At 67.8% G+C, this 57,671-nt stretch carries 53 protein-coding genes and 1 pseudogene (2 of these 54 running past the window's edge); 43 read left to right on the top strand and 11 right to left on the bottom strand.

Translation table 11 applies throughout. From position 1 onward, the window contains the following. Together ACZYZ3_RS01855 and ACZYZ3_RS01850 are read left to right on the top strand one after the other, a co-directional pair. On the top strand, positions 1-568 hold the end of the coding sequence (locus ACZYZ3_RS01855) for a CapA family protein (RefSeq protein WP_463962158.1). 707 nt of this gene lie to the left of the window's left edge; 568 of the gene's 1,275 nt are visible here — the last part of the coding sequence; its start codon lies off the left edge, out of view; it ends in the stop codon at positions 566-568. A gap of 409 nt (positions 569-977) precedes the next feature. Then, positions 978-1,820 (top strand): alpha/beta fold hydrolase, encoded by an 843-nt coding sequence (locus ACZYZ3_RS01850; RefSeq protein WP_463962157.1) that lies wholly within the window; start codon positions 978-980, stop codon positions 1,818-1,820. 479 nt (positions 1,821-2,299) lie between these two features. Here the strand turns inward: ACZYZ3_RS01850 and ACZYZ3_RS01845 are convergent. The 5 genes and pseudogenes from ACZYZ3_RS01845 to ACZYZ3_RS01825 all read right to left on the bottom strand — a co-directional run. Then, positions 2,300-2,431 (bottom strand): annotated as a pseudogene (locus tag ACZYZ3_RS01845) (glutamine amidotransferase); the annotation flags it as partial. A gap of 185 nt (positions 2,432-2,616) precedes the next feature. Further along, positions 2,617-3,453, bottom strand: a complete 837-nt coding sequence (locus ACZYZ3_RS01840) for a class I SAM-dependent methyltransferase (protein WP_463962156.1) — start codon at positions 3,451-3,453, stop codon at positions 2,617-2,619. Further along, complete coding sequence (locus ACZYZ3_RS01835; protein ID WP_463962155.1) at positions 3,450-4,550, bottom strand: glycosyltransferase family 4 protein; 1,101 nt, start codon at positions 4,548-4,550, stop codon at positions 3,450-3,452. The genes ACZYZ3_RS01840 and ACZYZ3_RS01835 overlap by 4 nt, the downstream gene beginning before the upstream one ends. A 263-nt stretch (positions 4,551-4,813) precedes the next feature. Further along, positions 4,814-5,665, bottom strand: a complete 852-nt coding sequence (locus tag ACZYZ3_RS01830; protein ID WP_463962154.1) for a type 1 glutamine amidotransferase — start codon at positions 5,663-5,665, stop codon at positions 4,814-4,816. After that, on the bottom strand, positions 5,662-6,981 hold the full coding sequence (locus ACZYZ3_RS01825) for a Mur ligase family protein (protein ID WP_463962153.1): 1,320 nt from the start codon (positions 6,979-6,981) through the stop codon (positions 5,662-5,664). The genes ACZYZ3_RS01830 and ACZYZ3_RS01825 overlap by 4 nt, the downstream gene beginning before the upstream one ends. A gap of 81 nt (positions 6,982-7,062) precedes the next feature. Here ACZYZ3_RS01825 and pdxT point away from each other — a divergent pair, with 81 nt between their 5' ends. The 9 genes from pdxT (at position 7,063) to ACZYZ3_RS01780 (ending at position 17,060) form a co-directional block, all read left to right on the top strand. Continuing rightward, on the top strand, positions 7,063-7,764 hold the full coding sequence (pdxT, locus tag ACZYZ3_RS01820) for a pyridoxal 5'-phosphate synthase glutaminase subunit PdxT (RefSeq protein WP_463962152.1): 702 nt from the start codon (positions 7,063-7,065) through the stop codon (positions 7,762-7,764). A gap of 3 nt (positions 7,765-7,767) precedes the next feature. Next, positions 7,768-8,523, top strand: coding sequence for a YebC/PmpR family DNA-binding transcriptional regulator (locus ACZYZ3_RS01815; RefSeq protein ID WP_463875099.1), 756 nt, complete (start codon positions 7,768-7,770; stop codon positions 8,521-8,523). Further along, positions 8,520-9,098 (top strand): crossover junction endodeoxyribonuclease RuvC, encoded by a 579-nt coding sequence (gene ruvC, locus ACZYZ3_RS01810; RefSeq protein WP_463962151.1) that lies wholly within the window; start codon positions 8,520-8,522, stop codon positions 9,096-9,098. The genes ACZYZ3_RS01815 and ruvC overlap by 4 nt, the downstream gene beginning before the upstream one ends. 106 nt (positions 9,099-9,204) lie before the next feature. After that, positions 9,205-9,852, top strand: coding sequence for a Holliday junction branch migration protein RuvA (ruvA, locus tag ACZYZ3_RS01805; protein WP_463962150.1), 648 nt, complete (start codon positions 9,205-9,207; stop codon positions 9,850-9,852). Further along, positions 9,845-10,957, top strand: coding sequence for a Holliday junction branch migration DNA helicase RuvB (ruvB, locus tag ACZYZ3_RS01800; protein ID WP_463962149.1), 1,113 nt, complete (start codon positions 9,845-9,847; stop codon positions 10,955-10,957). The genes ruvA and ruvB overlap by 8 nt, the downstream gene beginning before the upstream one ends. Before the next feature lie 233 nt (positions 10,958-11,190). Next, complete coding sequence (gene yajC, locus ACZYZ3_RS01795; protein ID WP_463962176.1) at positions 11,191-11,598, top strand: preprotein translocase subunit YajC; 408 nt, start codon at positions 11,191-11,193, stop codon at positions 11,596-11,598. 106 nt (positions 11,599-11,704) lie between these two features. Then, entirely contained in the window at positions 11,705-13,471 is a 1,767-nt protein-coding gene (gene secD / locus ACZYZ3_RS01790; RefSeq protein ID WP_463962148.1) for a protein translocase subunit SecD, read from the top strand. Then, on the top strand, positions 13,472-14,494 hold the full coding sequence (gene secF / locus ACZYZ3_RS01785; protein ID WP_463962147.1) for a protein translocase subunit SecF: 1,023 nt from the start codon (positions 13,472-13,474) through the stop codon (positions 14,492-14,494). 172 nt (positions 14,495-14,666) lie between these two features. After that, positions 14,667-17,060: a RelA/SpoT family protein gene (locus ACZYZ3_RS01780; protein ID WP_463962146.1), complete on the top strand. Its 2,394-nt coding sequence runs from the start codon at positions 14,667-14,669 to the stop codon at positions 17,058-17,060. A gap of 28 nt (positions 17,061-17,088) precedes the next feature. Here the strand turns inward: ACZYZ3_RS01780 and ACZYZ3_RS01775 are convergent, their stop codons facing one another. The 3 genes from ACZYZ3_RS01775 to ACZYZ3_RS01765 form a co-directional block, all read right to left on the bottom strand. Beyond that, the gene (locus ACZYZ3_RS01775; protein WP_463962145.1) at positions 17,089-17,739 is read right to left on the bottom strand and encodes a hypothetical protein; all 651 of its coding nucleotides are present in this window, start codon (positions 17,737-17,739) and stop codon (positions 17,089-17,091) included. 116 nt (positions 17,740-17,855) lie between these two features. Next, on the bottom strand, positions 17,856-19,508 hold the full coding sequence (locus tag ACZYZ3_RS01770) for a DUF349 domain-containing protein (protein WP_463962144.1): 1,653 nt from the start codon (positions 19,506-19,508) through the stop codon (positions 17,856-17,858). A gap of 61 nt (positions 19,509-19,569) precedes the next feature. After that, complete coding sequence (locus ACZYZ3_RS01765) at positions 19,570-20,370, bottom strand: peptidylprolyl isomerase (protein WP_463962143.1); 801 nt, start codon at positions 20,368-20,370, stop codon at positions 19,570-19,572. Between the two features lie 258 nt (positions 20,371-20,628). On the opposite strand from ACZYZ3_RS01765, the gene hisS reads away from it, so the two are divergent. Continuing rightward, positions 20,629-21,996, top strand: a complete 1,368-nt coding sequence (gene hisS / locus ACZYZ3_RS01760; protein WP_463962142.1) for a histidine--tRNA ligase — start codon at positions 20,629-20,631, stop codon at positions 21,994-21,996. Here hisS and ACZYZ3_RS01755 read toward each other — a convergent pair. Further along, entirely contained in the window at positions 21,993-23,294 is a 1,302-nt protein-coding gene (locus ACZYZ3_RS01755; protein ID WP_463962141.1) for an APC family permease, read from the bottom strand. The two genes, hisS and ACZYZ3_RS01755, sit on opposite strands and share 4 nt — an antisense overlap. Positions 23,295-23,396: 102 nt before the next feature. Between ACZYZ3_RS01755 and aspS the strand changes: the two genes are divergently transcribed. The 3 genes from aspS to ACZYZ3_RS01740 all read left to right on the top strand — a co-directional run bounded on the left by aspS (position 23,397) and on the right by ACZYZ3_RS01740 (position 27,097). After that, the gene (gene aspS / locus ACZYZ3_RS01750; RefSeq protein WP_463962140.1) at positions 23,397-25,178 is read left to right on the top strand and encodes an aspartate--tRNA ligase; all 1,782 of its coding nucleotides are present in this window, start codon (positions 23,397-23,399) and stop codon (positions 25,176-25,178) included. A 127-nt stretch (positions 25,179-25,305) separates the two neighbouring features. Next, positions 25,306-26,070, top strand: a complete 765-nt coding sequence (locus ACZYZ3_RS01745) for a GNAT family N-acetyltransferase (RefSeq protein WP_463962139.1) — start codon at positions 25,306-25,308, stop codon at positions 26,068-26,070. A 793-nt stretch (positions 26,071-26,863) separates the two neighbouring features. After that, positions 26,864-27,097 carry a hypothetical protein gene (locus tag ACZYZ3_RS01740; protein WP_463962138.1) on the top strand — a complete coding sequence of 78 codons (234 nt, stop codon included), beginning with the start codon at positions 26,864-26,866 and terminating at the stop codon, positions 27,095-27,097. Positions 27,098-27,461: 364 nt separating this feature from the next. Here ACZYZ3_RS01740 and ACZYZ3_RS01735 read toward each other — a convergent pair whose 3' ends face one another. Continuing rightward, positions 27,462-28,109 (bottom strand): acVLRF1 family peptidyl-tRNA hydrolase, encoded by a 648-nt coding sequence (locus ACZYZ3_RS01735; RefSeq protein WP_463962137.1) that lies wholly within the window; start codon positions 28,107-28,109, stop codon positions 27,462-27,464. A gap of 59 nt (positions 28,110-28,168) precedes the next feature. Here ACZYZ3_RS01735 and ACZYZ3_RS01730 point away from each other — a divergent pair, with 59 nt between their 5' ends. The 16 genes from ACZYZ3_RS01730 (at position 28,169) to ACZYZ3_RS01655 (ending at position 43,524) form a co-directional block, all read left to right on the top strand. Further along, complete coding sequence (locus ACZYZ3_RS01730; protein ID WP_463962136.1) at positions 28,169-29,614, top strand: replication-associated recombination protein A; 1,446 nt, start codon at positions 28,169-28,171, stop codon at positions 29,612-29,614. A gap of 80 nt (positions 29,615-29,694) precedes the next feature. Beyond that, a complete protein-coding gene (locus ACZYZ3_RS01725; protein WP_463962135.1) occupies positions 29,695-30,102 on the top strand; it encodes a cupin domain-containing protein in 408 nt (135 codons plus the stop codon). Between the two features lie 206 nt (positions 30,103-30,308). Beyond that, positions 30,309-30,935 (top strand): 30S ribosomal protein S4, encoded by a 627-nt coding sequence (gene rpsD / locus ACZYZ3_RS01720; RefSeq protein WP_282383458.1) that lies wholly within the window; start codon positions 30,309-30,311, stop codon positions 30,933-30,935. 145 nt (positions 30,936-31,080) lie between these two features. After that, positions 31,081-31,455, top strand: a complete 375-nt coding sequence (locus ACZYZ3_RS01715) for a DUF948 domain-containing protein (protein ID WP_069951911.1) — start codon at positions 31,081-31,083, stop codon at positions 31,453-31,455. A 20-nt stretch (positions 31,456-31,475) separates the two neighbouring features. Next, on the top strand, positions 31,476-31,754 hold the full coding sequence (locus ACZYZ3_RS01710; protein WP_463962134.1) for a DUF6167 family protein: 279 nt from the start codon (positions 31,476-31,478) through the stop codon (positions 31,752-31,754). A 147-nt stretch (positions 31,755-31,901) separates the two neighbouring features. Beyond that, a complete protein-coding gene (gene alaS, locus ACZYZ3_RS01705; RefSeq protein WP_463962133.1) occupies positions 31,902-34,580 on the top strand; it encodes an alanine--tRNA ligase in 2,679 nt (892 codons plus the stop codon). A 26-nt stretch (positions 34,581-34,606) separates the two neighbouring features. Beyond that, positions 34,607-35,206, top strand: a complete 600-nt coding sequence (ruvX, locus tag ACZYZ3_RS01700; protein WP_463962132.1) for a Holliday junction resolvase RuvX — start codon at positions 34,607-34,609, stop codon at positions 35,204-35,206. After that, on the top strand, positions 35,187-36,926 hold the full coding sequence (locus ACZYZ3_RS01695; RefSeq protein ID WP_463962131.1) for an endolytic transglycosylase MltG: 1,740 nt from the start codon (positions 35,187-35,189) through the stop codon (positions 36,924-36,926). The genes ruvX and ACZYZ3_RS01695 overlap by 20 nt, the downstream gene beginning before the upstream one ends. Continuing rightward, positions 36,923-37,846 (top strand): shikimate dehydrogenase, encoded by a 924-nt coding sequence (locus ACZYZ3_RS01690; RefSeq protein ID WP_463962130.1) that lies wholly within the window; start codon positions 36,923-36,925, stop codon positions 37,844-37,846. Before ACZYZ3_RS01695 ends, ACZYZ3_RS01690 begins: the two co-directional genes overlap by 4 nt. A gap of 26 nt (positions 37,847-37,872) precedes the next feature. Beyond that, a complete protein-coding gene (gene aroC / locus ACZYZ3_RS01685) occupies positions 37,873-39,072 on the top strand; it encodes a chorismate synthase (protein ID WP_463962129.1) in 1,200 nt (399 codons plus the stop codon). Between the two features lie 20 nt (positions 39,073-39,092). Then, positions 39,093-39,677 carry a shikimate kinase gene (locus ACZYZ3_RS01680; protein WP_463962128.1) on the top strand — a complete coding sequence of 195 codons (585 nt, stop codon included), beginning with the start codon at positions 39,093-39,095 and terminating at the stop codon, positions 39,675-39,677. Then, complete coding sequence (gene aroB, locus ACZYZ3_RS01675; protein ID WP_463962127.1) at positions 39,674-40,765, top strand: 3-dehydroquinate synthase; 1,092 nt, start codon at positions 39,674-39,676, stop codon at positions 40,763-40,765. Before ACZYZ3_RS01680 ends, aroB begins: the two co-directional genes overlap by 4 nt. Continuing rightward, the gene (locus ACZYZ3_RS01670) at positions 40,765-41,283 is read left to right on the top strand and encodes a tetratricopeptide repeat protein (RefSeq protein ID WP_463962126.1); all 519 of its coding nucleotides are present in this window, start codon (positions 40,765-40,767) and stop codon (positions 41,281-41,283) included. Before aroB ends, ACZYZ3_RS01670 begins: the two co-directional genes overlap by 1 nt. Before the next feature lie 181 nt (positions 41,284-41,464). Beyond that, positions 41,465-42,028, top strand: coding sequence for an elongation factor P (gene efp / locus ACZYZ3_RS01665; protein ID WP_463962125.1), 564 nt, complete (start codon positions 41,465-41,467; stop codon positions 42,026-42,028). Further along, positions 42,028-42,438 carry a transcription antitermination factor NusB gene (gene nusB, locus ACZYZ3_RS01660; protein ID WP_463962124.1) on the top strand — a complete coding sequence of 137 codons (411 nt, stop codon included), beginning with the start codon at positions 42,028-42,030 and terminating at the stop codon, positions 42,436-42,438. The genes efp and nusB overlap by 1 nt, the downstream gene beginning before the upstream one ends. Before the next feature lie 105 nt (positions 42,439-42,543). Then, entirely contained in the window at positions 42,544-43,524 is a 981-nt protein-coding gene (locus ACZYZ3_RS01655; protein WP_463962123.1) for a serine hydrolase domain-containing protein, read from the top strand. Between the two features lie 6 nt (positions 43,525-43,530). Here ACZYZ3_RS01655 and ACZYZ3_RS01650 read toward each other — a convergent pair whose 3' ends face one another. Next, positions 43,531-44,799, bottom strand: a complete 1,269-nt coding sequence (locus ACZYZ3_RS01650; RefSeq protein WP_463962122.1) for a PrsW family intramembrane metalloprotease — start codon at positions 44,797-44,799, stop codon at positions 43,531-43,533. A 136-nt stretch (positions 44,800-44,935) separates the two neighbouring features. Here ACZYZ3_RS01650 and pyrR point away from each other — a divergent pair, with 136 nt between their 5' ends. From pyrR to metK, 12 genes are all read left to right on the top strand, one after another. Beyond that, positions 44,936-45,535 carry a bifunctional pyr operon transcriptional regulator/uracil phosphoribosyltransferase PyrR gene (gene pyrR, locus ACZYZ3_RS01645; protein WP_463962121.1) on the top strand — a complete coding sequence of 200 codons (600 nt, stop codon included), beginning with the start codon at positions 44,936-44,938 and terminating at the stop codon, positions 45,533-45,535. Next, positions 45,532-46,575 carry an aspartate carbamoyltransferase catalytic subunit gene (locus tag ACZYZ3_RS01640; RefSeq protein ID WP_463962120.1) on the top strand — a complete coding sequence of 348 codons (1,044 nt, stop codon included), beginning with the start codon at positions 45,532-45,534 and terminating at the stop codon, positions 46,573-46,575. Before pyrR ends, ACZYZ3_RS01640 begins: the two co-directional genes overlap by 4 nt. Then, on the top strand, positions 46,575-47,951 hold the full coding sequence (locus ACZYZ3_RS01635; RefSeq protein ID WP_463962119.1) for a dihydroorotase: 1,377 nt from the start codon (positions 46,575-46,577) through the stop codon (positions 47,949-47,951). Before ACZYZ3_RS01640 ends, ACZYZ3_RS01635 begins: the two co-directional genes overlap by 1 nt. Then, entirely contained in the window at positions 47,951-48,469 is a 519-nt protein-coding gene (locus ACZYZ3_RS01630) for a PH-like domain-containing protein (protein WP_463962118.1), read from the top strand. Before ACZYZ3_RS01635 ends, ACZYZ3_RS01630 begins: the two co-directional genes overlap by 1 nt. Continuing rightward, on the top strand, positions 48,450-49,700 hold the full coding sequence (gene carA / locus ACZYZ3_RS01625) for a glutamine-hydrolyzing carbamoyl-phosphate synthase small subunit (protein WP_463962117.1): 1,251 nt from the start codon (positions 48,450-48,452) through the stop codon (positions 49,698-49,700). The genes ACZYZ3_RS01630 and carA overlap by 20 nt, the downstream gene beginning before the upstream one ends. Next, positions 49,700-53,047 carry a carbamoyl-phosphate synthase large subunit gene (gene carB / locus ACZYZ3_RS01620; protein ID WP_463962116.1) on the top strand — a complete coding sequence of 1,116 codons (3,348 nt, stop codon included), beginning with the start codon at positions 49,700-49,702 and terminating at the stop codon, positions 53,045-53,047. Before carA ends, carB begins: the two co-directional genes overlap by 1 nt. After that, positions 53,037-53,918, top strand: a complete 882-nt coding sequence (gene pyrF / locus ACZYZ3_RS01615; RefSeq protein ID WP_463962115.1) for an orotidine-5'-phosphate decarboxylase — start codon at positions 53,037-53,039, stop codon at positions 53,916-53,918. The genes carB and pyrF overlap by 11 nt, the downstream gene beginning before the upstream one ends. A gap of 185 nt (positions 53,919-54,103) precedes the next feature. Beyond that, complete coding sequence (gene mihF / locus ACZYZ3_RS01610; RefSeq protein ID WP_463962114.1) at positions 54,104-54,439, top strand: integration host factor, actinobacterial type; 336 nt, start codon at positions 54,104-54,106, stop codon at positions 54,437-54,439. 23 nt (positions 54,440-54,462) lie between these two features. After that, positions 54,463-55,035, top strand: a complete 573-nt coding sequence (gene gmk / locus ACZYZ3_RS01605) for a guanylate kinase (RefSeq protein WP_463962113.1) — start codon at positions 54,463-54,465, stop codon at positions 55,033-55,035. Between the two features lie 39 nt (positions 55,036-55,074). Then, positions 55,075-55,335: a DNA-directed RNA polymerase subunit omega gene (gene rpoZ / locus ACZYZ3_RS01600; RefSeq protein ID WP_011692102.1), complete on the top strand. Its 261-nt coding sequence runs from the start codon at positions 55,075-55,077 to the stop codon at positions 55,333-55,335. Positions 55,336-55,360: 25 nt separating this feature from the next. Further along, a complete protein-coding gene (gene coaBC / locus ACZYZ3_RS01595) occupies positions 55,361-56,629 on the top strand; it encodes a bifunctional phosphopantothenoylcysteine decarboxylase/phosphopantothenate--cysteine ligase CoaBC (RefSeq protein WP_463962112.1) in 1,269 nt (422 codons plus the stop codon). A gap of 77 nt (positions 56,630-56,706) precedes the next feature. After that, positions 56,707-57,671, top strand: partial view of a methionine adenosyltransferase gene (gene metK / locus ACZYZ3_RS01590; RefSeq protein WP_354170792.1) — the 5' portion only. Its footprint extends 271 nt past the window's final position; the window shows 965 of its 1,236 coding nt (coding positions 1-965); the start codon lies at positions 56,707-56,709; its stop codon lies beyond the right edge, outside the window.

Below are 57,671 nucleotides of genomic sequence, written 5' to 3'. Positions count from 1 at the left end.
ACAGCTCCCGGAGGCGGCCTGGCAGGTGGACATGCTCGACCCCGAGGTCATGATCGTCAAGGCGAAGAGGGCCCGGGACCTGGGCGCGGACATTGTGCTTGGCGCGATGCACGCCGGCGAGGAATATTCGAGCGTGCCCAACGCCGAGCAGATCAGCGTCGCCCATGCCCTCGCGGACAGCGGCCAGTTCACCATGATCTACGGCCACCACTCGCACTCGGTCCTGCCGATCGAGCAGTACAAGGGCACCTGGATTGCCTACGGTCTGGGTAATGCGATCACCGAGCTCTCGCCGAACTATGTGGTGAACAACGAGGGCCTGCTGGTCCGGGTCCAGTTCAGCCAGGACGCCGCCGGTGCGTGGACCGCCTCCGATCTGGCCTGGGCGCCGTCGGTGATGGTCCGCGGTCCCTACCGCTGGTGCTCGGTTGCCTCCGACACCCCGCAGGGTTCCTGCGCCGGTGCCGCGGCGGACACGGCCACCCGCCAGCGCACCCAGGCCGCGGTCGAGTCGCTGGGGGCAGCGGCCGCGGGCGCCCATGAACTGCTCATCACCAAGGAACCGTAGCGCCTGGAAGGCCGGGGAGATTAACTGAAACCTGCAAGGTGCTGGTCTGGGATGCCGCACAGCAGGTCCTGGATGGCGGTACCGACGTGGTCCTTGACTGGAACCAGTGGAGCCGGGGGAGGCGAGCTGACCGGGCTGGCTGGGCAGAGACTGCCGGGGCCGCCGTCGTCGTTCATTTATGTCCGGACACCGCTGCAGGCTTCCATCGACCGGGCGGCCGGCCGCGCCGACCGGTGCGAGGCGGGCTCCCACCGAATCGAGGCGGCGGACGTCAGGCGCCTGGCCGCGATTTTCGAGGGCCCCAACCGTCGGAGGGCCTGCGGATCTTGCCCTGACACCGGCCGGCGAATACCTTGATGGAGACGCGGGGCCAAAATAGGCCCCAGTCACACCCGGACAGGAGGCCTTAGTGGGCAGAGTATCGACGGCGGACCGGGAACCCCGGAACGGGACTTTCCCCAATGGCATGGCCTATCTGAGCTGGGGCAACGGCCCCAAGACACTCCTCTTCATCCAGGGCGGCCCGGGGAGCACGGTTCCCCAGGGGATGCTGCGCCGGATGTTCCGGCGCCAGTTCGATGCCTTTCTCCACGCCGGATACGCCGTTTGGGTCGTCACCCGGCGCCGGGGCATGCCGCCGGAGCACAGCATCCCCGACATGGCGGAGGACTATGCCCGGCTCATCGCCGAGGAGTTCGGCGGCCGCGTTGACGTCGTTGTGGCTGAGTCCTTCGGCGGCATGATCGGCCAGTATCTGGCCGCACGGCATCCGGACTCCTTCGGCCATATCGCCATGGTGGTCACCGCCGCGGAGCTGAGCGACTGGGGCAAGGACGTCGATGCGCGGATGGCCACGGCCCTCGAAGGGGGCGACCTGAACGGCGCCGGGACGGTCTTCGCCGAGTACCTGCTGCCGGGCCGGCGCCTGAAGTGGTTGCGGCGGCTGATTGGTCCCCTGATCAGCCGACGGTTGCTGAGCGGATCCGATTTCCCCTCCCAGGATGTCCTCACCGAGGTTAAGGGCGAAATGGCCTTCGATTCCCGGGCGGTGCTCCCGATCATCCGGCGGCCGGTGCTGATGATCTGCGGAGGCGCCGACCAGTTTTTCCCCCGCGAGGCCGCCCAGGAGACAGCCGGGCTGATCCCGGACTGCACTCTCATCTGGTACGAAGGCAAGGGCCATCTCCGGGCAGCCTCCAGCGGACGCATCGCGCAGGACGTGCTGGCGTTCGCCGGACACAGCAAAGGCTGATACGCACGCTGGAGCATCGACTGACGGCCTTACCGGCAGGCGATTGAGGCACGGCTCGATGGAGAACGCGCAACGCCCGGAGCAGCACGCCAAGCCTTTCTCGCGCTTGCGTTATACGACGAAGGCCGTTAAGGGGGCGCTCTATGGAGCGCACTGCTGGCTCTCATACCAACGCTTGATGGTTATGGGCGAGCACTGAAAGAGTATGCCGAGGAACTTCCGAAGACTGTACCGGCCCCTGAGGACTACCGTCGCAGTATGGGATCCTCCGGGCTGAACCCCTGCGGCCAAGATGGCCCCGTAGTCACTGCTGCGCGACAGGCGCGCGAGGCCGCCGACGTCGAGCACCTCCTGCCCTTCGTCCACTCCGACGGCGCAGCCGAGGTACGCCGTCGTCCCCGCGCGTTGCCCGCTTGATAACGGTTGAACAGCCGCAGGCGGGCGGTCCGGACGGAGAGACCGTCGCCGGGTGGCCGGTGGACGGCGTAGGAGTCGTCTGGGGTGCCGGGGGAGAAGCTGCCGTATTTGCGTTCAACGGCGGTCCGGATGCGGAAATCCGCCAGCGCCGGGTTCTTGGGCAGCAGGGAGCCGTGCAGATAGCTCGCGACGATGACGTCGGACACGCGACTGCTCCGGAACCGCCGACTGTCCACCTGCTGTGCGGACTGTCCGGCGCGGGCCAGACGACCAAAGCCGCGCGGCGCTGCGCTGCTTTGCGGCGGCTCGGAGCAGCTGAGTGGCGCTGTGGGACGGGAACGCCTCGGTGCGGCGCACCGAAACATCGCGCTCAGTACAGCTAGGGGGTGGCGAAAATGTCGGAGTGGCCGATCGTGGCGCGGCCCGGCTCCCGGCGGGCGGCCAGCCAGTCGGCGACTTCCTCCGGTGCAACGTCCCCAGTCTCCAGTGCGGCGGCGGCGATGCCGGTGGCGAGTTCGCGCCGGAGACCCGAGTCTTCCGGTCCGAGCAGCCAGGGCGAGGCGGCAGTGTGCACGGCATAACCGCGCGCCGCGAGCAGCCCGGCCAGCACAGCCGAGGCCCGCGGACCGGTGGCCGAACCGAAGCCCTTGTCCCACTGCTGATGGCTGTTGAACGCGCGGAGCACACGCCCGTCCTGCGGGTGGATCGGCTGCCATTCCTGCCGGCCGTCGTAGATCAGGACGGTGTAGAGCGGCAGCCCGGCCACGCTGAGGGCGGCCGTGAAGAGCTCCAGCCAGGGCTCCGAAACCAGATCGAACAGTGCGGCGGCCGTGACAAGATCCGGAGCCGGCGTCAACACCTGCGTGAGCTCGAGGGTGAGGTCAGCCTCGGCGAAGCTGACGTCGATGCGCTTGTGGTCTTTGCGCAGCCGAAGGAGGGCGCCCTCGGACCGGCTGTCGTCAGCCCAATCGACCAGGCGTTCCCGGGCCCATGTCAACAGCTGAGGGTCGTAGTCCACCAGCCGCCAGGACTGGTGGTCCGGCAGGAACTGCGCGGTGCCCCGCAGGTTGGACCCGGAACCGCAGCCCAGATCCACCACGCTGACGTGCGCGCGCGCCGCGAAGTGGGTAGCGAGCTGCTGTTCCAGAGCCGAATCCCGTGCCCGGTGGTCGGCCGTTTCGCGCAGGTCCAGCCACTCCGGGCTGAAGCCGCTCATGCCGCGGGCTCCGGGAGTGACCGGGCCATGGCCCGCACGACGTCAGCGACCCGACCGGCAGTATCAGACCAGGGCGGCAGAGTCCGTCCGGCGGCCCAGGAGCGCTCCCCGAGGGCGGCGAGGCGCTGCGGAGAGGTCAAGAGTAAACGGACAGCGCTGCCGAGGGAAAGCGCGTCGCCGGGCGGCACCTTGATAGCCGCGCCGTCCGGCACCGTCTCGGCAGCGGCCCCGCCGGTGGTGCAGATGATCGGCAGACCGTGGGACATGGCCTCCGCCAATGCCATGCCGTAGCCCTCATAGAGGGAGGGCATGACGAAGAGGTCGCTGGAGTGGAAGGCGGCTTCAAGCTCATCTGCCGTCAGGACACCGGCAAAAGTGACCCTGCCGGCAAGGCCGTGGGCCTGGACGGCGGTGGCCACACGGGCGTGCTCGCCCGGCACCCGGTCAGTCTCACCTGCGATAGTAAGGTGCCAGTCCAGATCAGTCAGATGCGAAAGTGCCAAGGCAAGGACGCCATAGGCTTTGCGCGGCGAGACCGACCCCACGCAGAGCAGTTCCGCCCCGCGCGTGCGGTCGGAGCCTCCTGCGCGGCAGGCTGGCGGTGTCCCTGGACAGGCAATCGTGATCTTCCCGGCCGGGACGCCGTAGTCGCGAGTCAGAGTCCGGGCCGTCAGTGCGCTGGTCGCAATCACATGGACAGCGCGGGCCAAGGCTTGGCGCTCGGTTCTCGCGAGCATTAGGCGTTCGTCCTCCGCGAGCCCGGCTTCGAGTGCCAGTGGATGGTGAACGAGGGCCACGAGCGGATGGCCGGTCCCATGGTCCAACGTCTCGAGCAGCGAGTCCGGGAACGCCCCGAACGCGAGTCCGTCCACCATGACCGTGATCCGGTCCCGAAGCGATGCGAGCCGTCGCCTGGTTTGTTCGACGTCTCTTGCCGTGGGAGTGGGCCACGAGCCTGGGAGCTGAAGGTGCTGTACGCGGATGCCGGAGCCCGGCAGGTTGGCCAGGAGGCTGCGGTCGTAGGCGTAGCCGCCGGTGGGCGCTGAAAGGTCGCCCGGGATGGCGAAAACCAGTTCGGGATCTGGATCGGTAACCATGGCTTACTCCATTCGGGCAACGGATGAGCGACAGATCTCAGGGCGCGGCCAGCGAGACCCATGCTACCCGGATACCTCGCACAGCGTCTTGGCCGTCGCGTTCAGCCCTTCGCTGTGACGGGTCAGACTTCTGAAGACGCTGATGTGCGTAAGCAGCAGGGTGCCAACGCCGCGGTGGCGCCCGAGGGGCCGTTGTCCGCTTTGACTTTCCACGACATCCTTGAGGGAGGAAGGGTCATTGCGATCAATACCAATTCGGGGCTTCAGCGCGGGCGGCGGGCGGCGTGCTCGCGGGCGAGGACGGCGTAGGTGTCGTCCGGGGTGCCGGGGGAGAAGCTGCCGTATTTGCGTTCGACGGCGGTCCGGATGAGGAAGTCCGCCAGCGCCGGGTTCTTGGGCAGCAGCGAGCCGTGCAGGTAGCTCGCCACGATGTTCCGGTAGCGGGCACCTTCCTGGCAGTCGCTGCTGTTGTTGCCGGTGCCTTTGGCCGTGGTGCCCAGCGGTGACACGCCCGGACCAAGCGTGGTCTGGCCGCTGTGGTTCTCGTACCCCAAAACGGTGCCGAACTCGGGGGAAGACACTGACACGTTGCCGATCAGGCGCTGGTCGGTACCCTGGGTCTCCACATCCAGGACGCCGATGCCCGGGATCACGGACCCCGTCCGGGTCTTGAAGAACCTTCCGAACAGCTGGTAGAGCCCGCAGATCACCAGCATCGGAGTGCCGTCCTCGGCCAGCTCCTTCAGGACGGTTTCCCGTGAGAGCAGGTCATCCTGGATGACGAGCTGGCCGCTGTCCTGCCCGCCGCCGCCGACGACCAGGTCGATGTCTAACGGGAATTCGTCGCCGACGTTGTACTCGAGCAGCACAGGGGTGTATCCGTGCCAGCGCAGCCGCTGGGCCAGCACCAGGGCGTTGCCCCAGTCGCCGTAGATGTTCATGTCCCGCGGGTACAGCTGGAGGACCCGGATGGTGCCCTTGCTGGGGGCCGGGGATTCCTCGGGCGGAAGCTCGTGCCCGAAGGAAAACCTGGACTCGCTGGCCGGGCCGGATGCGCTGGGCGGGCCGGACTCGTTGGGCGGGCTGGATTCGCTGGCGGGGGGCTGGGGGGTCATGAGACCACCTCCACTGTGGTGATTTTGGACAGCTCGCGGCGGATCGCCAGCATCGCTGTGTAGGTGCAAAAGACCCGCTTCGGTTTGTCCTTGGCGCCACTGATGAAGGCCGCCAGGGCGGGGGCAATCTCGGTATCCACTGCCCCGACCGCGACGTCGTCGTACTGCAGGCGAAGCGCCATGTCGTAAGCGCGGGAGCCGCTCAACTGGTCCACACCGCCCTCACGGAGGGTGTCAAATTCGACGTCCCAGAGCCAGGACATGTCCCGGCCGTCAGCATAGTTGTCGTTGATCGCGATCATCGTGGCGTACCCCGCGGCCGGGAAGGACTTCAGTCCGAGCCGGAAGCCGCTGGGGTTCTTCACCAGGACCAGGTCCAGCGGAAGGCCGTCGACGACGAGGCTCTCACCGCGCCCGAACGCCGGCGCCACCTGGGACAGCGCCTTGAGCAGTGCCTCGTTGTCCGCGACGGCTGATTCTCCCTGGACTGGGTCCCGCACCGCAATGGCCCTGGCCAGGGTCAGCGCGGCCGCGGCGTTGAAGATGTTGTAGACGCCGCGGAGCTTCATCGCGGTGGTGGCCGTGACGCCGTCGTACTCAAAATCCGCATCGGCCGCACCCACCCGGCGCAGCACGACGTCGGCGTGCGGCTTCGCGGGAGCCGGCGGAACCGGGCTGCCGGGGGCAGCCCGCATCTCGTCGTCGTTCGGGAAGGTGCTCAGGAGGGAATCGTCGAGGCCGAAGTAAAGGACATCGGGACCGCTGGCCGTGGCTGTTTTGAGCGTGTCCGCGATCCGCGCGACACGCGGGTCCTCCCGGTTCAGCACCACCGTACCGGTGGTCTTGGAGGCGATGTGCTGCAGCAGCTGCGCCGTCTTGTCGATCTCGCCGAAGCGGTCCAGCTGGTCCCGCAGGACGTTCAGCAGCAGGCAGTAACGCGGCGGCACCTGGTTCACGAAGTGCACCGCGTGGGCCTCGTCCAGTTCCAGCACGGCCACGTCCGCCTTCAGCCGGCCCCGCCAGTCCACCTCGCCCAGCAGCGCAGCGGCCACCCCGCGGGTGAAGTTGCTGCCGGTACGGTTCGTGAAAACCTTCAGGCCCTGGCTCTCCAGCAGTTCCACCACCATCTTGGTGGTGGTCGTCTTGCCGTTCGTGCCGCTGACGACGGCGACGCCGTGCGGCAACGTGGACAGTGTCCTGCGCATGAAGCCGGGGTCGATTTTTTCGACCACGAGCCCGGGAAGGGCAGAGCCTCCGCCCCTAAGCCGGGAGACCCGGCGGACGAGCTTGCCGAGCGGAACGCTGAAGTAAAACATGCTTTGTAATATATCCCAGCGGCAGCATGGAAGCCCGCCGGGAGGCCGCCGGCGACGTGCCCGGACGACTATGCTGGTCCGATGACCAACCCCACTTCTGCGCCCTCCTCCCATGTGGGAACAGGGCTGCGGATCGGCGTCCTTGCACTTCAGGGCGACTTCCGCGAACACCTGCACGCGGTGGAAGCGGCCAGCGCCACGGGCGTCGGCGTGCGCCGGCCGTCCGAACTGGACGGCCTCGACGGCCTCATCATTCCCGGCGGCGAATCGACCACCATCGACAAACTGTCCCGCGCCTTCGGGCTCCGCGACCCGCTGCGCCAGCGCATCCGGGACGGGCTGCCGGTCTACGGCTCCTGCGCCGGGATGATCCTCCTCGCGGAGGAGATCACCGACCCCGCCAAGGACCTGGCTGGCAACCCCCAGCAGACCTTCGGCGGCCTGGATATCACGGTGCGCCGGAACGCCTTCGGCCGGCAGCGCGAGTCCTTCGAGACGGATCTCGATTTCAGGGGCCTCGATTTCAGCGCCACCGGGAATGGCGTGGCCCCGGTCCACGCGGTCTTCATCCGCGGGCCCTGGGTGGAGCGCGTCGGCGCCGGTGTGGAGGTCCTCGCCTCCGTGGAACCTTCCAAGGCCTCCCACCCCGAGGCGCTGGCCGGGACGGCTAGAATTGTTGCTGTGCGTTCCGGCAAGCTGCTGGCCACCTCCTTCCACCCGGAAGTGACGGGGGAGAAGCGCGTGCACGAATTGTTTATTCGAATGATCAGAGGAGAAGCGTAAAGCATGTCAGGCCACTCCAAATGGGCGACGACCAAGCACAAGAAGGCCATCCTCGACAGCCGCCGGGCCAAGTCGTTCGCCAAGCTGATCAAGAACATCGAAGTTGCCGCACGCATGGGCGGCCCGGACCTCGCCGGCAACCCTGGCCTGGAACTCGCCGTCACCAAGGCCAAGAAAACCTCGGTCCCCGCTGACAACATCGACCGCGCCATCAAGCGCGGCGCCGGCCTCACCGGCGAGGTCGTGGACTACACCGAGATCATGTACGAATGCCGCGGGCCGCAGGGCTCCGCGCTGCTGATCGAATGCCTCACGGACAACAAGAACCGTGCTGCCTCCGAGGTCCGGCTCGCCATCTCCCGCAACGGCGGCACCATCGCCGACCCGGGTTCGGTCAGCTACCTCTTCTCCCGCAAGGGCGTGGTCTCGCTGCCGAAGAACGGGCTGACCGAGGACGACGTCCTCATGGCTGTCCTCGACGCCGGCGCCGAGGAAGTCAAGGACAACGGCGACAGCTTCGAGATCCACTCCGAGCCGACCGACCTCCAGGGGATCCGCGATGCGCTCAAGGAAGCCGGGATGGAGTACGACACCGACGAGGCAGAGTTTGTCCCCTCCATGCAGGTCCCGCTGGACCTCGACGCCGCCAAGAAGTTCCTGAAACTCGTCGATGCCCTCGAGGAACTCGACGACGTCCAGAACGTCTACAGCAACGCCGACCTCAGCGACGAAGTGCAGGCCGCACTGGAATCCGAGTGACCCTCCGCGTCCTCGGCGTCGACCCGGGCCTCACCCGCTGCGGGATCGGCGTCGTCGACGTCGAAAAGAACCGCCGCGCCACAATGGTGGCGTTCGGCGTTGTCGGAACCTCCCCGGAGGAGAGCCTCGACCAGCGCCTGCTGGTCATCGCCACCTCCATCGACGAGTGGCTCGACCAGTACGAACCGCACGTCCTCGCCGTCGAACGCGTCTTCTCGCAGCTCAACGTCAGCACCGTGATGGGCGTGGCCCAGGCCTCGGGCGTGGTGATTGCCGCCGCCGCACGCCGCGGCATTCCAGTGGCCCTGCACACCCCGTCCGAGGTCAAGGCCGCCGTCACCGGAAGCGGCACCTCCAACAAGGATGCGGTCACCAAACTGGTCACCAAGATTCTCCGGCTCGACGCCCCACCCCGCCCGGCCGACGCCGCCGACGCCCTCGCGCTGGCCATTACCCACGCCTGGCGGGCCGGGAGCGGCGCCGCGGTCGCCACGACAGGACCGGGCAGCCTGTCCCTGACCCCGGCCCAGCGGGCCTGGGCGGACGCGGAGGCGAAAGCGCGCCGTACACGCTGAATGTCCGCCGGTGCCGCCCCATGGCTTGGTAGGGTATTCGTAGATATGTTCGGATAGCCGGTTCTTCCCGGTTCTCTATTTCAGCTGAATTTTCAGGAGCCCGGCTTTGATCAGTTTTCTCCGCGGAACCGTAGCGCACGTCGGCCTGTCGTCCGCCGTGATCGACCTCAACGGCGCCGGCATGAGCGTCAACGCCACCCCGCAGACCCTCAGCAGGCTCCGCACCGGCGAGGAGGGGAAGCTCTTCACCTCCCTGATCGTCCGCGAGGATTCCCTCACCCTGTTCGGCTTCGGCAGCGACGACGAACGCGAAGTCTTCGATATCCTGCTCAGCGTCAGCGGCGTCGGACCCCGGCTGGCGCTGGCCGTGCTGGCCGTGCACGAGCCCGAGGCGATCCGCGTCGCCGCGCACTCCGGCGACGGCAAGGCATTCACCAAGGTGCCCGGCATAGGCCCCAAGGTCGCCGGCAGGATCGTGCTGGAGCTCGCCGGAAAGCTCGTGCCGCTCGGAACCGCTGCCGGTGCCCCGGCCCCGGCAGCTTCCTCCGAAGCGGTCTGGAAGCCGCAGGTCGTCGCCGCCATGACGAGCCTGGGCTGGTCCGAGAAGGACGCCACGTCCAGCATTGACACGTCCCTGGCTGATTCCCCCGAACTGGCAGAGAAGGGCAACGTGGCCGAGATCCTGCGCGCCACCCTCCGCTGGCTGGGCCAGGACGGCGCCCGCGCCGGTAACAGGGTAGGCGCCCGTGGCTGAGCCGTCGATCGTCGCCGGGGGAGAGGAACCGGAGGAGCGTGTCATCGAAGCCGCCCTCAGGCCCAAAAACCTGCACGACTTCGTTGGCCAGCACCGGGTCCGCCGGCAGCTCTCCCTTGTCCTGGAGGCCTCGCGCTTGCGCGGCCGCAGCGCCGACCACGTCCTGCTCTCCGGACCTCCCGGGCTGGGCAAAACCACGCTGTCCATGATCATCGCGGCTGAGATGAACGCCCCGCTGCGGATCAGCAGCGGCCCCGCCATTCAGCACGCCGGCGATCTGGCAGCCATCCTGTCCTCGCTCTCCGAAGGTGAAGTGCTTTTCCTCGACGAGATCCACCGGATGTCCCGGCCGGCTGAGGAAATGCTCTACATGGCGATGGAGGACTTCCGGGTCGACATCATCGTCGGCAAGGGTGCCGGCGCCACCGCCATCCCCCTCGAACTCCCGCCCTTTACCCTCGTGGGCGCCACCACCCGCGCCGGCCTGCTGCCCGGACCACTCCGGGACCGCTTCGGCTTCACAGGCCACCTCGAGTTTTACTCCGTGGCCGAACTGGAGCTCGTCCTTCGGCGCTCCGCCGGACTCCTGGACCTCAAGGTCAACTCCGCCGGCTTCAGCGAAATCGCCGGGCGCTCCCGCGGCACGCCCCGCATCGCCAACCGGCTCCTGCGCCGGGTCCGTGACTGGGCGCTGGTGCACGGCATCGAGCAGATCGACGCCCGCGCCGCCTCCGCGGCTCTGGACATGTATGAGGTCGACAAACGCGGACTGGACCGGCTCGACCGTGCCGTTCTGGAGGCCCTCATTACCAAATTCGGCGGAGGGCCCGTGGGCCTGTCCACCCTGGCCATAGCCGTCGGCGAAGAGACCGAGACGGTGGAAACCGTCGCCGAGCCCTACCTCGTCCGCGAGGGACTGCTGGGACGCACCCCGCGGGGCCGCATCGCGCTCGCCCCGGCCTGGACACACCTCGGCTTCGCGGTGCCGCCCGGAATTTTCGCCCAGGACCCGCTCGAGCTCTTCCCGGCCGAGGACGACGGCTCTGGCCTGCCGGACGCGCAGGGCCAGGACTCCGCTCCGGAATGGATCCGTAATAGTCAATAGCACCGCTCCGTAACCTTTTCCCTTTAGACTGGAATGACGCTCGGCACGTTCGGGTCTTTGTTTCTGCGCGCGGCCAGCACCTGGCCGCCGTCGGCTGAGCATGATTCCCAGCCAGCCCGGAGCGAAGCGGACGTTGCTGTAAACCAGCTACGCAAGTACAGAACGGAACTAACCCTGTGTTCGGACTTATTTCTGCCCAGACCCAGCCGCAGGCCGGCGGCGGCATCGACATCATGACCATCCTGTTGTTCGCCATGCTCGGCGTCTTCGTCTTCATGATGTTCCGCCGCAACAAGAAGACCCAGCAGCAGCAGGTGCAGCTCCAGTCGAAGTTCGCTCCGGGTGTCGAGGTCATGACCAGCTTCGGTCTGTACGGACGGATCGTTGAGATCGACGATGAGGAGAACAAGGTCCTGCTGGAACTCTCCCCGGGTAACACCGCCACCGTTCACCGCCAGGCCGTCACCAAGATCGTCGAACCGGCCGTCCCCGCAGAAGAGCCCACGGTCGTTCCCAACGATGCCTCCTCGCTCAGCATCGACAAGGCCGGGAGCGCCGCCCCCGTCAGCGACGCGCCGCGCGACGAGACGCCGGAAGAAACCCTGCGCCGCCTCAACGACGAAGGCAAGAAGGACAGCTAGTCTGCCTGTTTGAGCTATCCCGCGAAGTAACGGCTGCGGGCCACCGCCGAGGCGGCCCGACCGGGCCGCCCGGCGGTTTCCTCCGTAAACAATAGAAAGATCGACAATGGCACGAACTGGCCCCAAAAATTCAGCCCTCAGGGTGCTGGTCTGGCTTGGCGTTATCCTCGCCGTCCTGACCGCCGTCCTGGCAGGCGGCACAATGGCCGGCCAGGCGAGCTGGGCCCCCAAGCTTGCCCTGGACCTTGAAGGCGGCACCCAGATGATACTGGCGCCCAAGGTGGAGGGCGGTTCGGACATCACCGAAGAACAGCTCAACCAGGCCGTGGCGATCATCCGCCAGCGCGTGGACGGCTCGGGCGTCGCGGAAGCGGAGATCAGCACGCAGTCCGGACGCAACGTCGTCGTCAGCCTGCCCGGCACACCGTCGAAGGAAACCCGCGCGCTGATCCAGGCGTCGGCCGACATGAACTTCCGGCCCGTCCTCCAGGCCGGTCCGGGCGCAGCCGTCCCCGCGGAGGCACTGACCCCGGACGACAAGCTGCCCCAGCCCACCGCTGAGCCCACCAACGGCAGCGACGTGAATTGGGTCACCCCCGCAATTTACAAAAAGTTCGAGACGCTCGACTGTGACAACCCCTCGCAGGACAAGCAGGAACGCTCCGACCCGACCCAACCGCTGGTCACCTGCGAGCCGGCCTCCGCCAGCTCGCCGGCGATCAAGTACATCCTGGGCCCGGTTGAGGTCAAGGGCGCCGACATCGCGGGTTCTTCCTTCCAGCTGCAGCGCGGTGCCCAGGGCGCCGTGACCAATGAGTGGGCTGTCAACATCCAGTTCAATGAAGAAGGCACCGCCAAGTTTAAGGACGTCACCGAACGGCTGTATCAGTTCTACATCGCTGGCGGGGCCCAGAGCGGCTCGGATCCGAAGTCCCAGTTCGCGATCGTCCTCGACGACCAGGTCATTTCCGCTCCGCGGTCCCTCGCCGTTATCACAGACGGACGTCCGCAGATTACTGGCGGCTTCACCGAGGAGTCAGCGAAGGCCCTCTCCGACCAGCTCCGCTTCGGCGCCCTGCCAATCAGCTTCGAGATCCAGAGCGAACAGCAGATTTCGGCAACCCTCGGCGGCGAGCAGCTCCGGATGGGTATGCTCGCCGGCCTGATCGGCCTGCTGCTGGTGGTGGTCTACTCGCTGATCCAATACCGGGCACTGGGCCTGGTCACCGTCGCCTCGCTCGTGGTGGCCGGCGCGCTGACGTTCCTGGCCATCGACATCCTGGGCTGGACCGAGAACTACCGGCTATCCCTTGCCGGTGTCGCAGGCATCATCGTGGCGATAGGCCAAACCGCGGACTCGTTCATCGTCTACTTCGAACGTATCCGCGATGAGCTCCGGGAGGGTCGCGGCCTCGTCTCGGCAGTCGAGAACGGCTGGAAGCGTGCCAAGCGCACCGTCCTGGCGTCCAAGGCCGTCAACCTGTTGGCCGCCCTGGTGTTGTACTTCGTGGCAGTGGGCAACGTCCGCGGCTTCGCGTTCACCCTCGGCCTGACGGCCATCGCCGACCTCATCGTGGTCTTTATGTTCACCCACCCAACCCTGCAGTTGCTTGCCCGCACCAAGTTCTTCGGGGAAGGCCACCCGCTCTCCGGACTGGACCCGAAGACCCTCGGCGCCGTTCCCCTGTACCGGGGCGCGGGCCGGTTCCGCACGCCCGCGGACAAGCCGGCTGCTGTTGCCGCGATCCGCGCCAAGAATACCGGCGCCACGGCTGAGGCCGAACGCCGGATGACCATTGCAGAACGACGCCTCGCGGAACGACAGGAACAGCTTGCTGGCTCCTCCAAGAGCGCGTCCAAGGAGGGCAACTAAATGGCCACCAGTTTCGCCAATTTCGGTAATGAGCTCTACACGGGCAAACGCTCGTACGACTTCGTCGAATCCAAAAAGATCTGGTTCCTGATCGCGGCCGTCCTCGTGGCGCTGTCGATCCTCCTGCCGGTCGTCAAGGGGGGCTTTAACCTCGGCATCGAATTCCGCGGCGGCTCCGAATTCACCGTCTCCAACGTAAAGACCACCGACGCTGCGATCGGCGAGAAAGCCGTCGAGGACGTTGTCCCCGGCGCCGTCCCGCGGGTGGCGAACGTCGCAGGCAATACGATGCGGATTCAGACGGACAAGCTCACGGAAGATGAGACGCTCCAGATCAAGGCAGGCCTCACCTCGGCCTACGGCGTGACCGACAACGAGGTGACCTCGACCTTCATCGGTCCCACCTGGGGTGCTGACGTCACCAAGCAGGCCCTGCTGGGCCTTGCGATCTTCGTCGGACTCGCCGCCGTGCTGATGGCGCTGTACTTCCGGACCTGGAAGATGTCGCTTTCAGCAATCGTGGGCATGCTCGTGACGATGTTCGTCACCGCCGGGGTCTACGCCCTCAGCGATTTTGAAGTCACGCCGTCGGCCATCATCGGGTTCCTGACAGTGCTGAGCTACTCGCTGTACGACACAGTGGTGGTCTTCGACAAGATCCGAGAGAACACCGCGGACCTGCAGGCCTCCACCCGACGGACGTTCGGCGAGGAAGTCAACCTGGCCGTCAACCAGACCCTGGTCCGCTCGATCAACACCATGATGGTGGCAATCCTCCCGGTCGGGGCCATCCTCTTCATCGGTGCCGGACTGCTGGGCGCCGGAACGCTGCGGGACCTCTCGCTGGCACTGTTTGTCGGGATCCTGATCGGCACGGCAGCCACGATTTTCATCGCAGCGCCGCTTTACGCATGGCTGCGCCGGGGCGAACCGGAGCTGGTCAAGCAGGCCGAGCGTGTGCACCATCGCCGCGCCCATGCTGGCGCCAAGACCGACTCCCCGGCGGAGCCGGCCACGGCTTAGCCGCCACGGTCCCGCCGGACCGGCCGACCACGGGGTTTCCCCGTGGTCCCCAACGGGCCGGAGAACGTCATTCGTGACGCTCTCCGGCCCGTCGGCGCACTGCCGCCGGTTATCTAAGTATCCTGCTGCGGGAATACACTGGAAGAATTAACGGGTTCGGAGAGGTGCTCCATTGGAAGAACGTTCGACGCCGGTGCCATCAGCGCCGGCGGATAAGGCCCCAGGCCAGGGTTCACAGACTGGTGTGGCGGCTCCCGGACGCGCCGATCCGCTGGTCCCGGTGGACAGCTCGGGCGCACGCCCCACCTTCCCCGGCCGGCGCGAACGCACCCGCTCCCGCCTCGCCCGCCTGACCGGGCGCGGCGCCCCCGCCTATTCGCCCATTCTCGAGCCGCTGCTGCGCACCGTGCGCGCCAACAATCCTAAAGAGGACTTCGACCTCATCCAGCGCGCTTTCGTCGTGGCGGAAAGCTGCCACCGGGGCCAGAAGCGCAAGAGCGGCGATCCCTACATCACCCACCCCGTCGCGGTCGCCACCATCCTGGCCGAGCTCGGGCTCAGCGGAACCACGCTGGCAGCGGCGCTCCTGCACGACACCGTCGAGGACACCTCGTACACCCTGGAGGACCTGAAGGCCGAGTTCGGGCCGGAAGTCGCCATGCTGGTGGACGGTGTCACCAAGCTGGACAAAGTCAGCTTCGGCGAGGCCGCGCAGTCCGAGACCGTGCGCAAGATGGTCGTGGCCATGGCCAAGGACATCCGAGTCCTGATGATCAAGCTGGCTGACCGGCTGCACAACGCCCGGACCTGGCGGTTCGTCTCCGCCGAGTCCTCGGCACGCAAAGCGCGGGAGACCCTGGAAATTTTCGCCCCGCTGGCGCACCGGCTCGGCATGAATACGATCAAGTGGGAACTGGAGGACCTCTCCTTTGCAGCCCTCTACCCCAAGGTCTACGAGGAAATCGTGCGCATGGTGGGGGACCGGACCCCCGAGCGGGAGAAGAACCTCTCCGTCATCCGGAACCAGATCACCGAGGACCTGCGCGAGGCCAAGATCAAGGCCACCATCACGGGCAGGCCGAAACACTACTACTCGATCTACCAGAAGATGATCGTCCGGGACAAGGACTTCGACGACATCAATGACCTGATGGGCGTCCGCGTCCTGGTCGACTCCGTCCGGGACTGTTACGCGGCCCTGGGCGCCATGCATTCGCGCTGGAACCCCCTCCCCGGGCGGTTCAAGGACTACATCGCGATGCCCAAGTTCAACATGTACCAGTCGCTGCACACCACGGTGATCGGCCCCGGCGGCAAGCCCGTGGAGATCCAGATCCGCACCCACGAGATGCACCGCCGCGCCGAATACGGCGTCGCCGCGCACTGGAAGTACAAGGACCAGCCGAACAGGGCGGCGGCCGGGCCCGGAAGCCCGCGCGAAGGCGACATGGGCTGGCTCCGGTCGCTGGTGGACTGGCAGCAGGAAACCTCCGACCCCGGCGAGTTCCTGGACTCCCTGCGCTTTGAAATCAACGCCCGGGAAGTCTTCGTCTTCACCCCCAAGGGTGAGGTCATGGCCTTGCCCGCCGGCTCCACGCCCGTGGACTTCGCCTACGCCGTCCACACCGAGGTGGGCCACCGGACCATCGGCGCCCGCGTCAACGGCAAGCTGGTCCCGCTCAACAGCGAGCTGAACCACGGCGACTGGGTGGAGATCTTTACTTCCAAGGCTGAGGGCGCCGGCCCCAGCCAGGACTGGCAGCACTTCGTCAAGAGCGCCCGGGCCCGCAACAAGATCAGGCAGTGGTTCAGCAAGGAGCGCCGCGAAGAGTCGATCGACCGCGGCAAGGAACTGCTGACCAAGGCGATGCGCAAGCAGAACCTCCCGCTCCAGCGCCTGATGACGCACGACGCCCTCGCCGCCGTCGCAGAGGACTTCAAATACGTTGACATCTCCGGCCTCTACGCCGGGGTGGGCGACGGGCACACCTCCGCCCAGTCCGTCATGGAACGCCTGGTGGAGAGCCTCAGTGGCAATGACACCCCCGAGGACGACCTCACCGAGATTTCCATTCCCACCCAGGTGACCAAGACCCGGTACTCCGATTCGGGCGTCGTGGTGCGCGGCGTGGACGACGTCTGGGTCAAACTCGCCCGGTGCTGCACCCCGGTGCCGCCGGACCCGATCCTGGGCTTCGTCACCCGCGGCTCCGGCGTCTCCGTGCACAGGACGGACTGCACCAACGTCAGCGGACTGCTGGAGCAACCCGACCGGATCGTAGAGGTCGAGTGGGCGCCCACGCAGTCAAGCGTCTTCCTGGTCGAAATCCAGGTTGAAGCCCTCGACCGCAAGTCGCTGCTCTCGGATGTGACACGGATCCTGTCGGAAAACCACGTCAACATCCTGGCGGCCAGCGTGCACACGTCCACGGACCGGGTGGCCATCTCGAAGTTCGCCTTCGAGATGGGCGACCCCAAGTACCTGAGCCACGTGTTGAGCGCCGTCCGCCGCATCGACGGCGTCTTCGACGTCTACCGGACCACGGGCAACCGGCGGCGTAGCTAAGGCAGGTCGAGGGGCCTGTTGTCCGGCGCTAAGGGGCCGGGCCGGCCCGCAGCTGTTCGAGCTTCGCCAGGGCCACCTTCCGGTAGGGCATACCGGGGGTGGCTTCAACGGCGTGCACGAGCAGCCGCAGCCGCAGGCCCAGCTCCGGCTTGCCCAGGAGCGCCCGCAGGGCCGGCACCGCACGCCCGGGGTCCACATGCAGGGCGATGTCCACTGAGGTCCGCAGCGGGCTGGAGACCATCAGCCCGCCCAGGCTCACGACATCGAACGGGCCCAGGCGCACCTCATGGAAAGTGCAGCCCCGGGTGGACCGCAGACTGGAAATCCGCCGGTTGGCGTCCACCAGCATGGCGAGCCGGTCCGGTTCAGCGGCACAGCCATAGATCCAGGCCGCCGTCATCCTTCCCGCGACGACCCGCTGGCGGATGGCCGGACTAACCAGAACGGACGCTGCACGGGCCCGGAGCTGCGGGGTGGGCCGTGTCCCCGGCGGCAGGTAGCCGCGCTGGTACAGCTGCGTCAGCACGCCGTCGGACGCCATCGCCTGGAGCTCGGGCCAGGAGAACAGTGCCCCCGGGGAGTACAGCTCCGACAGGGGCAGGTCGGGCGGGGCCGGCTTGGGCTGGGCTGGCCTGTGCTGGGCTGGCTTGTGATGGGGCGGGCCGTGAAGAATGACCATTTAGCCATCGTGTCCGGTCCCGGGCACAGCAAACAGGCCCCGACCCGGTCATGTGGATAACCGGTGCGGGGCCTGCTTGGACCAGCTTCGAACAGCGGGCGTTGTGGTTCCTGTTGCTAGGAGAGCTCGCTCGCCGACTTCTCGAGCTGTTCCAGCCAAGCCTCACGGGCCTCGAGGGCTTCCTTGGCGGCCTTGGTCTTGCGCTCGTCGCCGGCCTTCTCGGCCTTGGCCAGGTCGTCCCTGAGTCCTGCGATGGCCGACTCCAGCTGCGTCAGTGCGCTGTTGGTGCGGGCCTTCGTCTCCGGGTTGGAGCGCTTCCAGTTTTCATCCTCGGCGTTGCGGACGGCGTCTTCGATCTTCCGCAGTCCGGCTTCAACGCGTCCCATGTCGGCGCGGGGAACCTTACCGGCCTCTTCCCAGCGGTCACGAATGGACTGGAGCGCCTTCTTCGTGGCAGCGAGGTCCTTGATGGGAAGCAGCTCGTTCGCTTCCGCGAGAAGGGCTTCCTTGACCACCAGATTGGCGCCGTATTCCTGGTCGATCTCGTCGTTGGCTGCCTGCCGGTTGGTGAAGAAGACGTCCTGCGCGGCCCGGAACCGGGCCCAGAGGGCGTCGTCGTCCTTGCGGCTGGCGCGCGGTGACGCCTTCCACTCATCCATCAGACGGCGGTATTCGCCGGCGGCAAAGCCCCAGTCGGTCGAGGTCGAGAGGGCCTCGGCCTCGGTGATCAGCTTTTCCTTGGCGGCCTTGGCTGCCGAGTTGGTGCTGTCCAGCTGGGAGAAGTATGCGCGGCGGTGCCGGTCAAAGACGGTCCGGGCGGCACGGAAACGCTTCCAAAGAGCGTCCTCGTTGCTGCGCCCGAGCCTGACGCCGCTCTTCTGTGCGGTCTTCCAGCTCTCGAACAGTTCGTTCATCCGGGCGCTGGAGGTCTTCCACTGAATCTGGGCCGGGTCGTGGCCCGCGATCTCTTCGGCCTCGGCCACGATCGCCTCGCGCGCGGCCAGTTCGGCGGCACGGACGGCGTCGTGTTCGGCCTTCTCAGCCTTTTCAAGCTCCGAGATCTGCGTCGCCAGGGTGTCCAAACGGGCTTCGGCGGAGCGAAGGTCGCCCACCATGTTGCGTTCGGCAAGCTGCTCCCGCATGTGGGTGACGGTCTTCTGCATGTCCGTGGCGGGCGCCTTGGAGTTCACGCGCTGTTCCAGCAGGACAATCTGCGCCACGACGTCGTCGTACTTCCGGGCGAAGTAGCCCAGGGCCTCGTCATCGCTGACCCCGGGGTACTGGCCGGCGGGATGTTCCTCGCCGTCGACGGTCAGGAACACGTGGCCGTCGCCCTCGACGCGGCCCCAGCGTGCGGCTTCGGCCAGCGAGGCGGCGGAGGACACAGCGGCCGGTGCGGCTGCCGGAGCTGCCGGGGAGGGCTTTGACTTCGGCCGGGCGGCGAACGCTGCCGGTGACGGCGCCGGACGCGGCGCGGAGGGCGCTGCAGTGGCGGGAGCCTCCGGCGCGGCTTCCTCAGCCGGAGCCTCGGGTTCAACGTCGGCGGCGGGAGCCTGCGCAACCTCGGTAGCCTCAGGTGCGGGCTCGGCCGCTGCCGGAGCAGCTGCCGCTTCGGGCTCGGTTGCCGTCTCCGGCTCCGTGCCGGTGGGAGTGTCTGTCGCCCGTGCTGCGCCCTCTTCCGGGCTGTGTCCTACGAACCCAGCCTCCGTTTCGGTCTCGTTGGCAGCTGCTGCTGACACTGTTTCGTCGGATTTCTGACTGTCTGTCACCGCTAGAAGTCTTTCGCTTGGAGGGAAATACCGGGGCCGTGGCCGCAAGGGCGACGGCTGGTTACTTCAGAGAGAACGAGTCTATCGTGACTGGTTCCGCGGGGGCGCCGTCTGTGGCGTTATCACCCGGTTTTAGGCCGGCGGCCGCAATATTGGTCACCACATCCAGTCCCGAGGTCACCCTCCCCACCACGGAGTAACCGCCCGCGGCGTCGGCCGGGATGACGGTGTCCTTGTACACAATGAAGAACTGGGTGCCGTTGCCGTAGGCGTTCCCTCCGCTCCGGGCCACGGCGATGGTTCCGGCCGGGTAGGTGTTGTCCGGCGGGGTGTTCTCCAGCGGGCCCCAAGCGAAGCTCGGGTCGCTGCTGCCGTCGCCGGCCTTGGAGCCGCACTGCAGCACGCCGAAGGTTTCCGCGGTGGTGAGCCGGTGGCAGTTGAGCCCGGCGTAAAAGTTCTGATCCGCGAGGGACTTGAAGACGGCGGCCGCCTGGGGTGCGCTCGTGCCGTCCAGTTCGACGCCGAGCGTGCCGCTGTTGAGCTTCAGTTCGCCGGTGAAGGTCTGGCCGGCCGCCGTTTCTGGCTTCGGGATGTTGTCGGCGTTGCTGGGGGAGGGCGAGGGCGGGGCCGAGGGGGTGGTCAGCCCGGCCTGGGCAGCGGCGTATTCGTCCTCGGTGGGATTGGAGGAAAATACCGTCAGCTGCAGCACCAGCGCAACGACGACCGCAGCCGTTCCGGCTCCAACGGCCAGGATGTTGTCGCGCCTGCGGCGCTTGTCCTGCTCCTTGCGCAGCTCGCGCTTCGCCTCCATTTGCTGGACGCGCCGCTTGGCTTCGCGGGCGCTCCGTGAACTGGCCGCCAAAAGTCCTCCTGGGTGTAGGGCCGAAACCGCGGCGGCGCGTGGGCGCCGTCGCGTGTTCAGCGGTAAAGCTGCCGGCAGCCGGGGCGTGGCCGGCCGCATTAGAAGTTGCGGGCGCGGAACGCATAAACTGACTGCCGCACACAGTTTATGCATGACCGGCTTGTCTGCCGCCCATCTGATCCCCGTTTCGGACGGCCGTTTCGGCCGCAGCGCGGCGCAGGAGACTCCGGCCGGTTTTACCTGAGGAGAAAATCCACCATGGCACGCACCGCCTCCCTGTCCGGATTCCCCGAGTGGCTTCCCGAGGAGCGGCTGGTGGAGCTGCATGTGCTGGACACGCTGCGCCGGGTCTTCGAACTCCATGGCTTTTCCTCCATTGAAACGCGCGCGGTGGAGACGGTCGGGCAGCTGCTGCGCAAAGGCGAAATCGACAAAGAGGTCTACGGGCTGAGCCGGCTCCAGGACGACGACGAAAGCTCCACAGGCACTGCTACAGGCGCCGCCACGTCGCACCGAGGCGATCCGCACGCTCTGGCGCTGCACTTCGACCTCACCGTGCCGTTCGCACGGTACGTCGTCGAGAATGCCGGCTACCTCGCTTTCCCGTTCCGCCGGTACCAGATCCAGAAGGTCTGGCGCGGGGAACGTCCGCAGGAAGGCCGCGCCCGCGAGTTCACCCAGGCCGACATCGACATTGTGGGCGACGGCGAGCTGCCGTTCCGTTACGACGTCGAGATTGCGCTGGTCATCGCCGAGGCCCTGAGTGCCCTGCCGATCCCGGCGTTCCTGCTCCGGATCAACAACCGCAAGCTGGCCGAGGGCTTCTACAACGGCATTGGACTCACAGACACCGCCGGCGTGCTGCGCAGCATCGACAAGCTTGAGAAGATCGGCCCGGCCAGGGTGGCTGAGCTGCTGAAGACCGAGCTCGGCGCCACCGACGGGCAGGCCCAGTCCGCCCTCAAACTGGCCTCGATCCGCACCGGGGACACCTCCTTCGTGGAGCAGGTCCGCGCCCTCGGGGTCAGCAACGACCTGCTCGAGGAGGGCCTGGCCGAACTGGAGCAGGTCATTGCCGCAGCCGTCCAGCGGGCGCCCGGTAAGGTCGTCGCCGACCTCAGCATCGCCCGCGGCCTGGACTACTACACCGGCACCGTGGTCGAAACCGTCCTGGTGGGGCACGAACAGCTCGGCTCGATCTGCTCCGGCGGGCGCTACGACGCCCTCGCCAGCAAGGGCAACCGCAAGTTCCCCGGCGTCGGCCTCTCCATCGGCGTGACCCGGCTGGTCTCCCGGATCCTCAGCCAGGACCTCGCCAAGGCAACACGCTCCGTGCCGACCGCCGTGCTGGTGGCGCTCAACAGCGATGACAGCTGGGGCGCGGCGCAGGACGTCGCCGCGGAGCTGCGCAGCCGCGGGATCGCCACCGAGGTGGCGGCCAAGGCCGAGAAGTTTGGCAAGCAGATCAAATTCGCGGACCGCCGCGGCATTCCCTTCGTCTGGTTCACGGACGACGACGGCAACCACCAGGTCAAGGACATCCGCTCCGGCGAGCAGGTCGACGCCGATCCGGCCACCTGGGCTCCGGCCGCAGAGGACCTGCATGTCCGCGTCCTGAAAGCCTAGGCGGCTGCTTTCCGGAGCCGCAGCCGCCGCCACAGCACAAGGAAGCGCCCGGCCACACCGGCCGCCAGCACTGCCGCCATGCCCAGCACCGAGGCGGGCGGCAGGGTCACGGCGAGGACCAGGCAGCCGAGGAAGCCCAGCACGTTGAGCCAGCGTGGGGCATGCCAGGGGCGCGCGGACAGCGTGAAGGCGGCGGCATTCGTCACCGAGTAGTAGATCAGAACGCCGAAGCTGGAGAAGCCCACGATGGTCAGCACGTTGGTGCTCACCAGCAGCACGATGACGGCGGCCGCGACGGTCAGTTCGGCGACGTAGGGAACGGTATGCGCGCCGCCCACCCGGGCGAGCGGGGGCGGCAGGTCACGTTCCCGCGCCATCGCCATCGCGGTCCGGCCCACGCCCGTGATCAGTGCCAGCAGCGCGCCGAGGCACGCGGCGGCCGCGCCGGCCTGCACGAACGGGGCGCCGGCGCTGAGCTGCGAGCTGGCGACGGCGTCGAGCAGCGGCGCGGTCGAGCCGGCCAGCTGTTCCGCCGGCAGATGCGACTGCAGCAGCAGCGCCATCCCGAGGTAAATGGTGAACGCCGCGGCCAGGGCCGCGAGAATGGCCCGCGGAATGGTGCGGGTCGGGTCCTTGACCTCTTCGCCCAGTGTCGCGATCCGGGCATAACCGGCAAAGGCAAAGAACATCAGCCCGGCCGCCGGGAGCACACCCCAGCCGCCCGCCCCGGCGGCGCCGGCGGCGCCGTTCGAGGAAGGATGCGGCCCCAGAATCGACGCGGCCGCCACGAACGCCAGGGTGGCGAGCACCACCCCCAGCAGGATCCGGGTCAGCAGCGCCGTCCGGGTGATGCCGAGCAGGTTCACGCCGGTCAGGACCACGACGGCGGCCACCGCCAGCGGCGTCGCGAAGTCCGGAGCCACATAGTGGCCGAACGTCAGGGCCATCGCCGCGCAGGAGGCAGTCTTCCCGGTCACGAAGCCCCAGCCTGCGATGAAACCCGGCCATTCGCCCAGCCGCTTCCGCCCGTAGACATAGGTGCCGCCGCTGGCGGGATATTGGGCGGCCAGCTGGGCCGAGGCCACAGCATTGCAGTACGCGATCACCCCGGCCAGGGCCACCGCGACGGCCAGCAGGGGGCCGGCCAGTGCAGCGGCGGGCGCGAAGACCACGAACACGCCGGCGCCCAGCATGGACCCGAGACCGATTGCGGTCGAATCCAGAACGCCCAGGCGGCGCTGCAGCTGCCCGGGTGTGCGCCGGTCCGGGCGGGGCGTGCTCTGATGGCGGCTTGCCATGGCGGGAGGGGCCTTTCCAGCGGGTAAACTCGAACGGGATCGTTCCAGTAGCGATCCTATTGAACTTTTGATTTCCCTCTGTCTTCTTCAGAAAGGCGTGCTGTGCTGCGCACACATGACCTCGGATCCCTTCGCTCCGAGCACATTGGACAAACCGTAACCCTCGCCGGCTGGGTCGGCCGGCGTCGTGACCACGGTGGTGTCGCCTTCGTTGACCTCCGCGACGCAACGGGGGTGTCCCAGGTGGTCGTCCGTGAGGAGGAAGTCTTCCACGGGCTGCGCAACGAGTACGTGCTGCAGGTGACCGGCACCGTCTCCCGGCGCCCCGAGGGCAACGAGAACCCGGCGCTGGCCACCGGCGAGATCGAGGTCATGGCCGAGAAGGTCACCATCCTCAACACCTCCGAGCCGCTGCCGTTCCAGATCGACGAGCACGTCGAAGTCGGCGAGGAAGCCCGCCTCAAGCACCGCTACCTGGACCTGCGCCGCCCCGGCCCCGCCCGCAACATGCGCCTGCGCTCCGAGGCCAACCGCGTGGCCCGCGAACTGCTCCACCAGGACGGCTACGTCGAGATCGAAACCCCGACGCTGACCCGCTCGACGCCGGAAGGCGCCCGTGACTTCGTGGTCCCCGCACGCCTGGCGCCGGGGTCCTGGTACGCACTCCCGCAGTCCCCGCAGCTGTTCAAGCAGCTCCTGCAGGTCGGCGGCTTCGAAAAGTACTACCAGATCGCCCGCTGCTACCGCGATGAGGACTTCCGCGCGGACCGCCAGCCGGAGTTCACCCAGCTCGACATCGAAGCCAGCTTCGTCGAGCAGGACGACATCATCCGGCTCGGCGAAAACATCGTCCAGGCACTGTGGAAGCTGATCGACGTCGAAATCCCGACGCCGATCCAGCGCATCACCTACCACGACGCCATGGCCCGCTACGGTTCAGACAAGCCGGACCTGCGCTTCGGCCTGGAACTCACCGAGCTGACCGAGTTCTTCAAGGACACCAACTTCGGCGTCTTCAAGGCACCCTACGTCGGCGCCGTCGTGATGCCGGGCGGAGCCTCCCAGGCCCGCCGCGCGCTCGATGCCTGGCAGGAATGGGCCAAGCAGCGCGGCGCGAAGGGACTGGCCTACGTCCTGTTCAAGGAAGACGGCGAACTCGCCGGCCCCGTGGCCAAGAACCTGACCGACACCGAGCGCGCCGGACTGGCCGAGGCCGTTGGCGCCAAACCGGGCGACTGCATCTTCTTCGCCGCCGGCGAAAAGTCACCGTCCCGCGCCCTGCTAGGTGCCGCCCGCGTGGAGATCGGCCACCGCACCGGCCTCATCAACCCGGGCGACTGGGCCTTCTGCTGGGTGGTCGACGCCCCGATGTTCGAACCGGCCGCAGCGGCCGTCGCATCCGGCGACGTCGCCGTCGGCGCCGGGCAGTGGACCGCCGTGCACCACGCGTTCACCTCGCCCAAGCCCGAGTTCATGGACAGCTTCGACAAGGATCCCGAATCCGCACTGTCCTACGCCTACGACATCGTCTGCAACGGCAACGAAATCGGCGGCGGCTCCATTCGTATCCACCAGAGCGACATCCAGGAACGGGTCTTCGAGCTGATGGGCCTGGACAAGGCCGATGCGCAGACCAAGTTCGGCTTCCTGCTCGAGGGCTTCAAGTTCGGCGCTCCCCCCCACGGCGGCATCGCGTTCGGCTGGGACCGTGTGGTCGCGCTGCTGGCCGGTGTCGAATCCATCCGCGACGTCATCGCCTTCCCCAAGTCCGGCGGCGGCTTCGACCCGCTGACCCAGGCTCCCGCTCCGATCACGGCTCAGCAGCGCAAGGAAGCCGGCGTGGACTTCAAGCCCGAAACCAAAAAGGCTGACGGAACCAAGTAGCCCGATGTGATCAGCAGCGAAGGCTCTCCGGGCAACCGGGGAGCCTTCGCTGTTGCTGTCCCGGACTACTCCCGGGAAGTACTGGGCAATGTGCCGGACGGAAAGGGGCCCCATGGAGCCGGAACCGATGACCAGGCTCGAGGAGCTGATGGACGCCGCCTGGCCTGCTGCCGAACGGGAGGAATCCGGCGGCTGGGTGCTCCGCGCTTCCTCCGGCGTGACGCAGCGCGCCAACTCAGTCTGGCCCCGCGAGCCCGGGGCGGACCCCCACGGGCTGCTCGCCACGCTCCGGGAGGCACGCCTGTGGTACCGGAACCGCCGGCTGCCGCTGATCTTCCAGGTCTTCGAGGACACGCGCTCGGCGCTGCTCAACGCCGTACTGGACGAGGAAGGGTTCACCCGGCAGTCCGAGACCCTGGTGCTGGTCCGGGACGGCGGCACGGATTCCCCGGGCACCGACAGCGGCGTCGAGATCTCTGCCGCGCCCTCCCCGGAGTGGCTGCGGCTGTGGTGGAGCGTGGACGGCCGCGGCGACGACACAGCCCTCGCCGTCGCCCGCGGGATCCTCGAACGCTGCGACTCGCTTTACGCCCTGGTGCGGGACGACGACGGCCGGCCCGCCGCCGTCGGACGCCTTGCCCTTCCGCCGGGCGGGACAGGCGGGCTGTACTGCATGGCGACCCGGCCGGATGCCCGGCGGAACGGCCATGCCACGCGGATCCTGCGCGGCCTGTTGCGCGAAGGGGATGCCCGGGGCCTCAGCGGCTACTGGCTGCTGGTGATGGCCTCCAATGCCGGCGCCCGGGAGCTCTACGCCCGCGCCGGTTTCCAGGCAGCCGGCCGGTACCTCTACCGGCAGGAACGGCCCAAGCGCCACCTGACCGGCTGCTAGAACGGCGCGCCTCAGGTCGCTTCGGCGGTTGCCGTTCCCGACGGGTCTATTTCTCCCTGGCTGGCCGGTGAGCGAGGAGGACAGCCTGCGGCGTCTTTTCGTGCGCACGTGCTTGGCGTGTCATCTGAGCGACCACGGTGAAGCCGGCGCCGGTCAAGTGTCCGGCGACGATCTCCGGTGTGAAGAAACAGGCCTCCAGCGACACCTCGTGCCCGTAGGCCTGTGTGAGATGCCGTTGGCCCTCGCCGACCTGGAAGCTGAGCAGTGCATGGCCCCCGGGCGCCAGGACGCGGAAAAACTCGGCAAAAATCCGGGGTAGGTCCCCTGGCGGCGAGTGGATGATCGAGTGAGGACTTCCCGGCCGTGTTCGTCCAGGCCAAGGGGTTCGGGGACCTCGTTGACGCCCGCGGCGCGGAGCGCTTCGAGGAACGCATGAACGGCGGGCGTCCACGGCCCAGCGCTCCACCGCACGGTCTGGCCGACTCTCGTGACGAGGGTCGAGTTACCGCCGGCGAGAACCTCTTCATCCGTCATCGGACCAATCTAGTACGCAACGCGGGGTCAGGTACGGCCGATGTCGGGCGGCTTAGTGGGCGGGATCTGACCCCGCGTTGCTTGTGGTGCTCGGGTGAGTTGGGCGCCTGACCAGACGTGGGGGTTGGGGCTGGTGCAGGGCCTTTCAGCACTGGGTGCCCTGGTCGCTGCCGGAGAACAATCGGAGTGAACAGGGCACGCCCCCTTTCGGCCGGATTGCCGGACCAGCCTTCGACGGCCGCACTTCACGGAGGCTCTCATGAAAGTTCTTATTGCGGAATCCGTAGCCATGATGGCCATCGGCGACGGTGTTATCGGAGCGTTGTTTCCGGTGCAGCACTCGACCCGGTGGGAGTTCGGCCCGGAGCCGTGGCGCAAATGCATGCGTATGTGGGCCGAGCATCCCCGATTGACACGTGCCATGAGTCTTCTGCAGATCGTTGGGGGCGTCGTCTGGGCGTCGCGACTTCGTTCCACGCCGTCGAATGGCTAGTCCCGGACTTGACGCAGCACGGCTGCGGCCCCGCCGGGGAGCTGCACCCTTGCACTTTCGTCCGGTTACTCTCTGGATGAGTCCCTGAACGCGTCCTTGACCTTTTCGCCGGCCTGCTTGACGCCGGGCCTGCTTGGCGCCGGCCGCGGCCGGGTCGCCCTTGCCCTCAGCCGTCAGGCTCTCGTCCCCTGAGGCTTTGCCAGCGGCTTCCTTGCCTTTGCCCGCTAGCTTGTGGGCGGCCTTGCCGATTTGTCATCCACTCCCATAGCGTTTCTCGCTACAGTCGGACCGCCGGCATCTGGCGGCCGGGGATGTCATTTTAGGCCCAACTCGCCTCAACGATAAGTATGTTGACTAAATCGACTTACGCCGGCGGATCCGTCACCAGGATGCGCACCGCGCACAGGTCAGCCGCGGCCTTCTTCAGGACCGCGGCACGTGGGTCTGGGACGTCCAGGAACGCGAGCCTTGGCCGCGCGGCGTACTGCTTCAGCACCGGTTCGGCGAGGACCTGTTCGGCCAGGGTCCGGTCGCCGCCGGGCGCCAGGTATGCGATCCGGTGATCCGCGAAGATCCGGGCGGCATGGTCCGCCACGGCTTCCACCAGGGCATCGGCCTGGTTCGCCCGCCGCCGGGCAAAGCGCTGCTGGGACCAGCCTCCGGCCGCCGTCCGGGACTGGACGTGCCGGGTGCCGGTCTTGGACGCAAGCACCGCCCCGCCGCTGACCACCGCCACGGAATAGCCTCCGCGCCGGATCAGCAGGGCCCCGAGGCTCCGTGGCTGGGACGCCAGGGAGGCGAGGCGGGCGACGGCGTCGCTGCCGTGCCCCGGACGGCCGTCCACCGGCCACGGCGTCTGCAGCAGCGCCACGGCCCCGTCCGCGGCACTCAGCTGCAGCCCGCCGTCGAGCTCCTCCTCGCTGAGGGCGCCGTGGCTCGCGGCGAAGCGTTCCACCCAGCCCGGCAGCCGGGCGCCGGAGACGAACGCCACACGGGTCTCGGGGCTTGTCATGGCGCAGTCTCCGTTGTGAGGGTGTCGGGGCGGGCGGGAACTAGAAGTAGCCTATCTATGTGGATGATCTCTTTGGCGCAGGACGGGACAGCGGCGGCGCTATCGAGGACGACGGCGACACCGAGGAACCGGGGGAGGGCCGCGCCCCCTCCCCGCGCAGCCCGCTCGCCGTCCGGATGCGTCCGCGGACGCTCGATGACGTGGTGGGCCAGCAGCACCTCCTCGGACAGGGTTCGCCGCTGCGCCAGCTCGCCGCCGGGACGGACGCCACCGGTCCCGCGGGGCCCAGCTCACTGATTCTCTGGGGTCCTCCCGGAACCGGCAAGACCACGCTCGCCCACGTGATCGCCAAGGGCCCCGGCCGGAAGTTCGTCGAGCTCTCCGCCATCACCGCCGGCGTCAAGGACGTCCGCCGGGTCATGGACGAAGCCCTCACCGCCCGCGACCTCTTCAAGACCACCACCGTGCTGTTCCTGGATGAGATCCACCGCTTCAACAAGGCCCAGCAGGACGCGCTGCTGCCCGGCGTCGAGAACCGCTGGGTGGTTCTGGTCGCCGCGACCACCGAAAACCCCTCCTTCTCCGTCGTCTCCCCGCTGCTTTCGCGGTCCCTGCTGCTGACACTCAAGCCGCTCACTGACGCCGACGTCGAGGGGCTGCTGCTGCGGGCCGCCGCCGACGCCCGCGGGCTCGGCGGCAAGGTGGAACTCAGTGACGACGCACTGGCGCACCTGGTCCGGCTCTCCGGCGGGGACGCCCGCCGGGCGCTGACCGCGCTCGAAGCGGCGGCCGGCGTCGCCTTCGGGGACGCGGATGATACGGACACAGTCGTGGCCGGCGCAGCCGCCGAAGCGGCCGGGGAAGCTCCGATGAAGATCGAACTCAAGCACACGGAGCGTGCCCTCGACGTCGCGTCCGTGCGTTATGACCGCGCCGGCGACCAGCACTACGACGTCGCCAGCGCCTTTATCAAATCCATCCGGGGATCCGACGTCGACGCCGCCCTGCACTATCTCGCCCGGATGCTCGAAGCGGGGGAGGACCCGAAATTCGTGGCCCGCCGCATCGTCATCTCCGCTGCCGAGGACGTGGGAATGGCTGACCCGACGGCGCTGCAGACCGCCGTCGCCGCCGCCCAGGCCGTCCAGCTGATCGGCATGCCCGAGGGCCGCATCATCCTGGCCGAGGCTGTGGTCCACCTTGCCACGGCACCCAAATCCAACGCCGCATATATGGGGATCAACCAGGCGATCGCCGACGTCCGCGCCGGGCTGGGCGTCGGCATCCCCGCGCACCTGCGCGATGCCCACTACCCGGGATCCAAACAGCTGGGCCACGGGCAGGGCTACAAATACGCCCATGACGCCCCCCACTCGGTGGCCATGCAGCAGTACCCGCCGGACGACCTCGTGGGGCGCAACTACTACGAGCCGACCGCCAACGGCGCAGAACGGGACATCTCCACCCGGCTGGAGCGGCTGCGCAGGATCATCCGCGGCAAGTGACCGGCGGGCCGGGAAAGTGCACGTTGACTTCCCGGCCCCGGGGTCTGACGTGGACTTAAGTCAGCAAGGACCTGCTGAACGTGCGTGCCTGGTGGGGGCAGCGGCACACCGCCCTGGCCGTCAAGTCCATTGATCTGCCGGACAGGAAACGGTGCCCCGACAACGCCGCATTCGATCTCGTCACCGTCAACGACTACTCGGTGGCGCGGCTGCTCCTCGGCCCGGGCTGGCGGTGCTCCCAGTCCGTCAGACCCCTTGAACAGACCGAGCTCTGTGAACACCACCATCTCGGGTTCTGCATCCCGGGGGAGATGGAAATGGAATCCTCCGACGGGCTGCGCTCCACTATCCGCGCCAACGATACCTACGCAGTTCCGCCCGGCCATGACGAATGGGTTGCCGGCTCCGCCCCGTTCGTGGCGGTCGAATTGGTGGGCGCGGCATCGTTCGGGCGGCGCAGCGGGCGGGGTGTGCATGCCAGGACCTGACGGTCCGCCGGCCCCGACATGGTAGGGTTGTTCGTTGTCTGGCAAGGCACGGACGCACAATCCACCTGATTTCAGCATTGCACGCTGTTGCGATGTTCTTCTGATGGGTTTGCCCTGTGCCCAGTAGCAAAAGGCAGCGGTTGGCCGATGCTCTCCATCGTGGAGGCCAGTAACACTGACACACCGCAGATATTGGAAGGACACAAGTGGCTAACAACACTCGTGCTCGCCGGACCGCACGCCTTTCGCGTGCCCTCGGCATTGCTCTGACCCCCAAGGCCGCCAAGTACATGGAGCGCCGCCCGTACGGCCCCGGTGAGCATGGCCGTGCCCGCAAGAAGCAGGACTCCGACTACGCCGTACGTCTGCGCGAAAAGCAGCGTCTGCGCGCCCAGTACGGCATCCGCGAAGCCCAGATGACCCGTGCCTTCGAAGAAGCACGCCGCACCAAGGGCCTGACCGGTGAAAACCTGATCGAACTGCTCGAAATGCGTCTCGACGCCCTCGTGCTGCGTGCCGGCTTCGCCCGCACCATCGCCCAGGCCCGCCAGTTGGTTGTCCACCGCCACATCCTGGTCGACGGCATCCGCGTTGACCGCCCGTCGTTCCGCGTCTCTGAGGGCCAGCTGGTCCACGTTCACAGCCGCAGCGAAACCATGCCTCCGTTCCAGGTCGCAGCAGCCGGCGCACACCGCGACGTCCTGCCGATCGTTCCCGCCTACCTGGACGTCAAGCTCGACGCCCTGCAGGCACGCCTGGTCCGTCGCCCCAAGCGCTCCGAGGTCCCCGTGACCTGTGAAGAGCAGCTTGTCGTGGAATTCTACGCACGCTAGATCCAACGCGACACCTTACAAAGAAGCCCGTGGCAAGCGCCGCGGGCTTCTTTGTATGTAAGGTACTTGGGGGACTTCTGCGGTTGCCGGCTGTGTCAGCCGGAGGCGCCCGCAGGGACACAACGCAACAAGGAGATGAAGAACTATGACTGGTGGCGATATTGCCGGCCTGATCGCGGCCGGAGTGTTTGCACTGCTGGTCCTGCTGCTCGCCGTGCCGATTCTGAAGCTCGGGGGAGTGTTCGACGAAGTGCGGACCTCGATCCGTTCGATCAGCGACGGCGCGACCCCGCTCATGGACGAAGTCACAGCGACCGTCTCCACCACCAACGAGCAACTGAAGAAGGTCGACGGGATCGCGAACAACGTCTCCGACGCCTCGGCCAACATCTCGGCGCTGTCCTCGCTCGTCGCCGCCACCGTGGGCTCGCCCCTGATCAAGGTCGCCTCCTTCAGCTACGGCGTTCGGGCGGCCTTCTCAGCCCGTAAGAAGCCCGCCACCGGCCGCCGCAGCCGCTAATCCCAGCTGGAGAACCTGACATGAACAGAATCATCTGGATGGGAATCGGCGTCGCCATCGGCGTCATCGCGTTCCGCAAAATCACCGAGGCGCAGTCCAACCTCGGCCCTGAGGGGCTCAACCGGGCCGTGGGCCGGCTCGCCGACGGCCTGTACGACTTCGCTGACGCCGTCCGCGAAGGTATGAACGAGCGCGAAACCGAACTCCGCATTGCCCTCGGCATGGAAACCGGCATCGATGCCGGGCTGGAAAAGGCCCTCGGCCACGGCACTGCCGGCCGGGATGCAGTCCGGCGCTAGCCGGGAGAGAATTGAAAGAGGGCGGCACCCGCACGAGGGCCGCCGGCACGGCCGAAGGCCGGGACCACACCGTTCCCGCGGACCACACGCGCGAACCGCAGACGCAACAACAGACGCAGTGAATATTGAAGGGTACGTAATCAGCTCATGAAGTCGCAGGAGATCACCAAGCGCTGGATCGACTTTTTTGTCAGCAAGGGCCACACGGCGGTTCCCTCCGCGTCCCTGGTCTCCAGCGACCCTTCCCTGCTGTTCACGGTCGCCGGCATGGTGCCGTTTATCCCGTACCTGACCGCGCGGGAGGTAGCCCCCTACAAGCGCGCCACCAGCGTGCAAAAGTGCATCCGGACCGGCGACATCGAGGAAGTCGGCAGAACCGCCCGCCATGGCACCTTCTTCCAGATGTGCGGCAACTTCTCCTTCGGTGACTACTTCAAGGAAGACGCCATCAAGTTCGCGTGGGAACTGCTCACCACAGGCGTTGACGACGGTGGCTACGGCCTGCCGCCCGAGCGCCTCTGGGTCACCGTCTACGAAGAGGACGACGAGGCCGAGCAGCTCTGGCTGAACAACACGGGAATGCCCGCCGAGCGGATCCAGCGGATGGGCAAGGCGGACAACTACTGGTCCACCGGCCAGCCCGGTCCGGCCGGACCCTGCTCCGAGATCTACTACGACCGCGGCCCCGCCTACGGCGTTGAGGGTGGTCCGATCGCGGACGAGAACCGCTACGTGGAAATCTGGAACCTCGTGTTCATGCAGTACCAGATCGACAACGTGCGCTCGAAAGTGGACTTCGACATCACCGGCGAGCTGCCCAAGAAGAACATCGACACGGGCCTGGGTATGGAACGTCTCGCGATGATCCTCCAGAACGTCGAGAACATGTACGAGACCGACCAGGTCCGCCCCGTCATCGACCGGGCAGCGGCGCTCTCCGGCCGGGAATACACCTCGGCCGAGTCCCCCAAGGACCCGCACCACACCGATGACGTCCGGATGCGCGTCGTCGCGGACCACATCCGTTCCTCCCTCATGCTGATCGCCGACGGAGTCACCCCCTCCAACGAAGGCCGCGGCTACGTGCTGCGCCGCCTGATCCGCCGCGCCGTGCGCTCCATGCGCCTGCTTGGCGTCGAAAAGGCCTGCCTGCCGGAACTGCTGCCCGCCTCCCGCGACGCCATGAAGGGCGTGTACCCGATCGTGGAGACGGACTTCGACCGGATCAGCCGGATCGCCTACGCCGAGGAGAAGGCGTTCCTGCGCACCATCGCCTCCGGCACGGCCCGCCTCGAGGACGCCGTCAAGGAGTCCCAGGCCGCCGGCCGGCCGCTCTCCGGCCCCGACGCCTTCGCCCTGCATGACACCTACGGGTTCCCGATTGACCTCACCCTCGAAATGGCCGAAGAGGCCGGCCTGAAGGTCGACGAGCCCGAGTTCCGCAAGCTCATGCTCGAACAGCGCCAGCGTGCCCAGGCAGACGCCAAGGGCAAGAAGGGCTCCCACGCGGATCTCAGCGCCTTCCAGGAGCTGCTGTCCGCCGGCGAGACCGTCTTCACCGGCTACACCGAGCTCAAGGGAGAGTCCAAGGTCCGCGGGATCCTCGCCGCCGGGCGCAAGGTCGCCCAGGCCTCCACGGGCGACGAAATTGAGCTGGTCCTGGCCGAGACCCCGTTCTACGCCGAGGCCGGCGGCCAGGCCGCGGACACCGGACTGATCACCGGCGACGGCTTCGTCGTTGAGGTCCTGGACGTCCAGCGCCCCATCAAAGGCTTGAGCGTACACAAAGCCATCGTCCGGGAAGGCGAAATCGGCGCCGACTCCCTGGTGCAGGCAGCCGTGGACCGGGAACGCCGGCACGCCGCCGAGCAGGCCCACACCGGCACCCACATCGTGCACGCGGCCCTGCACCAGATCCTCGGCCCGGAAGCGCTGCAGCGCGGCTCCTTCAACAAGGCCGGCTACCTGCGCTTCGACTTCGCCTGGGGTGAAGGCCTGAGCCCGGCCACCCGCTCCGAAATCGAGGAAGTCTCCAACATCGCCATCCGGAACAACTACCGGGTTGAGACCAGGATCATGGGCCTCGCCGAGGCCAAGGCCCTCGGTGCCATGGCGCTCTTCGGTGAGAACTACGGTAACGAAGTCCGCGTCGTGGAGATCGACGGCGCCTGGTCCCGTGAGCTTTGCGGCGGCACGCACGTTGAGAATACCTCGCTGATCGGCAGCCTCTCCCTGCTCGGGGAACAGTCCGTCGGATCGGGAAACCGCCGGGTCGAGGCCTTTGTCGGCATGGACGCCTTCCGCCACCTCGCCGCGGAACGCGCCCTGGTGACCGAACTCACCGAAATGCTCAAGGTTCCCTCCGGTCTGCTCGCGGACCGGATCGCCACGACGCTGACCAAACTCAAAACGGCCGAGAAGGAACTCGATCGCCTGCGCAAGGAACAGCTCACGGCAGCAGGCGCGCAGCTCGTGGGCACCGCCAAGGACGCCGCCGGCATCAACGTCATCGCGCACGACGCCGGCCAGGTCAGCGGCGCAGATGACCTCCGCGGCCTGGCACTGGACCTGCGGACCCGTCTCGGCTCCGAGCCGGCCGCCGTCGCCGTCGCCGGTGTCAGCAATGACCGCCCCGTGATCCTGATCGCCACCAACGAAGCTGCCAGGTCAGCCGGCGTCAAGGCAGGTGCCCTCGTGCGCCTCGCCGCCGGCATCCTCGGCGGCGGCGGTGGCGGCAAGGACGACGTCGCCCAGGGCGGCGGCACGGACGCCACCAAGGTCGGCGCCGCGCTCACGGCCGTCGTGGACGCCATTACCCGGCGATAACGGACGAGACCGTGAACGAACCAGCTGTGCCCGGCGGCTACCCCCGGGGCGTCAAGCTCGGCGTAGACGTCGGTACTGTCAGGGTCGGCGTGGCGGTCTGCGACCGTGACGGCATCCTGGCCACCCCCCTGCGCACCCTGGAACGGAACGCGAAAAAGAACACCGACGTGCGGATTCTGGCGGATCTGGCCGCAGAACTCGGCGCCGTAGAGATATTTGTCGGGCTGCCGCGGACGATGAAGGGCGAGGAACATGCCTCGGCCCGGATGGCCACGGACTATGCAAAACTACTGGCGGGTAAACTGGGGGAGTACGGGGCCGCTGTTCCGGTCCGGCTGGTCGACGAGCGCCTGAGCACGGTGTCGGCCCACCGAAGCCTGCACGAAGCTGGCATGAGCAGCCGAAATCACCGTAAAGTAGTTGATCAGGTTGCAGCGGCAGGTATCCTGCAACACGCGATTGATATGCAAAAGGCCAGGGGGACGGAGGTCGGAGTCCGCGTTTACGCGGAGTCCACGCCGGGGCCAACCGGGGATGGCGCTCAGGCCGGCCCGGCACCAGACACACATTCTGCCCAACGCATTCTGCCTAAAATGGAAGGCTACAGTGAGCCCGGTCAACAGTGACGACTCCTCCGGTGACGTTTTCGGCGGCGTCGGCCGACCGCTGACCCGTAAAGAGCTCAGGGCCCAACAGAAGGTCCAGGGGACCGAGGGTCAGGGCGCTATCCCGGCGCAGGCTTTCGAGACCCACGACGACGTTCCCCCTACCGCGCCGGTCGCCGGGCACGGTTCGGTCCCCGACGCCGACGCCGACGCCGACGCCGCCGCCGCCGCTCATACGGTCCAGACGCCGCCGATCCAGGCTGCCGGAGCGCCGGACCGGCCCGCGGCAGCCCCCACCGTGCACGAAGAGCCTGTCCCGGCAGCGACCGTCCACGACGACGCCGTGCACGAAGAGCCTGTCCCGGCAGCGCCCGTGTATGAGGAAGCCGTGCACCAGGGATCCGCCCACGACGAACCCGAATACTATGAACCCGTTCACGGGTACGCCGGCGGTGTTGCCCGTGAAAATGCCCTGCACCACCAGGGCGACGTCCCGCCGGGCCACGACACTGCCCGCGAACCGCATTACGACGCTGAGGTCCACGACGGCCACACCGTCCACCCCGACGATGCCCGCTATGTCTCCGACGGCGTCGAAGGGGGCCCTGCTGAATACCACGAGGAAGACGGCCATGTTGTGTTGGCCGGAGGTGCCGCCATCCCTAGGTCCAAGGGCCCGTCCAAGAAGGTCCGCCGCCGGCGGCGCTTCCTTGCGCTGCTGCTGACCCTGTCGGTCTTCATTGTCGCCGTCGCCGTCGGCGCGCAGTTCCTCAAGCCCCTCCTCGGCGGGGACACGGCGGCCGACTACCCGGGTCCCGGCACCGGCGAGGTAGTGATCACCGTGGCGCCGGGCGCCGGGCCGAGGTCCGTGGCGACCGAGCTCGAGGACAAGAAGGTGGTGGCGGACGCCGACACGTTCCTGCGGGAATTCGTGGCCTCCGGAGGGGCGCTCGCCCCCGGGGACTTCACCATGCGCAAGGAAATGAAGAACTCCGACGCCGTGGCCGTGCTGCTGAACAAAGACCAGGGCAAGGTCATGTACTTCGCACTGAGCGCCGGGCTCAGAATCGGCGAATCGCTTGAGGCCATCTCCGCGGGCGCCGGTGTGCCGGTCGCCCAGCTCAAGGAGCTCAGCGACTCGCCCGCTCAGTTCGGCGTGCCCGCCAAGGCCGCGAACCTCGAAGGCTTCCTCGCCCCCGGCGAATACCGGTTCCCGCTCGGCACCCCGGCCAAGGACGTGCTGCAGAAGCTTGTGACCACGACCCTGGACGAGCTCACCTCCCAGGGCGTCACCGATCCCGCCAAGCAGTACGACGTCGTCACGGTCGCGAGCATCGTGCAGGCCGAGGGCGGCCAGGCGGAGTACGGCGATGTGGCGGGCGCGATCTACAACCGACTCAAGCCGGACAACCTCGAGACGAACGGGCTCATCCAGTCCGACGCCACGGTGACCTACGGGCTCGGGATCAAGAGCTTCCACATTGACGAGGACCAGAAGGCCGACAAGTCCAACCCCTACAACACCTACGCCAACCAGGGCCTGCCGGTCGGACCCATTGGCTCACCGGGCAAGACCGCGATTGACGCGGCAGCCAAGCCCAAGACGAACGACTACCTCTACTGGGTGACGATCAACCTGGACACCAAGGAAACCTTGTTCTCCAAGACGCTGGCGGAACACAACGGCTACGTGGCCCGGTACAACGCCTGGTGTGAGGAAAACCCTGGACGCTGCGTATGACGTTCCGGGCCGCCGTGCTCGGGCACCCGATCAGCCATTCCAAGTCCCCTGCGCTGCACCGGGCGGCGTACGCCCACCTGGGTGTGCCGCTAAACTATTCGGCCATTGACGTGACCGAGGACGCGCTGCCGGCCTTCATGGCCCGTGTCCGGGAAGACGTGCGGCAGGGGGAGGGCTGGCGCGGGCTGTCGGTCACCATGCCGCTGAAGTCGGCCATGGTCCGCGAGGTCGATGAGGTGCGCGGCGTTGCCCGCGACCTCGGCGTCGTGAACACAGTCGCCTTCGAGCGTCCGGCGGCCGGAGACAGCGCCGGCGCCACCCGCCTGGTCGGCTACAACACCGACGTCGCCGGAATCGTCAACGCACTTCACCATGCCGGGGCCGTGGCCGCGCCCACCGCCGTCGTGCTCGGCGGTGGCGGCACCTCGGCAGCTGCAATTGCGGCGCTGAAGGAACTGGGCGCGCCGGACGCCGAGATCTTCGTCCGCGAAGTCACCCGCGCTGCGGAGGCGCGGGCCGCCGCCGCCGCGATCGGCCTTCCCATCAGGGTCCTTCCCCTGGCCGGGGCTGCTGCCGCCGTCGCCGGGGCCGACGTCGTCATCTCCACGCTGCCGCCCCGGGCCGCGGACCTGCTCGCGGAGGAACTCGCGAAGCTCTTCGCGCAGCGCGCAGCCGGGGCGTCGAGGCATGGTGCAGGGGCCAGGCCAGGCGTGCTGCTGGACGTCGCCTACGATCCCTGGCCCAGTCGGATCGCCTCCGCCTGGCAGGAAGCCGGCGGCACCGTTGTCCCCGGACTCGAGATGCTCATCTACCAGGCCGTGGAGCAGGTCCGGCACTTCACCGGCCTGGGAGAGGCCGTGCCGGCTGAAGTCATTGATGTGATGTGTGACGCAGTCGGGGCGCCCCGACGGGTGTTCTAACGCCCTTACGTGGCAGGATGGATTTTATGTTGCGTTGGTTGACTGCCGGTGAATCCCATGGCCCGGCACTGGTCGGAATAATCGAAGGCGTGCCCGCCGGTGTTGAACTCACCAGCGCGCAGATCGCCGATTCGCTGGCCCGCCGCCGGCTCGGCTACGGCCGCGGCGCGCGGATGAAGTTTGAGCAGGATGTCGTCACAATCCTCGGCGGCGTCCGCCACGGCATCACCCAGGGTGGCCCCGTTGCCATCCAGGTCGGCAACACGGAATGGCCCAAGTGGGAGCAGATCATGTCTGCCGACCCCGTGGCCCCCGAGGTCCTCGCAGACCAGGCCCGCAACGCCCCGCTGACCCGCCCCCGGCCCGGCCACGCCGACTTCACCGGCATGCAGAAATACGGCTTCGACGAGGCGCGTCCCGTGCTGGAGCGAGCCAGCGCCCGCGAAACAGCCACCCGCGTGGCGCTGGGCACCGTGGCCTCCGCATTCCTCAACCAGCTCGGCATCGAGCTGGTCTCCCACACGGTAGCGATCGCCACTACTTCGGTCCCGGAGGGCCGGCCGCTGCCGGTCCCGGACAACGTCCTGGCCCTCGACGCCGACCCGCTGCGTTGCTTTGACCGCGAAACCTCCGACGCCATGGTCGCCGAGGTCGACATTGCGCACAAGGAAGGCGAAACCCTCGGCGGTGTCGTTGAGGTCCTCGCCTACGGGCTCCCGCCGGGACTAGGCAGCTACGTCCACTGGGACCGCCGCCTCGATTCGCGGCTGGCGGCTGCCCTGATGGGCATCCAGGCCATCAAGGGCGTCGAGGTCGGCGACGGGTTCCTCACCGCGTCCCGCCGCGGCTCGGCCGCCCACGACGAGATCGTCAAGGACGCCGACGGCCGGATCATCCGCACGTCCAACCGCGCCGGCGGCATCGAGGGCGGCATGAGTATCGGCGACGTGCTCCGCGTCCGCGCCGCGATGAAGCCCATCGCCACCGTGCCGCGCGCCCTCAAGACTGTCGACGTGAGCACCGGAGAGGCCGCCAAGGCCCACCACCAGCGTTCCGACGTCTGTGCGGTCCCCGCAGCCGGGGTCGTCGCAGAGGCCATGGTGGCGCTTGTGCTGGCCGAGGCGGTCACGGAAAAGTTCGGCGGCGATTCCGTGCAGGAAACTGCCCGCAACATCAAGGGTTATCTGGACAACATTCCGGCGTCCCTGGACTCGATCGGACACTAGTGCCCGCCGAAACACCGGCAGTGCCGGCCCCGAGGGCTGCCCGGCCCATTGCGTTGATCGGCCCGATGGCAGTCGGAAAATCGGCCATCGGACAGCAGCTTGCCCAGCAGCTGGGCGCCCCCTTCGTGGACACCGACGTCGTGGTGGTGGCCAACCACGGATCCATCGCGGAAATCTTTGCCAGCCGCGGTGAACACGCCTTCCGCGAGCTTGAAGCCAGGGCTGTCGCCCGCGCCATCGAGGACGCGCGGGGCGGCCGGACGGTCATCTCACTGGGCGGCGGCGCCGTGCTGGACTCCGGCACCCAGCAGCTGCTGGGGCACTGCACCGTGGTCTACCTCGAATGCGATGCGGACACCGTGGCGGAACGCATTGCCAGGAACTCCGGCCGGCCGCTGCTGGCCGGAGATGCCATGGAACGATGGAAGACGCTGTTCGCCACCCGGCGGCCGGTCTACGAGCGGCTGGCCGACGTGGTCATCGATGTCCGGAACGGATCTGTTCCAGTCATCGCGCACCGGCTTGAAGATGCGCTGCGCGGGTTTGAGGCCACAGGAACCGCGGCCGTACCCACGCCAGCGGCGACAAAGGAAGTTGAAAAGTGATCACCGAATCAACCGTCATCAAGGTCACCGGGCAGACGCCCGGGGAGAACTACGACGTCGTGGTGGGCCGCGGCCTGCTGGCCAGCCTGCCCGGACTGCTGGGGGAGCGGGTCAAGCGTGTCCTGGTCATCCACCCGCGGGCGCTTCGGCTCACGGGCGACACCGTCAGGGAGGAACTCGCTTCGGCCGGCTTCACGGCGCTGACCGCCGAGATCCCCGACGCCGAAGAAGGCAAGCACATCGAGGTGGCCTCCTTCTGCTGGCAGGTGCTGGGACAGAACGACTTCACCCGATCGGACGCCGTCGTCGCCGTCGGCGGCGGAGCCGTGACCGACCTGGCCGGGTTCGTGGCAGCGACCTGGCTGCGCGGCGTCAAGGTCATCCACATGCCCACCAGCCTGCTCGGCATGGTGGACGCCTCCGTGGGCGGCAAGACCGGCATCAACACCGCCGAAGGCAAGAACCTCGTCGGCGCGTTCCACCCGCCGGCCGGTGTCCTCGCGGACCTCGACACCCTGGACACCCTGCCCAAAAACGAGATGATCTCCGGCATGGCCGAGGTCATCAAATGCGGCTTCATCGCAGACCCGGCCATCCTCGAGCTGATCGAAAAGGACCCGGCCGCCGTGTCCGACCCGCGCTCCGACGCCGTACGGGAACTTATCGAACGCGCCATCACGGTGAAGGCCAGGGTGGTGTCCGAAGACCTCAAAGAAACCGGCCAGCGCGAAATCCTCAACTATGGCCACACCCTGGGCCACGCGATCGAACTGGTCGAGCGCTACTCCTGGCGACACGGCGCTGCCGTCTCCGTCGGCATGATGTTCGCCGCCGAGCTGGCCCGCAGCGTTGGCCGCCTCAGCGACGCCGACGCCGACCGGCACCGCAGCATCCTGGAAAGCCTGGGGCTGCCCATCACCTACCGGCGCGACCGCTGGCAGGCGCTGCTCGACGGCATGCGGCGGGACAAAAAGTCCCGCGGCGACCTGCTGCGCTTCGTGGTGCTCGACGGCGTGGCCCGCCCCGGCATCCTCGACGTCCCGGACACCTCCCTGCTGTTCGCCGCCTACCAGGAGATCGCCTCCTGATGGGTTTCCTCCCAGGCGGCACCAGCGACTGGCCGGATGCCGGGTTCCCCGGGATCAAGATCAATCCCGACAGCCTCGTGCCGCAAATTGTCAACGCGGACGCGGTCGCCGAGGCGTTGGCGGCCTCGACGGACCCCGGCGACCGGATCTTCGTTCTCCTCGTCACAGGGCACCCCGCCGACGCCGCCGAACTGCTCGCCGAGGCCCGGTACAGCGACCCCTCCTCGCTGCGCCTGCGCATCTTCGAAGCCGACGTCCTGCGGGTCTCCAACCGGCTGGACCGGGCCGTGGAACTGTTCCGCCAGCTGCTCGCAGAGACCCGCGGCACACCGGATGAGGCGGTCATCCGCGAGCACCTCGGACGGTCCTACTTTGCCAGCGGCAACATCGCCGCCGCCGTCGAATCCTTCACCGAGGCGCTGGACCTTCGTGTTGCGGGGTCCGCCGACGCGGCCCTGATCTACGCGTCCGCCGTGGCGGTCCAGCGCGCCCGGGATGTGCTGGACCGCGATTCCTGAGACCGCGCAGCAGGGACCTCCGCGGAGGTCCCGCAGGGGAGCGTCCGGCGGCGGACCTGCAGAACCGGTAGAATGGATCTTGGATTTTTGATAAATACGCGCTGGCGGGCCATTCGGCATGCTTGCCTGGCATAAACCGGCTGGCGGCTAGAAGCAGCCCAAAACGAAACCAGAGGATACAGTGGCAACCACTAACGACATCAAGAACGGAACCGTGCTGAAGCTGGAGGGCCAGCTCTGGAACATCATTGAGTTCCAGCACGTCAAGCCCGGCAAGGGTGGAGCGTTCGTGCGCACCAAGATGCGTAACGTGATGTCCGGCAAGGTCGTCGACAAGACCTTCAACGCCGGACTCAAGATCGAGACCGCCACGGTTGACCGCCGCGACTACCAGTACCTGTACCAGGACGGTGCGGACTTCGTCTTCATGGACACGGCCGACTTCGACCAGCTCACGGTTCCCGGCGCAACGGTCGGTGACGCCACCAACTTCATGCTGGAGAACCAGATGGTGAACATCGCCATCCACGAGGGCAACCCCCTCTACATCGAGCTGCCCCCGAGCGTCGTGCTTGAGATCACCTACACGGAGCCGGGCCTGCAGGGCGACCGCTCCTCGGCCGGCACCAAGCCCGCCACCCTCGAAACCGGCTACGAGATCCAGGTGCCGCTGTTCGTTGAGAACAACACCAAGGTCAAGGTCGACACCCGCGACGGCAGCTACCTCGGGCGGGTCAACGACTAGTGAGTGCACGCGGTAAGGCCCGCAACCGGGCCCTGGATGTTCTCTTTGAGGCGGAACAGCGTTCCGTTTCGGCGTTCGATGTACTGAAATCCCGCCGGGAGCAGACGGACCAGATCGTCAACCCGTACACCCTTGAAATCGTTGAAGGCGTGGTCTCCCACCAGACGGCGATCGACGAATTCCTCGAAACCTACTCGCAGGGCTGGACCCTGGAGCGGATGCCTTCGGTGGACCGCATCATCCTGCGGATCGGCACCTGGGAGCTGCTCTACAACGACGATGTTCCCGACGGCGTTGCCGTGAGCGAGGCCGTGGCACTGGCCAAGACCCTCTCCACGGACGAGTCGCCGTCGTTCATCAACGGCCTGCTGGGCCGGCTGCAGCAGCTGAAGCCTTCGCTGCTCGCCTGACCCGCCACGCTCCACCAGGAACCCCGCCCGGACCACCCCGGGCGGGGTTCTTGCTGTCTCCGGTCAGGGCTTTCACTGCGCTGAAGCGCCGGATATCGTGGCCGGGTGGACACTGACGCGGTGCTCGAGGCGACGCTCCGGACCCGGCTGGGAGCCCGGCACCCGAGGTTTGCCGCGGCCGCGATCGCCGGTGGAAAGACAACCGTGGCGTTCAACGGGGTCGCCGCGGACTCCGATTTCGAGATTGGCTCGATCTCGAAGGGGATCACCGGGATGCTGTACGCGGACGCCTGCCGGAGGGGGGAAATATCCCCGGCCACCACGCTCGGGGAGCTGCTCCCGCTGGGGGACTGCGAGGCGGCCGGCGCCAGCCTGGGCGCCCTGAGCCGGCATGCCTCGGGGCTGCCCCGGCTTCCGCCGGGAATGCCCGGATCTGCGTCCCCGCTGAGCCGGACGGCGTCACTCTTCCTGAACGGGCTGAACCCCTACGGGGAGAGCCTGGCGGAACTGCTCGCGCAGGCCCGCGCGGTCCGGCTGCAGGCGCCACGGCCGCGGTATTCCACCCTGGGGTTCGAACTCCTCGGCCATGCGATCGCGGCCGGTGCCGGGATGAGCTACCGGGACCTTGTGGCGGCACGGCTGTGCAGGCCGCTGGCCCTTGGCTCGGTGTACCTGCCCGCGCGTCCCGGCGAACTGGGCCCGGCGGCCCTGATCGGCACCAGCCGCCGGGGCCGACCCCGGCAGCCCTGGACCGGCGAGGCCCTGGCCCCGGCTGGTGGCATCCGGTCCTCCGTCCAGGACCTCGCCCGGCTGGCCCGGGCGCTCCTGGACGGCTCCGCCCCTGGCCGCTCCGCCCTCGATCCGGTGGCGGCCTTCGCCGGACCGGCAGTTTGCATCGGCGCCGCCTGGCTCACCATCGACGTCAGGGGCCGTCGGATCACCTGGCACAACGGCGGCACAGGCGGGTTCAGGAGCTGGATCGGCCTCGACCGGGAGGCAAACGCGGCAGTTGTCCTGCTCTCGGCCACGGCAGTGCCTGTCGACCGCCATGGATTTGAGCTGCTGCGGGAACTGGCAGCACCCTGACACGCCCTAGCGGATGACGGCGGCCCGGAGGGCGGCGATTTCGGCTAGCTGGTGCCGCTCATCGAGCTGGTGCGCCGGCACGTCCCGGCCGCTGAGGATCCGCTGCCGGGTGAAGGCAAGCTGGGTCCCGGCCTGGAGCAGCGCCTTCATCTGCGGGCCCCGGCCCACGGAGTTGGCCCAGCGCAGGGCGGAACGCCGCCCGCCCGGGGTCGCCAGCATCTCCACCTCGGCCCCGGTGAACCAGCCCGCCGCCGCGTATTCCGCAAGCCGCTGGCGGGTGAGCCGGCGTTCCGCGACCCGCAGCAGCACGATGACCAGGACCGTCAGCAGGAAGATCGGCACCTGCACCAGCAGGTACTGGGCCAGGAAGTCCTGGCCCATGCTGTTCCAGGCGCCGTGCAGCAGCATCGCGGGAACGAGGCCGACGGCGAACGCGAGCACCGACAGCCCGTTGTGCCAGCGGCGTGCGGCGAAGCCCATGATCAGGCCGGTGGTGCCGGTGAAAATGGCGTGCGCGAACGGTGACATGACGCCGCGGAGGAAAAACACCACCGCCAGGTCCGTGCCGGGGTCACTGGAGGCGGCGATCGCGCGGCCGAAGTAGAGAATGTTCTCGGTGAACGCGAAGCCGGCCGCGATCGTGAACGCGAACACCACACCGTCGACCGGGCCGTCGAAGTGTTTCCGGGCGAACAGCAGCAGCAACAGCAGTCCCAGGGACTTGGCGAATTCCTCCACCACCGGCGCCTGGACGGTCACGGCGAAGGTCGTGTAGTCCAGGCCCGAGGCCGGTCCCGCAACAAGCGAGAAATAGGGCTGGATCAGCATCGTCACCGCAATCGAGACCACCGCCCCCCAGACAAAGGCGAACAGCAGCAGCGGCTTGGGTTCCGGCTCCCAGCGGTCGATGAAGCGCACCGTCAGCAGCACGGTCCCCAGCGGAATCAGCGAGGCAATAAAGCCGATGACAAAGCCGGAAATGCCGGTGCTGCCCAGCAGGAACGGCAAGACCAGGAACAGACTGATGAACGCCAGGAACCCGCCGGCCAGCATTAGCCCCACCACGCCGGAAGAGCGGCGGCCGCCCCGGACCGGCGGCAGGGCGGGCGGGGGGACCGGCTGGACCCGGCCGCGGCTGTTCGCCGGTGCCTGCTGGTAGTACTCCGGCCGGACGTGCCCCAGCCACGTCGGGTTGGCCTGCTGGGGAAGCGGCCGCTGGCCGCCGGGGGAATAGCCGGGGTGGTGGGGGCCCGGCCGCGGATCGTTCGTCGTCATACACCCGAGCCTATGTCCGTGTGAGCTTAAACGCAGACCGGCGGCGCCGGCAGGCCAACCCCGCTGTGGTAATTTGGAAGCGCAAATAATCCTTTTTTAATTCCGTCCCGTGAGGCGGGGAAAGGGGAGACGAGCGTTGACTTCTGTTCCAGAAGCACCGGTTCCGGCCAAGGTTGTACTCACCCGAGTGGTACTCAACCAGGCCGACATCGACCGTGCACTCACTCGTATCGCCCACGAAATCCTTGAGTCCAACAAGGGCTCCCAGGACCTGGTCCTGCTGGGCATCCCGCGCCGTGGCTACCCCCTCGCTGTCCGGCTTGCCGCCAAGATTGCCGCGGCCGATCCCACCGTGGACCCCGCCGCGATCGTCGGCCAGCTGGACGTGACCATGTTCCGCGACGACCTCTCGCGCCAGGGGATGCGCCCGCCGTACCCCACCCAGCTTCCCCGCAGCGGCATCGACAACAAAGTTGTGGTGCTGATTGACGACGTCCTGTATTCCGGCCGGACCATCCGGGCCGCCCTCGACGCGATCATCGACCTCGGCCGCCCGCGCATCGTGCGTCTCGCGGTGCTGATCGACCGCGGTCACCGGGAACTGCCCATCCGCGCGGACCACGTCGGCAAGAACCTCCCCACCTCCTCCTCCGAAAAGGTCCGGGTCCGGCTCGCCGAAACCGATACGATCGACGGCGCGCCGGTCAACGAAGTGGTCATCGAGGCCATCGCGTGAAGCATCTGCTCTCCACCGAAGACCTGAGCCGGTCCAACGCCATCCGCATCCTCGATACCGCCGAGGAAATGGCGGCCGTGGGGGAGCGCGAGGTCAAGAAGCTTCCCACCCTGCGCGGCCGCACCGTCGTCAACCTGTTCTTCGAGGACTCCACGCGCACCCGGATCTCCTTCGAGGCCGCCGCGAAACGGCTCTCCGCCGACGTCATCAACTTCGCCGCGAAGGGCTCCTCCGTCTCCAAGGGCGAATCCCTCAAGGACACGGCACAGACGCTCTCCGCGATGGGGGCCGACGCCGTCGTCATCCGGCACTGGGCCTCCGGCGCCCCGCACCGGCTCGCCGCCACGGACTGGATCGACGCCGCCGTCATCAACGCCGGCGACGGCACTCATGAACACCCCACCCAGGCGCTGCTGGACGCCTTCACCATGCGCCGGCACTGGTCCAAACTGGCCGGCACCCCGTCCGGCGGAGCGGACCTCAGCGGAATGCGGGTCGCGATCGCCGGGGACGTGCTGCACTCCCGCGTGGCCCGCTCCAACGTCTGGCTGCTGCGCACTCTCGGCGCCGAGGTCACCCTGGTCGCCCCGCCGACGCTGCTGCCGATCGGCGTCGAAAAGTGGCCGTGCAGCGTCAGCTACGACCTCGACGAGACCCTGGCCCGCGGCGTCGACGCGATGATGATGCTGCGCGTGCAGGGCGAACGGATGAACGCCTCCTTCTTCCCGACCACCCGCGAATACTCGCGCCGCTGGGGCTTCGACGACACCCGGCTCCGCGCCCTGGACAGCCTGGGCCTCAAGGACACCATCATCATGCACCCCGGGCCGATGAACCGCGGCCTGGAGATCTCCTCCGCCGCGGCCGACTCGCCCCGCTCCACGGTCCTGGCCCAGGTCCGCAACGGCGTGTCCATTCGCATGGCAGCCCTGTACCTGTTGCTCTCCGGGGACACCCGCGAACCGGCGCACCAGGCGAACTCCACCCATTTCACCCCCGCAGAGACCACCTCCGCCCACGTCACCAAGGAGAGCCACTAATGGCATCACAGCAACAGGATGCAGGCACCGGCGCCTACCTGATCCGCGGCGCCGCCATCCTCGGCGGAGCCCCTGAAGACCTCCTCATCCGCGACGGGATCATCGCCGGACGCGGGCAGAACCTGCCGGCCGACGGCGCGACCGTCATCGAGGCCGCCGGGTTCGTGGCCCTGCCCGGGATGGTCGACATCCACACCCACCTGCGCGAACCCGGCCGCGAAGACGCCGAAACGGTCGAGACCGGCACCCGAGCCGCGGCCCTGGGCGGCTACACGGCCGTGCACGCCATGGCGAACAGCACCCCTGTGGCGGACACCGCCGGCGTCGTCGAGCAGGTCCTCACCCTCGGCCGCACCGCCGGCTGGGTCGACGTCCGCCCTGTCGGCGCGGTCACCGTCGGCCTCGCGGGGGAGCAGTTGGCTGAACTCGGCGCGATGGCTGACTCCCGGGCCCGCGTCCGGGTCTTCTCCGACGACGGGATCTGCGTCCACGATCCCGTCCTGATGCGCCGCGCACTGGAATACGTCAAGGCGTTCGACGGCGTCGTGGCCCAGCACGCTCAGGAACCGCGGCTCACCGCCGGCGCGCAGATGAACGAGGGGGAGGTCTCCGCCGTCCTCGGACTCACCGGCTGGCCCGCCGTCGCCGAGGAAAGCATCATCGCCCGCGACGTGCTGCTCGCCCAGCACGTGGGCTCCCGGCTGCACGTCTGCCACGTCTCCACGGCCGGATCCGTGGAGATCATCCGCTGGGCCAAGTCCCGCGGCGTCAACGTCACGGCCGAGGTCACCCCGCACCACCTCTGGCTCACGGACGAACTCGCCCGCAGCTACGACCCGGTCTACAAGGTCAACCCGCCCCTGCGCACCGACGCCGATGTCCAGGCCCTGCGCGCGGCGCTGGCCGACGGCACGATCGACGTCGTGGGCACTGACCACGCACCGCACCCGAATGAGCACAAGGAATGCGAGTGGGCGCAGGCCGCCATGGGCATGACCGGGCTCGAAACCGCGCTGTCCGTGGTGCAGCACACCATGATCGAAACCGGGCTGATGGGCTGGGCGGACTTCGCCCGGGTCACCTCCACCGCGCCCGCCGCGATCGGCCGGCTGGAGGACCAGGGCCGCCCGCTCGACGTGGGCGAACCCGCCAACGTCACACTCGTGGACCCGGCTGCGCGCTGGACCGTTGACCCTTCTAAGATGGCAACCATGGGCCGTAACTCTCCGTTTGCCGGCCGGGAGCTTCCCGGCAAGGTGGTGGCGACGTTCTTCAAGGGCCATCCCACCGTCCTCGACGGCAAACTCAACACCCCGTACCGGTGGCTCCCCGAGACACCTGAGCTGCCCGGCGCCGCGGCGGCAGGCCACAACTGATGGATAAGCTGCCGTTCTTCATGACCATGCTGGCCCTCGCCACCGGCATCTTCGCCCTGCTGGCGGTCGGCTGGCGGAACCGGCTGCGCCGCCAGGCCGACGTCGACCCGCTGCCGGAGATCCCGGCGGAACTGGGCGCGGCCCTGGCCGTCGCCGACGGCCAGTACGTGGCCTCCACCACCGCCGGGGACTGGCTGGACCGCATCGCGGTGCACAACCTGGGCATCCGCACCAACGCCGAACTCAGCGTCCACCCGCAGGGTGTGCTCTTCGACCGCTCCGGCGCCGGCCCGGTCTTCATCCCGGCCGCCAGCCTCACCGGGGTGCGGCAGGAAAGCGGCATGGCCGGCAAGTTCGTCGAAAAGGACGGCCTGCTGGTGCTCAGCTGGATGCTCGGCAGCCGTGAACTGGATTCCGGTTTCCGCACCCGGCACGCCGAAGACAAAACCACCCTCCTCAACGCCCTGCAAAATTTGATCCCCGCGGCCCCTCAGGCCGATGCCGATAGTGGAAAGTAACGACGTGACGGACCCCAACGCAGTGTCAGAAGAAACAGTGTCAGCAACAGCAACAGCATCCACCCCGGCAGCCCTCGTCCTCGAGGACGGCCGGATCTTCCGCGGGACCAGCTACGGCGCCACCGGAACCGCGCTCGGCGAGGCCGTGTTCGCGACCGGCATGACCGGCTACCAGGAGACCATCACGGACCCCTCCTACGCCCGGCAGCTGGTCGTCCAGACCGCCCCGCACATCGGCAACACCGGCGTGAACAAGGACGACGCCGAGTCCCGCCGGATCTGGGTGGCCGGCTACATCGTCCGCGACGCCGCCCGCCGGGCCTCCAACTGGCGCTCCGAACGATCCCTGGACGATGAACTCATCGAGCAGGGGATCGTCGGGATCCAGGGCGTGGACACCCGCGCGATCACCCGCCACCTGCGCGAACACAAGACCATGCGCGCCGGGATCTTCTCCGGCGACGCGGTCCGGGCCACGGACAAGGAACTCGTGGACACCGTCCTGGCGAGTGCCCCGATGGAAGGCTCACGCTTGGCCGAGGAAGTCAGCGTGGACAAGGCCTACACCGTCGAGCCCAGGGACTGGGGCTGGAACGGCGAGCCGCGGTTCAGCATCGCCGCGATCGACCTCGGCATCAAGCGGATGACCCCCATCCGGTTCGCCGAGCGTGGCGTCCGCGTGCACGTGCTGCCGGCCACCGCCACCCTGGCCGACGTCCAGGCGGTCAACCCGGACGGCTTCTTTATGTCCAACGGCCCGGGCGACCCCGCCACCGCCGACAACCAGGTCAAGCTGCTCCGCTCGGTCCTGGACGAGAAGATCCCGTACTTCGGCATCTGCTTCGGCAACCAGATCCTGGGCCGGGCCCTGGGTTTCGGCACCTACAAGCTGCGCTATGGCCACCGGGGCATCAACCAGCCGGTGATGGACCGCCGCACCGGCAAGGTCGAAATCACCTCGCAGAACCACGGCTTCGCCGTCGACGCTCCGCTCGACGGCGCCACGCAGGCCCCCGAGGAGCGCTTCGGCCGTGTCGAGGTCAGCCACGTGAGCCTCAACGACGACGTCGTCGAGGGCCTGTCATGCCTGGACATCCCGGCGTTCTCGGTGCAGTACCACCCCGAGGCCGCCTCCGGGCCGCACGACGCCGCGTACCTCTTCGACCGCTTCATCGAGCTGATGGCGGACACCAAAACTTCCACCGAATCCAAGACTGAGGATACGAAGTAATGCCCAAGAGAACTGACCTTAAGAGCGTCCTGGTCATCGGTTCCGGTCCGATCGTGATCGGCCAGGCCGCCGAATTCGACTACTCCGGCACCCAGGCACTGCGCGTCCTCAAGGAGGAAGGCCTCCGCGTCATCCTCGTCAACTCCAACCCGGCCACCATCATGACCGACCCGGAGTTCGCCGACGCCACCTACATCGAGCCGATCACCCCCGAGGTGGTCGAGAAGATCATCGCCAAGGAACGCCCCGACGCGCTCCTGCCCACCCTGGGCGGCCAGACGGCACTGAACACCGCCATCGCCCTGGACAAGAACGGCGTGCTGGAGAAGTACAACGTCGAGCTGATCGGCGCCAACATCGCCGCGATCGAACTCGGCGAGGACCGCGAGAAGTTCAAGGGCGTTGTGGCACGCTGCGGCGCCGAATCGGCCCGCAGCCACATCATCCACACCATCGCCGAGGCCCTCGTCGCCGCCGAGGACCTCGGCTACCCGATGGTCGTCCGGCCCTCCTTCACCATGGGCGGGCTCGGCTCCGGCCTCGCCTACGACGAGAACGACCTCCGCCGGATCGTCGGCCAGGGGCTGCAGTACAGCCCCACGTCCGAGGTGCTGCTCGAGGAGAGCATCCTGGGCTGGAAGGAATACGAGCTCGAGATGATGCGCGACAAGAACGACAACGTCGTGGTCGTCTGCTCCATCGAGAACTTCGACCCGGTCGGCGTGCACACCGGGGACTCGATCACCGTTGCCCCGGCACTGACCCTCACGGACCGCGAGTACCAGCGCCTGCGCGACATCTCCATCGCCGTCATCCGCGAGGTCGGCGTCGACACCGGCGGCTGCAACATCCAGTTCGCCGTCGAGCCCGACACCGGCCGCGTCGTCGTGATCGAGATGAACCCGCGCGTCTCCCGCTCCTCCGCCCTGGCCTCCAAGGCCACCGGTTTCGCGATCGCCAAGATCGCCACCAAACTCTCCCTCGGCTACACCCTCGACGAGATCCCGAACGACATCACCCAGAAGACCCCGGCGTCCTTCGAGCCGACCCTGGACTACGTCGTCGTGAAGGTCCCGCGCTTCGCCTTCGAGAAGTTCCCGGCGGCGGACCCCACCCTGACCACCACAATGAAGTCGGTGGGCGAGGCCATGGCCATGGGCCGGAACTTCACCGAGGCCCTGCAGAAAGCGCTGCGCTCCCTGGAACAGAAGGGCTCCCAGCTGGACTTCAGCCACGTCCCGGAATGGGAAGTCGCGGAGCTGATCGAGAAGTCCAAGCGGCCCACGACGGACCGCCTGCACCAGGTCCAGCGGGCCCTGCTCGGCGGCGCCACCGTGGAGCAGCTCTTCGAAGCCACGAAGATCGACCCCTGGTACCTGGACCAGCTCCAGCTGCTGAACGAGATCTCCGTCGAGATCCGCAAGGCCGCCGCCCTGACCCCGGAGATGCTGAAACGCGCCAAGCGCCATGGCTTCTCCGACGAGCAGATCGGCGCCCTGACGCACAACGCCGAGGACGTCGTCCGCGGCGTCCGGCAGGCCCTCGGCATCCGCCCCGTGTACAAGACCGTGGACACCTGCGCTGCCGAATTCGCCGCGTACACCCCGTACCACTACTCCTCCTATGACGAGGAGGACGAGGTCGCGCTGCACGCCAAACCTTCCATCATCATCCTCGGATCCGGCCCGAACCGGATCGGCCAGGGCATCGAGTTCGACTACTCCTGCGTGCATGCCTCGATGGCGCTGCGCAAGGCCGGCTACGAGACCGTGATGGTTAACTGCAACCCCGAAACCGTCTCCACCGACTACGACGTCTCCACCCGGCTGTACTTCGAGCCGCTCACGCTGGAGGACGTGCTTGAGGTCATCGCGGCCGAGGAGCGCACCGGCGGCGTGATGGGCGTCTTCGTCCAGCTCGGCGGCCAGACCCCGCTCAAGCTCGCCCAGCAGCTCGCCGACGCCGGCGTCCCGATCCTCGGCACCTCCCCGGAAGCCATCGACCTCGCCGAGCACCGGGGCGCTTTCTCCCGGGTGCTGGACAAGGCCGGGCTCATCTCGCCGAAGAACGGCACCGCCGTGTCCTTCGAGGACGCCAAGAAGATCGCCGACGAGATCGGCTACCCGGTCCTGGTCCGCCCGTCCTACGTGCTCGGCGGGCGCGGCATGGAGATCGTCTACGACGAGCCCAACCTCTCGCGCTACATCGCCAACGCCACCGAGATCACCACCGAGCACCCGGTGCTGATCGACCGCTTCCTCGAGGACGCCGTCGAAATCGACGTCGATGCCCTCTACGACGGCACCGAGATGTACCTCGGCGGCATCATGGAGCACATCGAGGAAGCCGGCATCCACTCCGGCGACTCGGCCTGTGTGCTGCCGCCCATCACCCTGGGCAACAACGTGCTGGAGCGGGTCCGCGCCGCGACGCTGGCGATCGCCGAGGGCGTGGGTGTCCGAGGCCTGATCAACATCCAGTTCGCCCTGGCCTCCGACGTGCTCTACGTCCTGGAAGCCAACCCGCGGGCCTCCCGCACGGTGCCGTTCGTCTCCAAGGCGACCGGCGTGCAGATGGCGAAGGCGGCTGCCCTGATCGGCACCGGCGTCACCGTCAACCAGCTCCGCACGGCCTACAAGATGCTCCCGGAAACCGGCGACGGCTCCACGCTGCCGCTGGACGCCCCGGTCTCTGTCAAGGAAGCCGTGCTGCCGTTCAGCCGCTTCCGCACCCCGGAGGGCAAGGTCGTGGATTCACTGCTCGGGCCCGAAATGCGGTCCACCGGCGAGGTCATGGGCATCGACAAGCACTTCGACACCGCCTTCGCCAAGAGCCAGGCCGCCGCCAACAACGCGCTGCCCACCGAGGGCAAGATCTTCGTCTCCGTGGCCAACCGGGACAAGCGCTCGGTCATCATGGGAGTCAAACGGCTCTCCGACCTCGGCTTCGAGATCGTCTCCACCGGCGGCACCGCCGACGTGTTGCGCCGCAACGGCATCCAGGCCACCCCGGTCCGGAAGGTCGCCGAGGGTTCCAGCGCCGAGGGCGAGGGCACCATCGCCGACCTCGTCATCGCCGGGGAGATCGACATGGTCTTCAACACCCCCTCGGGCGGTGAGGCCCGCAGCGACGGCTATGAGCTGCGCGCCGCGGCAACGTCGATCGGCATCCCGTGCATCACCACGGTCGCCGAGTTCAACGCCGCTGTCCAGGCCATCGAGGCACTGCGCACCTACGAATGGTCGGTCACTAGCCTTCAGGAGCACGCCGCCGGACTGGCGGCATCGCAAAAAGCAGCGTCGCAGGAACGTCTCGTGCAGGAACGGGTCACGCAGAATGCCGGCTGACGGCATGCCGGCGGGCACCACCGCGGGTTCGGCCAGCCGGGAGCCGTTCGGCTCCCGGCTGGGCCAGGCCATGGCGGACCGCGGTCCGCTGTGCGTCGGGATCGACCCGCACCCGGCGCTGCTGGGCAGCTGGGGACTGAACGACGACGTCGCCGGGCTGGAGCGGTTCTCGCTCACCGTCCTGGAGGCGGTGGCTTCGCTCGCTGCCGCGGTCAAGCCGCAGGTGGCGCTGTACGAGCGGCACGGATCCCAGGGCATGGCCGTGCTGGAGCGCACCCTCGCCGCGGCGGCGGAGGCCTCGGTGCTGTCCATCGCCGACGCCAAGCGCGGCGACATCGGCTCCACGATGGCCGCCTACGCCGACGCCTGGCTGCGCGACGGGTCCGCCCTGGCCGCCGACTCGGTCACGCTGAGCCCGTACCTGGGCTTCGAATCGCTCCGCCCGGCCCTGGACCTCGCGGCGCAGACCGGCCGCGGCGTCTTCGTCCTGGCGCTGACGTCCAACCCGGAGGGCGCGTCCGTCCAGCATGTCGGCGGCGCGGACTCCGTGGCCCGCCGGATCGTGCGTGCCGCAGCGGCGGAGAACCGGCGGTACGCGGGGGAGCTGGGCTCGACCGGGCTCGTCGTCGGCGCGACGGTCGGCTCCGCCCTCACGGACCTGGACCTTGACCTCGCCGCGGTGCGGGGCCCCATCCTCGCCCCGGGCCTCGGCGCGCAGGGGGCCACGGCCGCGGATCTGCGCCGCACCTTCGGGAGCGCCTATGGCCAGGTGCTCGGAACGTCCAGCCGCGACATCCTCGGCGCCGGTCCGCGGATCCAGGACCTGCGCGACGCCGTCCAGCGGACACTCGAGGAGCTGCGCGCGGCGTAGGCGCCCCCGGACGTTGCGGACAGTACCCGGCGGACGCAGGGGATGCGGCGCTGAACTTGTCCATTGATTTCTGCCTCGCCAAGACGGTAGGTTCAGGACAAGTCCGCGGCACCGGCCGGGGTGCTGTTCGGCCCGTCCGGCCGGGCCGTTTGCGCGGTCCGCCCGAGTATGCAGGGAGGCATTCAGTGAGTCTGCGACCCCTCACTCCGCAGGAGCGTTCCGACGCCTTGGGCAAGGCCGCCGCCGCCAGGACCACCCGGGCCACTGCCAAGGACCGGCTCAAGACCGGAGAGCTGTCCATTGCGGAGTTGCTCAGCGCCGGGGAGACTGACGACGCGATCGCGCGGATGAGGATCGTGGAACTGCTCGAGGCGCTTCCCGGCATCGGGAGGGTGCGGGCCGCGGCCATCATGGAACAGCTCGGCATCGCGGCGTCGCGCCGGGTCCGCGGCCTGGGAATCCACCAGCGCCGGGCGCTGGTAGATTTTATAGACGACAAACAGCCCGGTCCGCCGCGCTGACCCAACCCCGCCCGAAGGAATATGTGAGCAAGAAACCGGGACTGACAGTCCTCGCCGGCCCGACGGCTGTTGGCAAAGGCACCGTGTCCACCTACATCCGGGACAATTATCCCGGCGTCTGGCTTTCCGTCTCGGCGACCACCCGGCCCCCACGGCCCGGCGAAGTCGACGGCGTGCATTACTTCTTCAAGTCAGCCGAAGAATTCGAATCCCTGGTCGAGAACGGCGAACTCCTGGAGTGGGCCGTGGTCCACGGACGCAACCGCTACGGCACCCTGCGCAGCACGGTGGACGCCGCGATAGCCGACGGCCGTTCGGTGCTCCTGGAGATCGACCTGCAGGGTGCCCGGCAGGTCAAGCAGGCCGTGCCCGGGGCGCAGTTTGTCTTCCTGGCGCCGCCGAGCTGGGACGAAATGGTCCGCCGCCTGGTGGGCCGCGGCACGGAAACAGCGGAAGAACAGCAGCAGAGGCTGGAAACCGCTAAACTAGAACTAGCCGCTGAACCGGAGTTTGACCACACCGTCATCAATGATGACGTTAGACGGGCAGCGGACGAGCTTGTTTCACTCATGGGGCTGACCCCGAACCCACGCTAGGCGCCGGGACGCATCGGCCCGTTAGAATTTGGAGAATTCGTGTCCACGAACCTTGAAGGCATTATCAACCCGCCGATCGACGAGCTGCTGAAAGCCGCCGATTCGAAGTACGGACTGGTGATTTTCGGCGCCAAGCGCGCCCGCCAGATCAACGCGTACTACGCCCAGCTGCACGAGGGCCTGTTCGAGTACGTCGGCCCGCTGGTCGACACCAAACTGAACGAGAAGTCGCTCTCCATCGCGCTGCGCGAGATCAACGAAGGCAAGCTCGTTTCCACGCCGATCGAACCTGCAGAGTAATTACGCAGCCGCAGGCGGAGGTCACGTGCGCATAGTCCTCGGAGTCGGGGGAGGGATAGCCGCCTACAAGGTGGCGTCGCTCCTCCGGCTTTTTACTGAAGCAGGCCATGACGTCACCGTCATCCCCACGGAGGCCGCGACCCGTTTCGTCGGCGTCGCCACCTGGGAGGCGCTGTCCGGGCATCCGGTCAGCAACAGCGTCTTCGACGAGGTGCACACGGTCAACCACGTCCGCCTCGGCCACGAAGCCGAACTGATCGTCGTGGCCCCCGCCACCGCCGACCTGATGGCACGCGCTGCCACCGGCCAGGCCAACGACCTCCTCAGCAACACCCTCCTGATGGCCGGCGGCTGCCCGGTGCTGATGGCCCCCGCCATGCACACCGAAATGTGGCAGCACCCGGCCACCCAGGCCAACGTCGAGACGCTCCGCAGCCGGGGCATCACCGTGCTGGAGCCCGCCTCCGGCCGGCTGACCGGTTCGGACTCCGGACCGGGCCGGCTCCCGGAGCCGGAGGCCATCTTCGAGGCGGCCCTGGCACTCGCCGGTGCGCCGCCGGTGCCCGCGACGGCGCCGGATGCGGTGCTTTCTTCACCGCGGGGTCCGCTGGCCGGGCTCACCGTCACGGTCAGCGCCGGCGGCACCCGCGAACCCCTGGACCCCGTCCGGTTTTTGGGCAACCGTTCCTCCGGCAAGCAGGGGGTGGCGTTGGCCGCCGCCGCCCGCGACGCCGGCGCCAAGGTGCGGCTGCTGGCCGCCCATATGGATGTCCCGCCGCCGGCCGGCGTGAACGTGGTCAAGGTCGAGACCGCCTTGGAGCTCCGCAAGGCCGCCCTGCACGCCGCCGCCGACTCCGACGTCATCATCATGGCCGCCGCCGTCGCCGACTTCCGCCCGGCGGATGTTTCCGGGACGAAGATCAAGAAGCGCGACGACGTCGCCGATCCCGTCATCTCGCTGGTACGGAACCCGGACATCCTGCGCGAGCTCGTCGAGACCCGGGATGCGGCCTCCCGCCACCAGCTGATCGTCGGGTTCGCGGCCGAGACCGGCGACGCGGACGGCGACGTCCTGGACTACGCCGCCGCCAAGCTGCGCCGCAAGGCCTGCGACCTGCTGGTGGTCAACCACGTGGGACAGGACAAGGTCTTCGGGCAGGACACCAATTCCGTAGTCATCCTTTCCCGTGCCGGCTCCGAACCCCAAGAGGCGTCGGGTTCAAAGTCCGACGTTGCGGCTGCCGTGATTGACCGCATCAGCGCCGAGCTGAGCCGGGTTGTCCCGCCCGCCTGAACCGGCGTAAGCAACGTCTCCTTAGCACAGGGACACACGCCGCCGGACGTCCGTTTTCCAACCAGTAAGGTAGTTGAGTGACTTTACCGCTGCACATCCCTGACTTTCACGGGTCCACGCCTCCCTCGCTTCGGCTCTTCACGTCCGAGTCGGTGACCGAAGGGCATCCCGACAAGATCTGCGACCAGATCAGCGATGCGATCCTCGATGCCCTGCTGGCCAAGGACCCAGAGTCCCGGGTTGCCGTGGAGACACTGGCCACCACAGGGCTGGTCCACGTAGCCGGTGAGGTCACCACCGACGCCTACGTCGAAATCCCGCAGATCGTCCGGGAAACCATTCTCGGGATCGGCTACGACTCCTCGGCCAACGGGTTCGACGGCGCCCGCTGCGGTGTGTCCGTCTCGATCGGCCAGCAGTCCAACGACATCGCCGGCGGCGTCTTCAATTCGCTCGAAGCCCGCGAGGGACGCCAGGAGGACGACTACGACCTCCAGGGCGCCGGTGACCAGGGCCTGATGTTCGGCTACGCCAGCGACGAGACCCCTTCCTACATGCCGGTGCCGATCTGGCTCGCGCACCGCCTTTCCGAACGGCTCACCGAGGTCCGCAAGAATGGCGAACTCGCTTACCTGCGCCCCGACGGCAAAACCCAGGTCACCGTGGGCTACGACGGCGACCGTCCCGTCTCGGTCGAGACAGTGGTGATTTCCAGCCAGCACGCCGAAGGCGCCAGCCTGGACCAGCTCCGCGCCGACCTCGCCGCCCACGTCGTCGACCCGGTCATGGCGCTGTCCAACCTGGACATCTCCCGGGCCAAGAACATCCTCAACCCCGCCGGCGCCTTCGTCATCGGCGGCCCGGTCGGCGACGCCGGCCTCACCGGCCGCAAGATCATCGTTGACACCTACGGTGGCATGGCCCGCCACGGCGGCGGTGCCTTCTCCGGCAAGGACCCGTCCAAGGTCGACCGCTCGGCGGCCTACGCGATGCGCTGGGTGGCCAAGAACGTGGTGGCTGCCGGTCTCGCGAAGCGCGCCGA

The organism is Pseudarthrobacter linnaei (genome assembly GCF_055412825.1).
The sequence above is the reverse complement of the archived record's forward strand: the minus strand, read 5'-3'. Positions and strand labels throughout refer to the sequence as shown.

Coding starts and splice junctions, on each gene's coding strand:
- ACZYZ3_RS01840 (WP_463962156.1), bottom strand. CDS start 3,453: ATGAGCGGCTTCAGCCCGGAGTGGCTGGACCTGCGCGAAACGGCCGAC.
- ACZYZ3_RS01835 (WP_463962155.1), bottom strand. CDS start 4,550: ATGGTTACCGATCCAGATCCCGAACTGGTTTTCGCCATCCCGGGCGAC.
- ACZYZ3_RS01830 (WP_463962154.1), bottom strand. CDS start 5,665: ATGACCCCCCAGCCCCCCGCCAGCGAATCCAGCCCGCCCAACGAGTCC.
- ACZYZ3_RS01825 (WP_463962153.1), bottom strand. CDS start 6,981: ATGTTTTACTTCAGCGTTCCGCTCGGCAAGCTCGTCCGCCGGGTCTCC.
- pdxT (WP_463962152.1), top strand. CDS start 7,063: ATGACCAACCCCACTTCTGCGCCCTCCTCCCATGTGGGAACAGGGCTG.
- ACZYZ3_RS01815 (WP_463875099.1), top strand. CDS start 7,768: ATGTCAGGCCACTCCAAATGGGCGACGACCAAGCACAAGAAGGCCATC.
- yajC (WP_463962176.1), top strand. CDS start 11,191: ATGACCATCCTGTTGTTCGCCATGCTCGGCGTCTTCGTCTTCATGATG.
- secD (WP_463962148.1), top strand. CDS start 11,705: ATGGCACGAACTGGCCCCAAAAATTCAGCCCTCAGGGTGCTGGTCTGG.
- secF (WP_463962147.1), top strand. CDS start 13,472: ATGGCCACCAGTTTCGCCAATTTCGGTAATGAGCTCTACACGGGCAAA.
- ACZYZ3_RS01775 (WP_463962145.1), bottom strand. CDS start 17,739: ATGGTCATTCTTCACGGCCCGCCCCATCACAAGCCAGCCCAGCACAGG.
- hisS (WP_463962142.1), top strand. CDS start 20,629: ATGGCACGCACCGCCTCCCTGTCCGGATTCCCCGAGTGGCTTCCCGAG.
- ACZYZ3_RS01755 (WP_463962141.1), bottom strand. CDS start 23,294: ATGGCAAGCCGCCATCAGAGCACGCCCCGCCCGGACCGGCGCACACCC.
- ACZYZ3_RS01745 (WP_463962139.1), top strand. CDS start 25,306: ATGACCAGGCTCGAGGAGCTGATGGACGCCGCCTGGCCTGCTGCCGAA.
- ACZYZ3_RS01740 (WP_463962138.1), top strand. CDS start 26,864: ATGAAAGTTCTTATTGCGGAATCCGTAGCCATGATGGCCATCGGCGAC.
- ACZYZ3_RS01735 (WP_463962137.1), bottom strand. CDS start 28,109: ATGACAAGCCCCGAGACCCGTGTGGCGTTCGTCTCCGGCGCCCGGCTG.
- ACZYZ3_RS01715 (WP_069951911.1), top strand. CDS start 31,081: ATGACTGGTGGCGATATTGCCGGCCTGATCGCGGCCGGAGTGTTTGCA.
- ACZYZ3_RS01710 (WP_463962134.1), top strand. CDS start 31,476: ATGAACAGAATCATCTGGATGGGAATCGGCGTCGCCATCGGCGTCATC.
- alaS (WP_463962133.1), top strand. CDS start 31,902: ATGAAGTCGCAGGAGATCACCAAGCGCTGGATCGACTTTTTTGTCAGC.
- ACZYZ3_RS01690 (WP_463962130.1), top strand. CDS start 36,923: ATGACGTTCCGGGCCGCCGTGCTCGGGCACCCGATCAGCCATTCCAAG.
- aroC (WP_463962129.1), top strand. CDS start 37,873: ATGTTGCGTTGGTTGACTGCCGGTGAATCCCATGGCCCGGCACTGGTC.
- ACZYZ3_RS01670 (WP_463962126.1), top strand. CDS start 40,765: ATGGGTTTCCTCCCAGGCGGCACCAGCGACTGGCCGGATGCCGGGTTC.
- ACZYZ3_RS01650 (WP_463962122.1), bottom strand. CDS start 44,799: ATGACGACGAACGATCCGCGGCCGGGCCCCCACCACCCCGGCTATTCC.
- ACZYZ3_RS01635 (WP_463962119.1), top strand. CDS start 46,575: ATGGCATCACAGCAACAGGATGCAGGCACCGGCGCCTACCTGATCCGC.
- ACZYZ3_RS01630 (WP_463962118.1), top strand. CDS start 47,951: ATGGATAAGCTGCCGTTCTTCATGACCATGCTGGCCCTCGCCACCGGC.
- carA (WP_463962117.1), top strand. CDS start 48,450: ATGCCGATAGTGGAAAGTAACGACGTGACGGACCCCAACGCAGTGTCA.
- carB (WP_463962116.1), top strand. CDS start 49,700: ATGCCCAAGAGAACTGACCTTAAGAGCGTCCTGGTCATCGGTTCCGGT.
- pyrF (WP_463962115.1), top strand. CDS start 53,037: ATGCCGGCTGACGGCATGCCGGCGGGCACCACCGCGGGTTCGGCCAGC.